General features: G+C 36.1%; 56 protein-coding genes (2 of these 56 cut by a window edge). 17 read left to right on the forward strand and 39 right to left on the reverse strand.

The genetic code is table 11. The features are described 5' to 3' along the window. The 7 genes from G7Y65_RS02080 to G7Y65_RS02110 all read right to left on the reverse strand — a co-directional run. Positions 1-775: the 5' portion of an amino acid permease gene (locus tag G7Y65_RS02080; RefSeq protein ID WP_042492151.1), read on the reverse strand. 575 nt of this gene lie to the left of the window's left edge; only the first 775 of its 1,350 coding nucleotides appear in the window; the start codon lies at positions 773-775; the stop codon falls past the left edge of the window. A 269-nt stretch (positions 776-1,044) separates the two neighbouring features. After that, positions 1,045-1,455 carry a DUF6508 domain-containing protein gene (locus tag G7Y65_RS02085; RefSeq protein ID WP_042492153.1) on the reverse strand — a complete coding sequence of 137 codons (411 nt, stop codon included), beginning with the start codon at positions 1,453-1,455 and terminating at the stop codon, positions 1,045-1,047. Positions 1,456-1,522: 67 nt separating this feature from the next. Next, complete coding sequence (locus G7Y65_RS02090) at positions 1,523-2,968, reverse strand: glutamate--cysteine ligase (RefSeq protein WP_165314510.1); 1,446 nt, start codon at positions 2,966-2,968, stop codon at positions 1,523-1,525. 99 nt (positions 2,969-3,067) lie between these two features. Next, positions 3,068-4,219, reverse strand: a complete 1,152-nt coding sequence (locus G7Y65_RS02095) for an AI-2E family transporter (RefSeq protein ID WP_137600359.1) — start codon at positions 4,217-4,219, stop codon at positions 3,068-3,070. A 253-nt stretch (positions 4,220-4,472) separates the two neighbouring features. Next, a complete protein-coding gene (locus tag G7Y65_RS02100; protein WP_042492158.1) occupies positions 4,473-5,369 on the reverse strand; it encodes a UbiA family prenyltransferase in 897 nt (298 codons plus the stop codon). A gap of 94 nt (positions 5,370-5,463) precedes the next feature. Continuing rightward, positions 5,464-5,739: an acylphosphatase gene (locus G7Y65_RS02105; protein WP_052348376.1), complete on the reverse strand. Its 276-nt coding sequence runs from the start codon at positions 5,737-5,739 to the stop codon at positions 5,464-5,466. 86 nt (positions 5,740-5,825) lie between these two features. After that, complete coding sequence (locus G7Y65_RS02110) at positions 5,826-6,638, reverse strand: transporter substrate-binding domain-containing protein (RefSeq protein ID WP_042492160.1); 813 nt, start codon at positions 6,636-6,638, stop codon at positions 5,826-5,828. Between the two features lie 417 nt (positions 6,639-7,055). Between G7Y65_RS02110 and G7Y65_RS02115 the strand changes: the two genes are divergently transcribed. After that, entirely contained in the window at positions 7,056-7,757 is a 702-nt protein-coding gene (locus G7Y65_RS02115) for an amino acid ABC transporter permease (protein WP_042492163.1), read from the forward strand. A gap of 5 nt (positions 7,758-7,762) precedes the next feature. Further along, positions 7,763-8,515, forward strand: coding sequence for an amino acid ABC transporter ATP-binding protein (locus G7Y65_RS02120; protein WP_042492164.1), 753 nt, complete (start codon positions 7,763-7,765; stop codon positions 8,513-8,515). A 39-nt stretch (positions 8,516-8,554) separates the two neighbouring features. Here G7Y65_RS02120 and G7Y65_RS02125 read toward each other — a convergent pair whose 3' ends face one another. Further along, complete coding sequence (locus G7Y65_RS02125) at positions 8,555-9,136, reverse strand: TetR/AcrR family transcriptional regulator (RefSeq protein ID WP_042492165.1); 582 nt, start codon at positions 9,134-9,136, stop codon at positions 8,555-8,557. Between the two features lie 157 nt (positions 9,137-9,293). Between G7Y65_RS02125 and G7Y65_RS02130 the strand changes: the two genes are divergently transcribed. After that, positions 9,294-10,151, forward strand: a complete 858-nt coding sequence (locus G7Y65_RS02130) for an aldo/keto reductase (RefSeq protein ID WP_137600358.1) — start codon at positions 9,294-9,296, stop codon at positions 10,149-10,151. A gap of 99 nt (positions 10,152-10,250) precedes the next feature. On the opposite strand, the gene G7Y65_RS02135 is transcribed toward G7Y65_RS02130, so the two are convergent. From G7Y65_RS02135 to G7Y65_RS02175, 9 genes are all read right to left on the reverse strand, one after another. Beyond that, positions 10,251-11,180, reverse strand: a complete 930-nt coding sequence (locus G7Y65_RS02135; protein ID WP_165314511.1) for an L-lactate dehydrogenase — start codon at positions 11,178-11,180, stop codon at positions 10,251-10,253. 18 nt (positions 11,181-11,198) lie between these two features. Beyond that, positions 11,199-12,359, reverse strand: a complete 1,161-nt coding sequence (locus G7Y65_RS02140) for an aminotransferase class I/II-fold pyridoxal phosphate-dependent enzyme (protein WP_042492169.1) — start codon at positions 12,357-12,359, stop codon at positions 11,199-11,201. A gap of 19 nt (positions 12,360-12,378) precedes the next feature. Beyond that, positions 12,379-13,749, reverse strand: a complete 1,371-nt coding sequence (locus G7Y65_RS02145) for an FAD-binding oxidoreductase (protein WP_165314512.1) — start codon at positions 13,747-13,749, stop codon at positions 12,379-12,381. Positions 13,750-14,119: 370 nt separating this feature from the next. Then, entirely contained in the window at positions 14,120-14,944 is an 825-nt protein-coding gene (locus G7Y65_RS02150) for an energy-coupling factor transporter transmembrane component T family protein (RefSeq protein WP_042492171.1), read from the reverse strand. Positions 14,945-14,947: 3 nt separating this feature from the next. Beyond that, the gene (locus G7Y65_RS02155) at positions 14,948-16,639 is read right to left on the reverse strand and encodes an ABC transporter ATP-binding protein (protein WP_165314513.1); all 1,692 of its coding nucleotides are present in this window, start codon (positions 16,637-16,639) and stop codon (positions 14,948-14,950) included. Between the two features lie 61 nt (positions 16,640-16,700). Continuing rightward, positions 16,701-17,261 carry an ECF-type riboflavin transporter substrate-binding protein gene (locus G7Y65_RS02160; RefSeq protein WP_042492176.1) on the reverse strand — a complete coding sequence of 187 codons (561 nt, stop codon included), beginning with the start codon at positions 17,259-17,261 and terminating at the stop codon, positions 16,701-16,703. 137 nt (positions 17,262-17,398) lie between these two features. Beyond that, positions 17,399-18,838, reverse strand: a complete 1,440-nt coding sequence (gene rlmD, locus G7Y65_RS02165) for a 23S rRNA (uracil(1939)-C(5))-methyltransferase RlmD (RefSeq protein WP_042492178.1) — start codon at positions 18,836-18,838, stop codon at positions 17,399-17,401. Between the two features lie 30 nt (positions 18,839-18,868). Beyond that, positions 18,869-19,543, reverse strand: coding sequence for a GTP pyrophosphokinase (locus G7Y65_RS02170; protein ID WP_141926952.1), 675 nt, complete (start codon positions 19,541-19,543; stop codon positions 18,869-18,871). Between the two features lie 181 nt (positions 19,544-19,724). Then, a complete protein-coding gene (locus tag G7Y65_RS02175; RefSeq protein WP_042492182.1) occupies positions 19,725-20,804 on the reverse strand; it encodes a BMP family lipoprotein in 1,080 nt (359 codons plus the stop codon). Positions 20,805-21,102: 298 nt separating this feature from the next. On the opposite strand from G7Y65_RS02175, the gene guaA reads away from it, so the two are divergent. Next, on the forward strand, positions 21,103-22,656 hold the full coding sequence (gene guaA, locus G7Y65_RS02180) for a glutamine-hydrolyzing GMP synthase (RefSeq protein ID WP_165314514.1): 1,554 nt from the start codon (positions 21,103-21,105) through the stop codon (positions 22,654-22,656). Between the two features lie 537 nt (positions 22,657-23,193). Here the strand turns inward: guaA and G7Y65_RS02185 are convergent. The 3 genes from G7Y65_RS02185 to proB form a co-directional block, all read right to left on the reverse strand. Continuing rightward, positions 23,194-23,859, reverse strand: a complete 666-nt coding sequence (locus G7Y65_RS02185; protein ID WP_042492186.1) for a CPBP family intramembrane glutamic endopeptidase — start codon at positions 23,857-23,859, stop codon at positions 23,194-23,196. 495 nt (positions 23,860-24,354) lie between these two features. Beyond that, positions 24,355-25,605 carry a glutamate-5-semialdehyde dehydrogenase gene (locus G7Y65_RS02190; RefSeq protein WP_371862338.1) on the reverse strand — a complete coding sequence of 417 codons (1,251 nt, stop codon included), beginning with the start codon at positions 25,603-25,605 and terminating at the stop codon, positions 24,355-24,357. Beyond that, entirely contained in the window at positions 25,583-26,425 is an 843-nt protein-coding gene (gene proB / locus G7Y65_RS02195; RefSeq protein ID WP_042492187.1) for a glutamate 5-kinase, read from the reverse strand. Before proB ends, G7Y65_RS02190 begins: the two co-directional genes overlap by 23 nt. A 173-nt stretch (positions 26,426-26,598) precedes the next feature. Between proB and dsdA the strand changes: the two genes are divergently transcribed. Next, positions 26,599-27,909, forward strand: a complete 1,311-nt coding sequence (gene dsdA / locus G7Y65_RS02200; RefSeq protein WP_042492189.1) for a D-serine ammonia-lyase — start codon at positions 26,599-26,601, stop codon at positions 27,907-27,909. 67 nt (positions 27,910-27,976) lie between these two features. On the opposite strand, the gene G7Y65_RS09420 is transcribed toward dsdA, so the two are convergent. From G7Y65_RS09420 to G7Y65_RS02225, 6 genes are all read right to left on the reverse strand, one after another. Beyond that, positions 27,977-28,108, reverse strand: coding sequence for a hypothetical protein (locus tag G7Y65_RS09420; RefSeq protein WP_257607277.1), 132 nt, complete (start codon positions 28,106-28,108; stop codon positions 27,977-27,979). Between the two features lie 99 nt (positions 28,109-28,207). Continuing rightward, entirely contained in the window at positions 28,208-29,374 is a 1,167-nt protein-coding gene (locus tag G7Y65_RS02205) for a metal-dependent hydrolase family protein (protein ID WP_042492191.1), read from the reverse strand. Between the two features lie 18 nt (positions 29,375-29,392). Then, the gene (locus tag G7Y65_RS02210) at positions 29,393-30,562 is read right to left on the reverse strand and encodes a hypothetical protein (RefSeq protein ID WP_042492193.1); all 1,170 of its coding nucleotides are present in this window, start codon (positions 30,560-30,562) and stop codon (positions 29,393-29,395) included. A 198-nt stretch (positions 30,563-30,760) separates the two neighbouring features. After that, positions 30,761-31,435 carry an ABC transporter ATP-binding protein gene (locus G7Y65_RS02215; protein WP_165314515.1) on the reverse strand — a complete coding sequence of 225 codons (675 nt, stop codon included), beginning with the start codon at positions 31,433-31,435 and terminating at the stop codon, positions 30,761-30,763. Between the two features lie 2 nt (positions 31,436-31,437). Further along, entirely contained in the window at positions 31,438-32,493 is a 1,056-nt protein-coding gene (locus G7Y65_RS02220) for an FtsX-like permease family protein (RefSeq protein WP_165314516.1), read from the reverse strand. Positions 32,494-32,510: 17 nt separating this feature from the next. Beyond that, positions 32,511-33,020, reverse strand: a complete 510-nt coding sequence (locus G7Y65_RS02225) for a TetR/AcrR family transcriptional regulator (RefSeq protein WP_165314517.1) — start codon at positions 33,018-33,020, stop codon at positions 32,511-32,513. 235 nt (positions 33,021-33,255) lie between these two features. Between G7Y65_RS02225 and G7Y65_RS02230 the strand changes: the two genes are divergently transcribed. After that, complete coding sequence (locus G7Y65_RS02230; RefSeq protein WP_042492199.1) at positions 33,256-33,930, forward strand: matrixin family metalloprotease; 675 nt, start codon at positions 33,256-33,258, stop codon at positions 33,928-33,930. Positions 33,931-34,036: 106 nt separating this feature from the next. Here G7Y65_RS02230 and G7Y65_RS02235 read toward each other — a convergent pair whose 3' ends face one another. The 5 genes from G7Y65_RS02235 to G7Y65_RS02255 form a co-directional block, all read right to left on the reverse strand. Further along, positions 34,037-34,792: a MerR family transcriptional regulator gene (locus G7Y65_RS02235; RefSeq protein ID WP_137600353.1), complete on the reverse strand. Its 756-nt coding sequence runs from the start codon at positions 34,790-34,792 to the stop codon at positions 34,037-34,039. A gap of 157 nt (positions 34,793-34,949) precedes the next feature. Continuing rightward, a complete protein-coding gene (locus G7Y65_RS02240) occupies positions 34,950-36,080 on the reverse strand; it encodes an MFS transporter (RefSeq protein WP_137600454.1) in 1,131 nt (376 codons plus the stop codon). Positions 36,081-36,247: 167 nt separating this feature from the next. Beyond that, the gene (locus G7Y65_RS02245) at positions 36,248-36,757 is read right to left on the reverse strand and encodes a transcription repressor NadR (RefSeq protein ID WP_042492203.1); all 510 of its coding nucleotides are present in this window, start codon (positions 36,755-36,757) and stop codon (positions 36,248-36,250) included. 130 nt (positions 36,758-36,887) lie between these two features. After that, positions 36,888-37,148: a hypothetical protein gene (locus tag G7Y65_RS02250; RefSeq protein WP_042492204.1), complete on the reverse strand. Its 261-nt coding sequence runs from the start codon at positions 37,146-37,148 to the stop codon at positions 36,888-36,890. Between the two features lie 95 nt (positions 37,149-37,243). Further along, positions 37,244-38,374, reverse strand: a complete 1,131-nt coding sequence (locus tag G7Y65_RS02255) for a vitamin B12 independent methionine synthase (protein WP_137600352.1) — start codon at positions 38,372-38,374, stop codon at positions 37,244-37,246. Between the two features lie 507 nt (positions 38,375-38,881). On the opposite strand from G7Y65_RS02255, the gene G7Y65_RS02260 reads away from it, so the two are divergent. Beyond that, entirely contained in the window at positions 38,882-39,571 is a 690-nt protein-coding gene (locus tag G7Y65_RS02260) for a 1,4-beta-N-acetylmuramidase (protein WP_137600351.1), read from the forward strand. Between the two features lie 93 nt (positions 39,572-39,664). Here the strand turns inward: G7Y65_RS02260 and G7Y65_RS02265 are convergent, their stop codons facing one another. The 3 genes from G7Y65_RS02265 to guaD all read right to left on the reverse strand — a co-directional run bounded on the left by G7Y65_RS02265 (position 39,665) and on the right by guaD (position 43,978). Beyond that, a complete protein-coding gene (locus tag G7Y65_RS02265) occupies positions 39,665-41,017 on the reverse strand; it encodes an MFS transporter (protein WP_042492207.1) in 1,353 nt (450 codons plus the stop codon). 226 nt (positions 41,018-41,243) lie between these two features. After that, positions 41,244-42,584, reverse strand: coding sequence for a uracil-xanthine permease family protein (locus tag G7Y65_RS02270; RefSeq protein WP_042492209.1), 1,341 nt, complete (start codon positions 42,582-42,584; stop codon positions 41,244-41,246). A gap of 50 nt (positions 42,585-42,634) precedes the next feature. Further along, on the reverse strand, positions 42,635-43,978 hold the full coding sequence (gene guaD, locus G7Y65_RS02275; protein WP_081839277.1) for a guanine deaminase: 1,344 nt from the start codon (positions 43,976-43,978) through the stop codon (positions 42,635-42,637). A gap of 211 nt (positions 43,979-44,189) precedes the next feature. Here guaD and G7Y65_RS02280 point away from each other — a divergent pair, with 211 nt between their 5' ends. The 3 genes from G7Y65_RS02280 to G7Y65_RS02290 are packed head-to-tail and all read left to right on the forward strand — an operon-like array spanning position 44,190 to position 46,036. After that, positions 44,190-44,750: a biotin transporter BioY gene (locus G7Y65_RS02280; protein WP_165314518.1), complete on the forward strand. Its 561-nt coding sequence runs from the start codon at positions 44,190-44,192 to the stop codon at positions 44,748-44,750. Between the two features lie 10 nt (positions 44,751-44,760). After that, a complete protein-coding gene (locus G7Y65_RS02285) occupies positions 44,761-45,738 on the forward strand; it encodes a biotin--[acetyl-CoA-carboxylase] ligase (RefSeq protein ID WP_307722219.1) in 978 nt (325 codons plus the stop codon). After that, on the forward strand, positions 45,683-46,036 hold the full coding sequence (locus G7Y65_RS02290) for a CHY zinc finger protein (RefSeq protein WP_081839278.1): 354 nt from the start codon (positions 45,683-45,685) through the stop codon (positions 46,034-46,036). Before G7Y65_RS02285 ends, G7Y65_RS02290 begins: the two co-directional genes overlap by 56 nt. Before the next feature lie 70 nt (positions 46,037-46,106). Here the strand turns inward: G7Y65_RS02290 and G7Y65_RS02295 are convergent, their stop codons facing one another. Both G7Y65_RS02295 and G7Y65_RS02300 read right to left on the reverse strand, forming a co-directional pair. Beyond that, a complete protein-coding gene (locus G7Y65_RS02295; RefSeq protein WP_042492215.1) occupies positions 46,107-47,636 on the reverse strand; it encodes an FGGY-family carbohydrate kinase in 1,530 nt (509 codons plus the stop codon). A 79-nt stretch (positions 47,637-47,715) separates the two neighbouring features. Then, on the reverse strand, positions 47,716-48,495 hold the full coding sequence (locus G7Y65_RS02300) for an SDR family oxidoreductase (protein ID WP_042492218.1): 780 nt from the start codon (positions 48,493-48,495) through the stop codon (positions 47,716-47,718). A 226-nt stretch (positions 48,496-48,721) separates the two neighbouring features. Between G7Y65_RS02300 and G7Y65_RS02305 the strand changes: the two genes are divergently transcribed. From G7Y65_RS02305 to G7Y65_RS02315, 3 genes are all read left to right on the forward strand, one after another. Beyond that, complete coding sequence (locus tag G7Y65_RS02305; protein ID WP_042492220.1) at positions 48,722-49,852, forward strand: ROK family protein; 1,131 nt, start codon at positions 48,722-48,724, stop codon at positions 49,850-49,852. A 186-nt stretch (positions 49,853-50,038) separates the two neighbouring features. Beyond that, entirely contained in the window at positions 50,039-51,454 is a 1,416-nt protein-coding gene (locus G7Y65_RS02310) for a glycoside-pentoside-hexuronide (GPH):cation symporter (protein ID WP_137600349.1), read from the forward strand. Positions 51,455-51,469: 15 nt separating this feature from the next. Further along, complete coding sequence (locus G7Y65_RS02315; RefSeq protein WP_042492223.1) at positions 51,470-51,709, forward strand: hypothetical protein; 240 nt, start codon at positions 51,470-51,472, stop codon at positions 51,707-51,709. A gap of 68 nt (positions 51,710-51,777) precedes the next feature. On the opposite strand, the gene G7Y65_RS02320 is transcribed toward G7Y65_RS02315, so the two are convergent. Both G7Y65_RS02320 and G7Y65_RS02325 read right to left on the reverse strand, forming a co-directional pair. Then, complete coding sequence (locus G7Y65_RS02320; protein WP_042492226.1) at positions 51,778-52,467, reverse strand: N-acetylmannosamine-6-phosphate 2-epimerase; 690 nt, start codon at positions 52,465-52,467, stop codon at positions 51,778-51,780. 100 nt (positions 52,468-52,567) lie between these two features. Beyond that, a complete protein-coding gene (locus G7Y65_RS02325) occupies positions 52,568-53,503 on the reverse strand; it encodes a nucleoside hydrolase (RefSeq protein ID WP_042492227.1) in 936 nt (311 codons plus the stop codon). Positions 53,504-53,689: 186 nt separating this feature from the next. On the opposite strand from G7Y65_RS02325, the gene G7Y65_RS02330 reads away from it, so the two are divergent. Further along, positions 53,690-54,145: a GNAT family N-acetyltransferase gene (locus G7Y65_RS02330; protein WP_042492230.1), complete on the forward strand. Its 456-nt coding sequence runs from the start codon at positions 53,690-53,692 to the stop codon at positions 54,143-54,145. Positions 54,146-54,148: 3 nt separating this feature from the next. After that, the gene (locus G7Y65_RS02335; RefSeq protein ID WP_042492232.1) at positions 54,149-54,745 is read left to right on the forward strand and encodes a hypothetical protein; all 597 of its coding nucleotides are present in this window, start codon (positions 54,149-54,151) and stop codon (positions 54,743-54,745) included. 192 nt (positions 54,746-54,937) lie between these two features. Here the strand turns inward: G7Y65_RS02335 and G7Y65_RS02340 are convergent, their stop codons facing one another. Continuing rightward, a complete protein-coding gene (locus G7Y65_RS02340) occupies positions 54,938-56,290 on the reverse strand; it encodes an SLC45 family MFS transporter (RefSeq protein ID WP_165314519.1) in 1,353 nt (450 codons plus the stop codon). 225 nt (positions 56,291-56,515) lie between these two features. Here G7Y65_RS02340 and G7Y65_RS02345 point away from each other — a divergent pair, with 225 nt between their 5' ends. Both G7Y65_RS02345 and G7Y65_RS02350 read left to right on the forward strand, forming a co-directional pair. Next, complete coding sequence (locus G7Y65_RS02345; RefSeq protein WP_042492234.1) at positions 56,516-57,448, forward strand: LacI family DNA-binding transcriptional regulator; 933 nt, start codon at positions 56,516-56,518, stop codon at positions 57,446-57,448. A gap of 15 nt (positions 57,449-57,463) precedes the next feature. Next, a protein-coding gene (locus G7Y65_RS02350) for a ketopantoate reductase family protein (protein WP_137600348.1) crosses the window boundary here: on the forward strand, positions 57,464-57,671 show its beginning. 719 nt of this gene lie beyond the right edge of the window; 208 of the gene's 927 nt are visible here — the first part of the coding sequence; its start codon is at positions 57,464-57,466; its stop codon lies off the right edge, out of view.

The raw sequence follows: 57,671 nt of genomic DNA on the forward strand, positions 1-57,671 counted from the left end.
TCATAATGGCAATTAAAGCACCAATATAGAAAATTAAAATACGAACGATAATTGAGTTAATTGCTTTTGGAATATTTTTATAAGGATCTTGCGCTTCAGCAGCCGTCATCCCCACAAATTCAATACCTAAGAAAGCAAAGAATACCATTTGAAAGGCTGCCAATAAGTGACTACCACCATCAGCAATAAAGCCATGCTGCCATAAATTACTAATTGAAGTAACTCCTGATGATGTTTTGGTGTGCATCACCATCATAATCACACCCGTTGCAATCATAGCAACAATGGCAATAATCTTAATCATTGAGAACCAAAATTCAGTTTCACCAAAGGCTGCTACGGCAATAATATTAATACCGTACAACATGGCTAAAATAATCAACTCCCATATCCAAATTGGAATATTTGGAAACCAAAAAGACATATAAGTTCCCACCGCTGTTAATTCAGCCATGGCAATCGTAATCCACCCAATCCAATAAGTCCATCCAATGATAAACCCGGCTTTAGGTCCGACGTATTTTTCAATAAAACCAACGAATGTTGCGCGGTTAGGATCTGTTAGCAACAGCTCACCTAACGCTCGCATCATCCAAAACATAAACATCCCGACAATTGCGTAAACAATTAAAATGGCTGGCCCAGCTGCACTAATTGAACGACCTGCCCCCAGGAACAAACCTGTTCCAATTGTTCCACCTAAGGCAATCATCTCAACATGGCGACCAGTTAACCCTCTGTCTAGTTTCTGTGGGGATCCTTTTTGTTGTGACATCTTCACACTCCCTTTTTCATAACGACATCATGTTTACGATATTTTAAAAATTTCATATTAACTAGTATATAAGAAATTTTATAATTTTCAAAATTTCATTTAATTTTTCCATACAATAATCATTTAAAAATAAGTCGCTACATTATTTTTTATTAGTATAAAAATGAATGATACATTATGAAAGCATTCATCCAAAATTAATATTAAATGCCAAAAAAATAACCGTCTTAACTTATTAAGCCGACGGTTATTTTAGAATAGATTTTCATCTAATAATTTGGTCCTGGAAAATCTGTTGGCGTTTGACTCTGCAACCGTTGCAATAAACGATACAAAATACCTTTTTCCAGCATCGCTGCCCACATACCTTCAAGACGACGTTCACCATGGATAACAATTGAAGCAACAGCACGCAATTCTCTAAAATCAAGACTAGTCCGCGCAATCATATCTACTTCTTCTTCACGTAGTTGATTTAATCCTTTTTGATGTAAGGTACGATCATAATTTTGATCATAAAAATCAGACCATTCAAATGCTTGCACTAATGCCAACATTTGTTCATCATAAACCGGATGCATTGTCATATGTTCATCTGTCACCCAAGCTACTTCTTTACCTGTAGCATCAGCTAAAAACGAATACCATTTTTCAAAATCAAAGGGATGTTCTCTTCTCATATTTAACTTCCTCCAGCGATTAACATTTCATTAACCTAATATTTGCTATTTTATCACTTATTTAAAGTTAGTTAATAATTAATTCTGGAAAAAGCTCATTTATATTAACCGGTTCAGTCACCCGTTCAACATGATCACCCACACTTAGCACAATGTGATTGCTATCATATTCAATGACTCGTACACCAACAGTCAGAGCATCTTTAACAACACCACTCAATGGATTAATGCCAAAATAATCAGCAAATAACGCTTGCTCATTCTCTTTAAAGTAGCGTGCACGATCATTACCTAATTGCGTTGCCCAAACCTCCATCGTCGCTGCATCTGGTGCTGCAGCCAACATCTTGGCTGCTGGTGTTTTACTTGGTGTTAACACGCGATCCGTTATTAATGACAAGCCATCATTAAAACGCATCCCAAAATGATCGGCTAATCGCGAAATTTCTTGCATAATCACAAGTACTGCATCTTTATTAGTTAAAGCATCAGTGGGTTTTTGTAATGACACTTCATTAGCCGTTTCGTCTTGTCCTTGCAATACCTCATCACTCAACTTTTCATCATTAATGATGAAATAAATTAATAATAAATGAATCAAATTCAATTCATTTTCTGATATACCAGCAATATCAAACGGATTTGTGTCCACCAAACGAATTTCCAAATAATCCACGCTTGGATTATCGGCTGCTATTTTCTTAAATCGAACAGGACCATAAATTTCATGTTCCGAAAATAATTTTCCTTCAGCTAATAGCTTTTCAATTTGCCGCTTGTATTTTTCATAGTCACCAACATACGCTAATTTTTCACCACGATCATTAACAAAACCATATTCACTGGTCCGTAACGAACGAACTGGTTGGCTAAACTGTGGCGTTCTTGAATCAGTATCATTTAAATTAAATGGCGTTGCGCCAAACAAATAGTTGAACAACCATTGATGTGCAACTATTTGTTGTCCCAAATGAAAGTAAACTTGATCTTTAAACACATTAAAATCAGCCGCATCACTTGCTTGAAATAGATGCTGTAATAAATCCTGTGGTAACGAATAATTTAAATGTAATCCGGTCATTATTTCATGAGTTGAACCATATTTATGCATCAACCAATTACGATAGTCTTGCATCCAGGTACGTTCAAATTTTTCATCTAACCATTGTAAATCGTCTTGTTTCAATTCTGGTGGCATGCTTAAAGGCCAAATCGATTCATCATCCGCCATGTGATGACGTAAAACCCACTGTAGCTGTAATAGACGGTCACGCGCTGTTTCAAATGAATCTACGGGTTCCGTCACCAACTCTGCTTGCGTTTCACTATAATCCGTTTGTAAATATGGATGCATCCGTCTTGACCCAAGTTTAGCCGAATGATCAATTCTACTTAGACGCCCCGCCTTAGACACTCGGTGCGCTTCCAATTCAATACCAAATTTTCCACCAATTAAGTCTTTATATAAGTTATTAGTTGCGATTATCTGTCCTAAATGTAAATCATCTGCCATAATCTTTTACCTCATTAAAATTGATACCAAATAAAAAAGGCCTTGCGTATATGGAATATACCACACACAAGCGCCAATTTCATTATTTTTTATGATGCCTTAAACTGTTGTATCAATTTCAGATTCATCTTCTTGTGATACGACATCATTATTTTGATGTAATCGCCAAAGTTCCCAGGCATAAACTGTAATTGTTCGAATAATGGCATAGAAAGGTACTGCTAAAATCATCCCTGCAATTCCTGCAATATTTCCAGCTGCTAATAATAAGATAATAATTGTTAACGGATGTATGTTCAATGAAGCTCCCATGATTTTGGGATAAATCAAATTACTATCTACCTGTTGCACAATTAGGACAACTATAATTACCCATAAAGCTTGTAACGGTGAATAAGTAATTGCTACAAACAAAGCTGGAATCAAACCAATATATGGTCCAACATAAGGAATAATATTGGTTACACCTGCAAACACGCCTAACAACAATGCGTAATTTTGACCAATCATGAAATAACCAATCGTTGTAAAGAAACCAACAAATAACATTTCAATTGCTTGTCCACTAATATATTGGGCAATCGTTTGATTTAAACGACTTAAAACATCTGAAATACGGTCTTGTTGTTTGCTAGGAAAAACTCTTTGAATAAACGGTGATAGTTTATGACCATCATTTAACATATAAATCGTCATAACAGGTACTGTAATTGCCGTAATCGTCACATTGGTTAATTTACCGATTACTGAACTTAAGCTAGTTGCCATCCCCGCTACCACGGTTTGACCAAATTTTTGCACTTCATCTTGTATTTTATTAAAATCTAGTTTAATGCCATACTCTTTTGCAATATTAATTTTACTAATTTCATTAACTAGTTGTTGAATAGTATCAATTAATCCTGGAATATTACGTATCAATCCAGTAATTTGATCCACCAATGTTGGTAATAGCATTAATAACAATGCAATTAAAATACCAACCAACAATAACATAACAATTGTAATCGCCCAACTGCGGCTCACATGCTTGACTTTACCCAACGGAATCTTTTGTAAAAATACCACAATTGGATTCAATAAATAATATAAAAAACCCGAAATGATTAATGGCACAAAAACAGCCCCTATAAATTGACTAATGGGTTCTAAAATAAATCGTAGTTGTGTCACAACTAAAATCAATAACGCAATAGCCAATATTTCAAGCGTCCAAAAAAGTAATTTGGAACGTTTTAAGTATGCTAACACTTCGCACCCTCACTTTCATTTTTTCTAATTATACCAGATAATCGCACCTGCAAGCTTTTCTGGCACTAATAATGACTATCTTTAATTGTGAATAAAGTAACAATCAAATTAAGTTTAAATTAATTTTATCCACAAACTTATGCACAAGTTTTCCACAGGGTTTAAAAACTAATACCGTAAAAAAAGTGTCAACCTCACCAGTTACATCTTGGTAGGTTGACACTCTGAAACAAGTCCTAAAAATTAAATTTTATTAATTAAAAAGCAAAGCTAATACTAGACCAATCGCCAACGTGATTGAAATAACCACGGCATTTTTAATTGCGAATGGAAAATTAGGTTTAATTGGATTTGCTTGAAAAGCATGTACGTTTTTCATTACAATTGGCAATGATAATAATGCTACTAAAGCTAACCAAGGCAAAATACCAAACAAGACTGCAATAATCAGCATCACATAACCTGCAATATAGATCCAACCGAATGCTTTAATGGCCCGCGGCTTTCCCAAATGCCAAACCAACGTATGCCGGCCCTCAGCAACATCTTCTTCATAATCACCAATATTATTAGCTAACATAATATCACCAATTGCAAACCATGCAATCGCTGAAGCAATAATCGCATGGATAACCAACTCACTATTAAAAGTTGGTGCAATATTAATATATGTCGCGCTCAAGAAAATTAAATAACCCATCGTTAAACCAGATGCTAATTCACCAAATGGCGTGCGTGATAATGGTAATGGCGTCCCAGCGTACCAGTAAGTAACAATAAATCCAATGATACCCATGATAAATAAAGGCCATCCTGTTTGGAACGCTAACCATAGGCCACCAACAGCCGCAATCAAAATTAAAACGCCTAGCGTTAACCATGATTGACGCTGTGAAATACCACCATTACCAACAATGTTATTCACACCATTTTTCCATTCATCACTTGTTGCTAACTTAAAATCTTGAATATTATTCCAAACATTTGCCACCATTTGTAATGAAAAGACAACAATTGCAAATAAAATTGCATACCCAACATTAAACTCTCGATATGTAATGACTGCATATAGATTACCTAGCACTAACGGTAACACGCTCGCGACCAACGATTGCACTTCAACAAATTTCAACCATGTTTTAATAGCCATTTTTTCAAAGCCTCCTAAAAACTCTTAACAACTCAGCTTACATTAAAAAAACCAGTCATGCAATGTAACATTGCTTACTGGCTACGATAACAATTTATAATTCACGAAAACTGTTTTGATCTTCATGCACTGCAATGTCTTGCGTAGTTACCGAGTCAACTCGGCCATACGGTGAGGGGGATTCGCCCACTTTAGCCACAAAATCTGCCATCACACTTTCTTCAGCTTGCGCTTCAATATGAACTGACCCATCGTCCTTATTCCATACAGCACCTACAACGCCCATATCTTTAGCCAACGTTGTTGTGAAATAACGAAACCCAACTCCCTGTACACGACCACGTACAATAATTTTTTTAGCAATTAACATAATAAACACCTCTATTAACATCAAATTCGGTAATTAAAAATAGTCTCAAAGGTAAATTCCCCTGAGACTAATATTATACCGTTATTCTATGGTTTTTTCGTCAAATCAGATCCAAAATATTTCTCTGATAGTTTCGACATTGTACCATCTTTTTTCAATTCTTGTTGTGCCTTCGTTATTTTTTTAGCTAACGCTTTATCTTTCTTGTTTACCATTGGTGAGGCAGATGTATTACCCAATAGTTTAGTCGTCTTAGCCGTCAATTTTGTTTCAGGATGTGCTTTTTTGTAAACTCCCCATGAATCTTGTGAGTTTAGCGTTACGTCTGCTTTACCAGAATTGATCAAATCGATAGCTTCTGCAAACCCCGGAACTGAAACAATCTTTGTTCCGGCTTTTTTAGCTGCTTGACCAAAGTTAGATGAAGCTGATTGTGCTGATCGCTTACCCTTTAAATCAGATGCTGATTTAATATCTGAATCAGGTTTTGTAATCATGACTGTTTTTGTATATAGGTATGGGCTTGCAAACGTATAGTGCTTTTCACGTTCTTTATTCTTACCCATGTTATTATAAACAACATCATATTTGTTTGCGCCCAAACCAGCAACTAATGAATCAAATTTTGTTTGGCTGAATTCAGGCTTTAAATTTAACTTTTTAGCAACTGCCTTTGACAAATCAACCTCAAAGCCAGTTAGTTTACCTGACTTATCACGATATGAATAGGGTGAATATGTTCCTTCCAGCCCAATCGTTAACGTGCCTTTTTTATGCAAATTCTTTTGGTACGCTGGTGTTGCTTTAGCAGAAACATTTGGTAGTGCTGCGTATGTGCCAACACTGGCTACAGTCAATGTAACAGCTGCAGCAGCTGCAATTTTTGTATATTTATTCATTTTATTTTTCCTCAACTGGTGTTTAAATTATTTTCATTTAACGTCATTTCACCGGTTAATTTAACATCGCATCCTAAAATTCATAAACATTACCTCTCTTAGTTACTGAGGCAAATAATACTCTGTTTACTAACATTTTGTCAACATTTAGCCAACTAATTAAATTTTACTTGCATTTAATTAGTTAGACCCCTAGAATAAAGTAAGTTATTAGTTTATTTATTTGTCGTTTAAGGAGTATCATTATGTTACATGCTTCATCAAATAACTATATTGCTTGTGCGAGCCTAACGCGGTTTTTGCGGTAGGTTATCTTGGTGTACACCATTTTAATAATCGTAAAAAACGTGTTAGGCACCTGATTTCATCAGGATTGTTTAACACTTTTTTTGTGTTCATTTTTTGAAAGGATGACTCATGTTTCAATTTATTGCAACTTATGCACCACAATTAATTGTTGCTGGTATTAAATATACGATTCCATTAGCATTAATTTCTTTTGTGATTGCCGTTGTGATTGCTGCTGCAGTCGCTATTTTACGATCTTATGTCCCTCATGCTACCGGATTTGGTAAGCTTGGTTGGCACATTTTAAAATTTATTCTTGGATTTTATGTTTGGATTTTCCGTTCAACCCCTATGCTTGTGCAATTATTTGTTGTTTTCTACGGTTTACCAAAATTAGGTATTAGTTGGTTGTCGCCTTCAGGTTGGTCAGCTGCCGTGATGGTTCTATCATTAAATACAGGTGCTTATGCGTCCGAAGCTATTCGTGCGTCAATTTCATCCATCCCTGATACACAACGTGAAGCTGCTGCTGCTTTAGGTATGACTGATCGCCAAATATTTTTGCGCATCATTTTGCCACAAGCAACACGTATTTCTATTCCAACATTAGCCAACTCGTTTGTTGCATTAGTGAAGGATACGTCACTAGCTTCAGTTGTAACAATTGTTGAGATGTTCTACTTATCACAACAACTAGCTGCTGTTAATTTTGAACCATTACAAATGTATCTATTAGTTGCTGTTATCTACGCACTATTTGTTACCATCCTGTCATTCCCACAACGCTATATCCAACGTTGGGCTGACCGTTTTGTGAAAGAACAAAGGTAAAAAACATGCTTAAATTAGAACATATTGATAAACGTTATACTGAACATCATGCGCTACAAGATATCAACGTCACCTTCAATCCGCATGAAACAACTGTTATTGTTGGTCCATCAGGATCTGGTAAATCAACTTTGTTACGTTCATTAAACCTATTAGAGCGCCCCGATAGTGGGAAATATACGATTGATGACCGCACAATTGATTTAAGCCAGCCGCTAACAACTGAAACTTTATTGTGGGTGCGCCGTAAAACAGGGATGGTTTTTCAACAACCACGTATGTTCGACCATTTAACAATCATGGGAAATATGATTGAGGCCCCCGTTCATGTCCTTAAGCAATCCAAAGCTCAGGCAACTAAACATGCACACGAACTTCTGGCTGCAGTTGACTTAGACAACACTGCTGACCGTTATCCTTATCAATTATCTGGCGGTCAAACGCAACGTGTTGCGATTGCACGTGCACTAGCCATGGCACCTGATTATCTGTTGTTAGACGAACCCACTTCTGCTTTGGATCCAGAACTAGAGGCGCAAGTTTTACGTGTATTAAACGACTTAGCTCACGAAAACCAATCCATGATTATCGTTACCCATAATATGGATTTTGCGCGTCATGCTGCTGATCGGATGTTATTCTTGGAAGATGGTAAAATCAATTTTGATGGTACACCAGATGAATTTTTCAATAATCCGACTGAACGTATCAACCGTTTCTTAAATGCTTTTAAATTCAATCAAAATGAAACTGAATAAATAAAAAGCCAACTAGTTAAATTACCAGTTGGCTTTTTATTATTCTTCAGACGGCTTCATTAAATTTTGTTGTATAACCGGTAGCATTTCTTGCCACGTCGTTTCAAAAATTGTTTTAAATAAATTGTCATCCCAACGCCCTGCAAAAAAAGGATGATAAAAATAGGTAAATGTCTGCATAACCGTTTGACCACGTTGTTGACGGAACGTGTCCCACGCCATTATTTTTTCAACAGCTTTGGCAAATTCTTTAAGTCTAGGCTCGATTAAACTATCGTGCTTTCCCAGCTCAAATTTATAAAAAGCTAACATTTCTGGTGCTTCAGCAAAACTGGCTTGACGACGCGTTGAAAGCAACCACAACCAGTCATGCAATGCCTGCACCCGATTCTCTTTTGTAGCTCGCTCACTAGCTTCTATGATTGGTGCATCGACGTGCAACAACCAATCCTCATCCATTTCTTGAAATAAAGCATCACGGTTGGCAAAATGTTTGTACAACGCAGCTGGCGTAATTGTCAATTTGCGCGCAACATCAGCAAGACGTGCCTTTTCGTAACCTTTTTCCATCAACACAGCCTGCGTTGCTTCAAAAATTGCTTCCTTTGTAACTTTTGACATTTTACTTTCCTTTCTCACGTTATTATCTTTAATATTATACCCAACTATATCAAGTAGATAAACTATATAATTTAGTTTATCGTTATTTTTTGTTATACTGGACAGTGAATTATCAGCTAAATTTAACTGAAATATATTTAATAAGAGGTGTAAGTATATGACCATTTCATCATTAACCGATACATTTACCTTAACTAATGGGGTTAAAATCCCAGTTGTTGGATTTGGTACTTGGCAAACGCCAGATGGGGATGTTGCCTATCAAAGTGTGCTTGATGCATTAAAGGCTGGTTATCGCCACATTGACACTGCCGCTGCTTATGGTAATGAGGCTTCAGTTGGTCGTGCCATTAAAGATTCAGGTATTCCACGTGAAGACTTGTTCGTTACCTCAAAATTGTGGAACGACAGCCACAGTTTTGAAGCTGCAAAGATTGCTTTGGATAAGTCATTGCAACTACTTGGATTAGACTACTTAGATTTGTACCTCATTCACTGGCCAAATCCATTAATCAATCGTCGTAATTGGGACAAAGCCAATGCCGAAGCTTGGCGCTACATGGAAGATGCCTACACTGATGGTAAAATTCGGGCCATTGGTGTTTCTAACTTCCAAATTGAACACGTTGAAGCTTTATTAAAGACGGCAACAATTGCACCAATGGTTAACCAACTATTTGTTAACCCTTCTGACCTAGAAAAGGATATTGTGGCCTTCAACAATGAGCATAATATTTTAACAGAAGCTTATTCACCTTTGGGAACAGGATCTTTGCTAGCAGTACCTCAAATTAATGATATTGCTACAAAATATAATAAGTCAGTTGCGCAAGTATTGGTACGTTGGTCATTACAACATGGCTTCCTACCACTACCAAAATCTACTCATGCCGATCGCATTGCACAAAATGCTGATGTCTTTGACTTTACCTTAACAGATGAAGAAATGTCAGCACTTGATCAATTAGAAGGTGTTGCTGGGACACATCAAGATGCCTCACAAGCTGATTTTTAAATTATTTAATCCTTAGACAAAGAGGCGTCAATCGATTGATTGACGCCTCTTTTTTGAATAATCATTTAACTCTTTTATTAAAATGTATATTTATACAAATTATTCATTATCTAATTCTGCAATAACCGCCTCATATCGATCATGAATTAATTTTGCGGATGCTGCTAATTTTGTTTGTTCCTCATCTGATAAGCTTAATTTCACTTCATCAACGATACCTGCCCGACCAACGATCATCGGATATGAAACATATACCCCATATTCTGCACGATAATTAGAAACAGGTAATTCTTCATGACTATCAGTTAAAATAGCTTTTGTTAATCTGCTAGCTGCGCTGGCGATACCATAACTGGTAAATTTTTTACCATCATACACCGTAAATCCGCCAGAGCGAACGGCTTCATCTAATTCTGAGAGTGGTAGATTATATGCTGTAATTGGCTGTTCCTTAACCGTGACAGTCGACCAAGCCGTAAATTGTGAGTTACCATGTTCACCCACATTATATCCATGAACTGATTTTGGATGTACTTGCAACACTTGTCCAACAGCACGATGTAATCTAGCAGTATCCAACAGGGTTCCTGTCCCAATAACACGTGTTGTTGGGGAACCAGTAAAATGTTGATACATGGTCGTGATAACGTCCACTGGATTCGTAATCACTACTAAAACACCCTTAAAGCCTGATGCCACTAGTTTTTCAGATACGCCTTTAATTTGGTGTTTTGTGTACTGCAACTCAACAAAACGATCTTTATTTGTTACCGTTCCTTGTAAGGAAATTTTACCCACTGAAGAAATCACGACATCGGCATCAGCTAAAGCATCCCAATCATTAACAACATAATTGACATTATATTCTAAATTAGCTTTTGCATCTTCAAAATCTAGTGCTTCTGCGGTTACCTTCGCCTCATTAATATCAATAAAGACAAATTCATCTACTGCTCCTTGCGCTGATAGACTATGTGCAATCGCTGCACCAACGTGTCCTAATCCAATAATCCCCACTTTACGTGCCATATTACTACCCCTCCGTTACTAATAATTCTCCAAAAATGTGCCAATGCGTTTTACGGCTTCATGCAAAACAGCCATAGATGAAGCATAGCTAATACGAATGTATCCTTCACCACCAATGTTGAAAATTGAACCAGGAATAACGGCAACTTTTCCACGTTTAGCCAAATCCAGGCCAAATTCATAATCATCTTGATTAACATTAGCTGGTAGCTTAGCAAAAACGTAAAAGGCGCCTGTTGGTTGCGGTATTTCGAAACCTAATTGTCGTAGTGCCGGCACCAAGTAGTCACGTCGCTCACGATATGCTTCACGCATCCCCTTAGAGTCCAGCTTTCCTTGTGCCGATCCCAAGGCTTCTGCCGCTGCAGCCATTGCAGGATTTGAAGCAGACGTCACTGTAAATTGGTGTAACGTTGCAACTGGTGCTATTAATTCCTTTGGTCCAACAATAAACCCGATACGATAACCAGTCATCGCATGTGATTTTGAAACACCATTTAAGATAACCGTTTGTGCTGGTAAATATTTCGCAATTGAATAATGTGGTGCATCATAGGTCAATTCAGCATAGATTTCATCAGCAATAACTGTAATATCTGTGTCTTGCAAAACTTCTGCTAGTGCAGCTAATTGTTCTGCTGTGTATGTTACCCCAGTTGGATTAGCTGGATAGTTCAACAAAACCGTTGTCAATTTATCGCCATATTCATCAATGGCTGCTTGTAGTTGTGTCGGCGTCAACAAAAAATCAGATTTAGACGTATCAACATAGACTACTTCACCACCTGCCAAAGCGATAGTTGGATCATACATCGAAAAATTAGGCGCCGGTAATAATACTTTATCACCATCATTAACAAAAGCCGTCAATGTGTCATAAATCCCTTCAGTTGCGCCTAAAGTCACAACAATTTCAGAATCAACGTCATATGATAAATCATACCGATCCATCATAAAATGTCGAATTGCCTTTCGTAATGCGATGCTTCCTTTAGATGGTGCATAGTGTGAATCATCACTTATAATACTATCAATTGCCGCTTGCTTAACATGTTGTGGAACAGCAAAATCAGGTTCCCCAAGTGTTAATTTTAAAATATCTGCTACACCACTAGTTTGATCATCAAATGCACGGATGGCATTTGGTTCAATTGCTGCTACTCGTTTATTCACGCCCATATTTTAGCCCCTATATTTCTTATATTTTACGTCCTGGATTTAAAATGCCCAATGGATCGAATACTTGTTTAATTTGTTTTTGTAGAATTCTAACATTTGCGTCTAATTGATTTGGCACCCATGCATTTTTCAAACTACCAATACCATGCTCAGCACTTATTGTTCCCCCAACCTGAATAACAAATGCCAGAAGTTCATCAATAAATCGTTGCGTTTTTTCTGGCAAAGCACCTTCTTTATCTTCCAAGATAATATCTGGGTGCAAATTACCATCCCCCGCATGACCTAACAATAATAATCGTTGATCATACTTACTTGCTAATGTTTCTGCTTTATCTGCAACCTTTGCTAATTGCCCCAAGGGTACCGCTACATCTTCAACAATTAACCGACCGTACTGAGCGCCGGCTGCAAAAATATCTTGACGAATTTTAATAATTTCACTGGTTCGTTGCTGATCTTCGGTAAGATCAATCTTTGTTGCACCATAAGTATGTAACACTTGTTCAACTGTGCTTAAAGCATCAGCTGCAGCCACATCAATTTGGAAAATCAACAATGCTTGTTCCCCATGACTTCCCAAATGGCTACCTTCATACTCATCAAGTGCTTCAATAGATACTCGATTTAAAATTTCTAACATTGATGGATTAACGCCACTAGCCTGGACCGCTTGAACTGCTTGCATTAACTCATGAATTGTTGGAAATGTTGCCAATCCTGTAACTGGTTGTCCCAAAGCAATTGGTAATAAACGCACGGTTGCTTCAACAATAATGCCTAAAGTACCTTCTGAGCCAATCATTAAATCGGTTAAATCATATGCTGCATTATTCTTAAATGTTTTACCACCCAAAGTGAGTAATTCACCGTTTGCTAAAACAACCTTTAGTCCTAACACAGATTGCTTTGTTGTCCCATATTTTAGTGAAGACATACCGCCTGCATTGGTCGCAATATTTCCACCAATTGAACTAATTGGTTTTGAACCTGGATCAGGTGCATAAAAATAGCCAACCTGACGGACTTGTGTATCTAAATCACCATTTAATACACCTGGTTGAACAACCGCAACTTGGTCTTTTGGATCAATTGCTAAAATCTTATTCATGTGTGATAAATTTAAAACTAAACTGCCTGTTAAAGCGGCAGCACTGTTAACAATTGATGTTTTGGCTCCTTGTGGCACAACCGCAATTTGATGTGTCGCGGCAAATTTGACCGTTGCTTGCACATCTGCAATTGTCGTAGCAAAAACCACTGCATCCGGCATCACCTTTGTTGTAATCTCTTGTGTATAATCATTTACGCCATATGTGGCTCTAGTCTGCTCGTCTAATGCAATTTCACCATCTGGCAATTGCAAAGGCGCAAAATTTGTCGTTGTCATATTGCTCCTCTAAATAAAAAAGTCCCGTCGCACCATAAAAATATGGAACGACGGGACGATTGAAATCGCGTTACCACCCGTGTTTCAATTTACATCACTGTAAACTGCTCACTAAGTCATGAATTACTTACATGCTATATCGCGCACACCGGAAATCACTTATATTAACTACTCATAATTCCAATCACTCCCGGGCCAAAATTCATTTGCTGAATCGATTGCCTTACACTATCTACAACTCGCTTTGCGTATTCATCACAAACTACTTACCCATTCACCGTGTTTACTCATATTATGGTAAAACGCGTATTATGAAAAGTCAATCATTAAATTAAAATAATCTCATTTATTTCACATTTAATATTAGCAATTATGAAAATGGGTACCAAAAACGACTACCTGTTACTTTGATTAATAGTATTTCAATCATGACAAGTATGACAATACCTAATAAAAACCACCAATCTTGTTTTTTAAACTTTTGCTCATAATACCAACTACGCTTTTTTTCTTTACCAAAACGTCGTAGATCCATCGAACGACTAACCTCATCAATTTTTGATAGTGATGAAAAAACAAGTGGCATCAGGATACCAAAAACACCTTTAATACGTTGCCTTAGCGGTACATTAGATGACATATCAAAGCCCCGAGCTTGTTGCGCATGACTAATCATTACAAATTCTTGCTGCACACTTGGAATATAGCGCAATGTCAAAGCAACCGCATATGAAATACGATAAGATAGACCAATTTTATTCAATCCAGCTGCAAATTCACTTGGATTAGTTGTTAGTAAAAATATCAATGCTAATGGTAAGCTGAAGAAGTATTTTGCCAATACGATGAACTCATAGAATAATTGCTCTAATGTTAATGCATACCGACCTGACCCAAATAAAATAGTCTGAGTATGAAATAATTTCACACCGTACTGTGGCGCAAATAGATAAATCAACAATAAATTCATAGCCGCAAATACAGCCACAAATTTAACAATAGTTGACACGTTTCTCCAACGAATTCCTGCAACCTGCAACCCAACAACAGCAATTATCATCAACAAAATTAAGTAACGAACATCAAAACTTAACATACCGCTAATCGTAAGCAATAAAAATATCAGCAGTTTAGTACCACCACTTAATTGATGAATAATAGACTTTCCTGGCTGATAACCAAATATATTATTCATAACCTATCCTTTCCCAATTAATGCTGTTAGCGCAGCTGGATTACTCAACCCATATTGCTGTGCTAGCTCATAAACCGTTGTTATTGATAAATCAGCCTGTTCAACTAAATGCGGATCATTTAATAAACTTGCCGGTGTTAGATCAGCTAACAGTTGGCCATCTACTAATACTAATGCACGATCAGTCGTCGATAACATTAAAGACATATCATGTGTGATTACCATTACTGTCGTATTAAATTGTTTATTCAAGTGCTTTACAAAACTCATAATAGCCTGTGCATTCGCATAATCTTGCCCAGCTGTTGGTTCATCCAAAATTAATATTTTCGGAGCCAATGCCAAAACTGCAATAATTGTTAGACGCTTTTTTTGACCATAACTTAATACTGTTATCGGCCACTCACGCATACCATACAAGCCTGCTAATTTAAGCAACTCGTAGACACGTGGCTTAAGCTCTTCTTCAGACATACCACGCAAACGCAGACCGCTCGCAACCTCATCATAAATAATTGACTGTGTAATCATTTCATTTGGATTCTGTGAAACATAGCCGATATAATCGGCTCGTGCTTTAATTGGTAAACCTGATAAATCACCAACACCTGCTAATGTCATCGTACCTGCCGTCGGTTTTATAAATCCGGCAATTAATTTACTTAGTGTAGATTTTCCTGAACCATTTTTACCAACAAGAGCCACTAATTCACCCTCATATAAAGTAACATCAATATTTTCAAATAATGATTGTTTACCGTATTTAAATGTCAGTTGTTGTATGGTTAAAATTGACTCTGCTGTTGGACTTCCCGTTTGATTCTGCCGACTTATGCTATTCTCTAATATCTGTAACTTGTCGTATACATCTGGTCCCGTTATTTGTGCCGGATTAGTAATATTAACGAGCCCATCAAATGAAACACCTGCTAATTTTAATAGTTGCAGATAGCCCGGCATTGCTAATCCATACTGCGCTAATGCTTGCGTTTTTAAAATTTCATCAGGTGTCCCATCAAAGGTGACTACACCCCTATCTAACACAACAACACGATCTAAACGATGCTGTAAGACATCCTCTAAACGATGCTCAATCATAATAACCGTCAAATGATATTTTTCTTGTAATTCATCTAACAAAGCTAACATACGATGCCCACTTGCTGGATCTAAACTCGCCAATGGTTCATCAAATAATAAGATAGGACTATCATCAATCAAAACGCCTGCCATTGCGACACGTTGTTTCTGTCCACCAGATAATGCTTGCGGTGCTACGCGTAACAATTCCTCTAGTTCCATGATTTTTGCCCATTGTTGTACCTTAGAAAATAACTCATTGTGTGTCACATTATCATTTTCCAAAGCAAAAGCAACATCTTCAGCAACCGTTAATCCAACGAATTGGGTGTCCGTATCTTGTGAGACTGTACCAATATCAAAAGAGCGCTCAAAAATAGACATATCTTTAATGTTGTGCCCATTAATGGTAATGTCACCAGTTATTTCTCCCTGATAGGCGTGAGGAATTAACCCATTAAGCAATTGTCCTAAAGTGGTCTTACCAGAACCTGATGGTCCAGATAACAACACGCGCTCCCCTTGTTCAATATTTAAATTAATGTGATGTAAAGTTGGCTCTGATTGTGAGTCATATTTAAATGTTACATCGCTCATTTTAATTGCTAATGTCATTAGCCAACTACCTCTACTATATTTTTATATGTATGAGTAGGTTTACCCTACTCAAAATCGCTTAATCTTTTTCTTTTAATGAGCCTTGCTTAACCTGTGTTTTATTGTAAGCAACGAGCAATAAGCTTCCTAAAATACCAACTGATACGAAATTAATACCGGTTGATACAAAACCTTGTAAGAACACTTTGCTAGCAGGTTCACTATAAATCAATACATCCCCTAAAGGTGCAATGACACTCCAAGCAATCAAATTGGCAACCAATTGCCAAACGTTAAACCCAACCAATTTTTTAGTAGTTAAATCACCATTAATTAGGTTCATTTTCTTTACAGCCAACCCTAAAACAACACCAAATAGTGCATCAGCAATGACCCATGTCCACCAAACAGAACCATAAGAAATCGCATCATTCAAAGCATGACCGATAAAAGCAACCAGTCCACCAACAATTGGGCCAAAAATAGCAGCAAGTAACGACAGCCAAGCTTCGGCAACGTTGATTTGGGTATTAGGAATGCCAGTTGGAATAGCAACGAATTTAAATAAAATTAAAAATACAGCGGCTCCAATACCAGTTGCAACAACTGAGCGTGTTGATAATCCCTTACGTTGTTTCATAATCTTCTCCTTTATTATAGCCTGATAAATTAATGTAAAAAACGACAATACTACACTATGTTAGCATTGTCGTTTCTCTCATCTTATCTTTATGTTCGATAACCAACATACTAATATAATAGCATCACCGTCAACATTTATTTCTTAGTAAATTTGACGATACCTTCCCAACGAGCTGTCTGTGGGAACATATCAATTGATTGGATATAATCGACACGATAAACCTTTGCCAAATCAACTAAATCACGTGCCAGCGTTGAAGCATTACATGAAACATAAACAAATTTATCCGGCTTCGTCGCTAATATTGTTTGGCGTAATGCACCGTCCAACCCTGTACGTGGTGGGTCAACAACCAACGCATCTGCAATCCAACCTTCATCAGCCCACTGTGGTATTAATTCTTCGGCAGCACCAACGTAGTAAGTTGCATTATCAACTGCATTATCAATAACATTTTCAGTTGCATCATCAATTGATTCAGGTATCGTATCCATTCCGCGCACTTCACCTGCATGATCAGCCAATGAGATACCAATTGTTCCAACACCTGAGTAGGCATCAATTAGCTTATCCGCTTTTGTTAGATCCAATGCTTTAATTGTTTCTTGGTACAAGCGTTGCGTTTGGCGTGGATTTAATTGTAGGAAGGCTCGTGGTGATAATTTAAAAGTTTTACCATTTATGTCTTCTGTAATATAGTCTTCACCCCAAATTTGACGTGTGTCATCTCCCCATATTAATGAAGAATCACCACGATTAATATTTTGATGAATTGAAACAACTTCAGGCAGTTCAGCATGAATTCGTGCGATCAATTCATCTGAATCAGGTAATGAACGACCATTGGTCACAATCGTTAATTGCACATCTCCTGTTGATTCTGAAACACGTGCAATTAATGTTTTAATCGAACCGCGATTACGACGCTCATCATAAATTGATAATTGCATATCAGCTAAAATATCACGAACTGTACGAACAACTTTTAACGTAGCTGGGTGTTGTGTTGTCATAACTGGCAAGTCAATTAACTTGTGAGACTGACGTTTGTACATTCCCACCGCTAATTTACCATTCACCTCACGTACAGGGAACTGCGCTTTGTTACGGTAACCAGTTGGATCATCCATACCAATTGTTGGTAATAATTTATAATGTGCATAACCAGCAGGCCGATATTTTTCCAAAGCTTGACGAATGACGTCTTGTTTAAATTTCAGTTGGCCTTCATATGATAGATGTGCTAATTCAACTCCACCGACCTCTTGATTATCAACCGGTGTTACACGTTGCTTAGACTGTTTTTTGAATTTAAGCACTTTTGCTTCAATAAATTTATTCGTAAAGTTAGTGACTTCAACTTCTACAACTTCCCCTGGTAACGCTCCTGGAATAAATGTGATCTTACGTTTATAGTAGCCAATTCCTTCACCGTTAATCCCTAAACGCTTAATTGTAATTAATAGCTGATCACCAACTTCAACTTTTACTGGTGCACTGTTCTGTTTATTTGTTCCACGTGAAACATGATTGTTTTTACGATCATGTGCTTGATTTTTTTGTTTATTTTCCATATTTCGTTCTACAATAGCTCTTTCTTTTGATTATAATTCATGATGAATATCTTGGAAATTTTGTTCAATAGCAAATAATGCATTAGCATTATGTACTAAATTATCCGCAAATTCTTCTGCTCGGTCAACATCTGTTTTGTAACGCAGTTCGTGTTCCAAGCTTGCCCACATATCCATACCAATCGTCCTGATTTGAATTTCTACTGGGATTGATTCAACTTCACGCGCCTTAAAAACTGGTACTTTAACCACCAAATGAAGGCTACGGTATCCACTGTCCTTAGGGTTTTCAATATAGTCTTTACGTTTAATAACTTCTATATCATCTTGTTGAGATAATAGTTTTTCAACTGTATAAATGTCATCAATATAATTTGTAATAACCCGCAAACCAGCAATGTCAAAAATATTATTTTTAACAGCATCCACGTTGGGAGCCAAATTTTTCTTTTTAATTTTACCCACCAAACTTTGTGGATCTTTCATACGACCGTCAATATGGTGAATTGGATTATGATTATAGTTAACTTCAAATTCTGCATCTAAATTTTCTAACTTCGTTAAAATTTCATGCTGGGCTGATTCATACACTTGATACATTTGTGCAATTTGAGTTAATTGATTGGCAATCCAATCATATTCACTGTCATCCCCAAGCAATTGTCGAATTTTTCTAACACTCATTGTATTTCTTTTTGAATTCATTTTTAATATTCCTTATGTGCAACATCACGCAACGTACTTATCTTATAAGTCATTATACTGAACTATTAATCATTTTTCGAAATTTTTTACTCGATAATAACTTAAAAAATGAATTTTATTTCATATTAAAAAGCCGAAATCTTACGAAAAGTACTCGTATGACTTCGACTAAATTTATTTTTTACTTGTTTGGCACTGCTGAAACCTTGATGTCACCATCAATGATTTGTTGTTTAGCATTGTTCACAGCGTTCTTTTCATCACTGTTCAAATTCTTTGTCACAACACCTACACCACCTTCTTTTAGACCATAATAAACAGTCTTACCACCAGGGAATTTATCATTTTGTGCTTGCTTGGTAATTAATTGCAAACCACGACCAATCCCCGTTAATGATGATGTTAGCGTCAAGTTATCTTGTTTACCATCTTTGGTCTTATAATCACCCATATTAGTTTGGTCAAGATCAACACCAATTACCCAAACTTTACCCTTTGAGCCTGCAGGTAACGTAGAACTTTGGTCTTTTGCTGCTTGGAAAACGCCATTACCAACGCCACCAGCAGCTTGGAAAATAATATGTTCACCTTCTGCTATTTTAGCTTTTGTTATCGTTTGTCCTTTAGCAGGATCTGAAAAAGTGCCAGCAAAAGTTGCATCTACTTTAATACTTGGATCAACTGATTTCACGCCGGCTTGGTAACCAGCTAAAAACGATTCAATGACTGAATTACGCATACCACCAATAAAGCCAACTGTTTTGTCACCAACTTCTTGTGCTTTCTTAGCTGCAGCAACACCAACTAAATATGAAGATTGTTCAGAATGAAACTTAACTGAAGCAACATTTTTATATTTCTTATTTGCTTGCTCATCAACCAAAACAAATTTTGTTTTTGGTTGCTTTTGTGAAACAGTTTCGACAGAATCTTTAAACGTATTACCAATAGCTGCAACCAAATCATAATTAGCTGTCGCTGCTTGTGTTAATTGCGTATTATAATCAGCAACTGTTTTAGGTTGAAAATAGTTATAACCTGACTTACCCTGGGTTAAGTTATTTGCTTTACCCCATTTTTGTAAACCATTCCATGCACTTTGGTTAAAACCTTTATCGTTAACACCATTCGTATCTGACACCATGGCTGCTGTAAATTTATCATTATTAGCTGCTTTTTCACCGTTCATTGATGCAACACCAATTCCTGCAATCGCAACTACTATTACGCCACCAATAATCATCATCCGACGTGAAACCATTTTTGAATACCTCCAAGTATTAATCCCTCGACCCAACCACTCACTTAAGAGTTCTTAAAAATATAATAATGTAAATTACTATAGCGGTCTCAACAAGAGAATGCAAGACTATTTTTTAGCATATTTTAAAGTGTTTTATTGAATGATAAAATCATTAGCAAAAATTAGTTTAATATGTGAAATGACCCGTTTATCAATCATTATTTTATTTACAGCAACTACGAACATTACCATAAACATGCATTGAAAATTATCATAAACTACGTATAATAGAATTATAAATTAAATGGAGGATATCATGGCCAACACAGATACACACGATAGTATTCTTGTATTGGACTTTGGTTCTCAATATAACCAACTAATTTCACGACGCATTCGTGAATTAGGTGTTTATTCCGAACTAAAGCCACACACTATCACCGCAGCTGAAATTAAAGAACTTCAACCTAAAGGTCTAGTCTTTTCTGGTGGTCCTAATTCAGTTTACGCTGATGGTGCCTTTTCTGTTGATCCAGAAATTTTTAATCTAAACATTCCAATCTTAGGTGTTTGCTATGGTATGCAACTTATGGCACATATGTTGCCTGGCGGTAAAGTACTACCTGCTAACAACACATCTGAATATGGTGAAACTGAGATTAAGGTTTTGGATACAAACAGCACCTTATTCGCTGACACACCTGAGACTCAAACTGTTTTGATGTCACATGGTGATTATGTCGGTGCTGTTCCTGAAGGCTTTACTGCAGTTGCTACATCTGATAGCACCCCTATTGCTGCGATGGAAAATAAAGAACGTCAATTATATGGCGTGCAATTCCACACTGAAGTCCGTCATACCGTTCATGGTATGAAGATTTTAGAAAACTTCATTGATAATGCCGTTCACGCTAACCGTGACTGGTCAATGGATGATTTCATTGACGAGCAAATCGCAAAGATTCGTGAAACTGTTGGAGACAAACGTGTTTTGCTTGGACTTTCTGGTGGTGTTGATTCATCAGTTGTTGGAGTGCTATTGCACAAAGCTATTGGTGACCAATTAACATCAATCTTCGTGGATCACGGTCTACTTCGTAAGAACGAAGCAAACGAAGTTATGGCAGCACTTGGTGATAAGTTCGGTCTAAACATCATTAAAGTTGATGCTCAAGACCGTTTCTTGAACAAGCTTGCTGGTGTAACTGACCCTGAAAAGAAGCGTAAAATCATTGGTAATGAATTTATCCGCGTCTTTGATGAAGAAGCTGCTAAGCTTGATGGTATTGACTTCCTTGCTCAAGGAACGTTGTACACTGACGTTATCGAATCAGGTACTAACACGGCCCAAACCATCAAGTCACACCACAACGTTGGTGGATTGCCTGATGACATCCAATTCCAATTAATCGAACCTTTGAACAAATTGTTTAAGGATGAAGTTCGTTCACTTGGCGAAAAGCTTGGTATGCCACACGAACTTGTTTGGCGCCAACCATTCCCAGGTCCTGGTCTAGGAATCCGTGTTCTTGGTGAAATCACTGCTGACAAGCTAGAAATCGTTCGCGAATCTGATGCTATCTTGCGTGATGAAATTGCTAAGCAAGGATTAGACGGCGAGGTATGGCAATACTTCACAGTCTTGCCAGGCGTTCGCTCAGTTGGTGTTATGGGAGATGAACGTACTTACGATCACACCATCGCCATTCGTGCCATCACATCTGTTGATGGTATGACAGCTGACTTTGCTAAGCTACCATGGGATGTCTTAGAAGAGATCTCTCGTCGTATCGTAAATGAGACTGCCCACGTTAATCGTGTAGTCTATGATATTACAGCTAAGCCACCTGCAACTGTTGAGTGGGAATAAAACAAATAACTTTTAAAATATTTGGTACCAATAACTAATCTTACAGATTAGTTATTGGTACTTTTTTTAATTAATCAAAAAGAAAAATAGATCAGGAAATTATTAAAGATAACTTTTCCTAACTAAAAATTCTATACAAAAAGCAGTCGAATTTATGACGAGCTCAGTTGCTTGATGTTCAAAATAAGTTGTTTTAACAAGAAAAGATGCGTTTAAATAGTTGTTGCAAGAAACGATTATTTTAACTATGAACGACACTTAGGAAAAAATGACCTCACTCCGTATAAACACCGGAATGAAGTCATTCATAAAAGCGAGTACGCCTGATTTAATTTTATAATATTTTAACCATCTACTTGACGAATTTTAGTACACTTTAAAACTTTTTTGTTCGATTAACGCAATACCAATGTTAATAAAATGACTTATTCTAAATAATTAAGCTACTAATTATCGCTAACATTAATAATGCTTCATTTAAATTTTATTATTCCTTCATCAATCGTTGCTTTACCAATTCCACATTTTAATATACTACTAAAAAGTCATAGTAGCTAACGCATTAGCTAAAACGTGAGTAAATATTGTTATTGTTATATTTCTGTCCGAATATTCATATATAATTGCTAAAAAAATTAGGTCAAAATAATAAATAACTGTGACTACAAATGTTTTCAAATCACCTAATCCCCAAGAAAATCCATGAACTAAACTAAACAGAAAAGTTACTATTAAAATGCGAATCCACTTACTAAATCGGTTTTCCTTTTTAAATATTTTAGTCAACAATTGACCTTGAATTATTTGTTGAAAAATAAGTTCCTCCGTTATCGGTGCAAATACAAGCACAAATGGTACCAATAAACAAGAAGGCACCTCTCCTAAAAAGGAACTTTGAGAAACTCCTGGATTTACGTTCAATATGCTCATTGTTAAAAAATCATACAATTCAATTGATAACAAACCAATTACAGGAATAATTATGAGCAATATTTTAGGTTTTATATTAAGCCCATTAGTTACCTGTCTTTTATAAATTTGTATAATAAAAATTGAAAACACAACATTTATCAAAATTGTCACCGTTAGACTATTTAATAAATGTAACAAATCATTCAAAAAAAAATCTAATCCGTCACTAATTACTAAATAAACTATTACTAAAGACACAAGCCATGTCGTTTTATTTTTTACCTGCATCATGCTTACCAAAAACTCTCTTTACAAATAAAATAATCCTATTAATATGAAACTATTCCACCAATATTAATATGCCATGAAATTTTTTTAACATGACGCTTCTTACTATGCTTTTTCCCTTCTACCAATGACAAGTCTTGCATGTCAATTACTTGTCTTTTTCTAGTTCATTAAACATTTGAACTCTCCTCAGTAAAAAACAGGATGTCAATAAATATTCAAAAATCAATTTGCCAATTTTATAATAAAATTTGTTCCAAAGTATTTCAAGATTTAAAAGTATACATTTTGTAAATATTACATTTTATAATTCCAGTAAATTTTGTAACCCTATTCTAAGAATCATTGATACTTTTATAAGATATTAATATTATCTTGTTCCGTTTTCATAATGAGACAATGCACTTGTAGTAATATCCATTTAATAGAGGAAGAAAATTTAGAACACTAACTACGTCCATCATTATGGGACTATAGATGTCATCCCAACTTCATTTTTTATTCTCTAATTTGTCCTTGACCTAAGATGACATATTTTGTTGTTGTTAATTCTTTTAAGCCCATTGGTCCACGAGCGTGTAGTTTTTGCGTTGAAATACCAATTTCAGCACCAAAACCAAATTCAAATCCATCTGTAAAGCGTGTTGACGCATTAACGTAAACACACGCTGCATCAATTTGTTGGGTAAATTGTTGACTGTGTTCATAATTGGTCGTGATAATCGCTTCAGAATGTTTTGTATTATGTTTATTAATATGGTTAACTGCTTCTTCTAAATTATTCACAACTTTAATTGCAATAATATAATCATTATACTCAGTATCCCAATCAGCAACCTGAGCCGGCTTCGCTTGGTCACCCAAGATTTGACAAGTTTGCTCGTCACCTCGAATTTCAACATGCTTTTCAGCGAGAGCTCGCGCAATTTTTGGCAAGAAATCCGCCGCAATTGCTGCATTAACCAATAATTTTTCGGTCGCATTGCAGACAGATGGGCGTTGCGTTTTCGCATTAAGGATAATGTCTTCAGCCATCTGTAAATCAGCTGTTTCATCAACATAAATATGACAATTGCCTGCACCTGTTTCAATAACTGGAACTGTTGCATGCTGTACAACTGTCTGAATTAATCGTGATGAGCCACGTGGAATTAAGACGTCAACATATTGATTCAATCGCATAAATTGTTGTGCTAATTCATGTGACGTCTCTGTAATCATCTGAATCGCATCTTGTGGCAAATCAAATTCAGCTAGAACAGCACGCAAAACCGCTGCCATTTTAATATTAGTCTGTAATGCTTCCTTACCACCACGTAAAATTACGGCATTCCCCGACTTAAAGCAAAGAGCTGCTGAATCAGCCGTCACATTGGGTCGTGCTTCATAAATAATACCAACTACGCCCAGCGGTACCCGTTTCTGACTAATTTGTAGTCCCGATTCCGTTGTCCAACCACGCTCAACATTACCAATTGGCTCTGGTAAGTCAGCTACCTTTCTAACGCCATCAGCAATACCAGCAAGTCGATCTGCAGTTAGCGTTAATCGATCAATAAACTTATCCTCTAAACCTGTCTGACTTGCTAAATCTTCATGATTAGCTGCCAAAATTTCTGGTGTTTTTTCTACTAAAGCATCAGCCATTGCAAGTAAAACCTGATTTTTTATTGTCGTAGACAATTGCGATAACGCTAAAGCAGCTGCTTTCCCTTGCTGACCAATTTCATTTAATAATTCTGTCATCATCTAATTCCTCACTATTGTTTTCTGCAATAAATAGTGTGCCAATTTCTTCACCATTCATAATATTAAAAATAATTGATGGATTAGCGCCATTTGCCAAAACCATCATGTGATTATGACGTAAAATATGAGCCGCTGCTTTTAACTTTGTGGCCATCCCACCTGTACCAAATACAGTGCCAGCGCCACCTGCTCTTTTTAATGAATCATCCGTTACTTGATGCAATTCCTTAATTAATTTAGCATGCGGATCTTGATGTGGATTGCCAGTATAAAAACCGTCAATATCCGATAACATGATTAACAAATCCGCATGTGAGCGTACCGCAACAATTGCAGATAATTGATCATTATCACCAAAAGTTGTCCGATGATCCAACTCATCAACTGCCACTGTATCATTTTCATTAACGACTGGGATAATTCCCCAATCTAGTAATTGTTCAATTGTATTATGAACATATTCCCGACTCTGCGGATAATCTAATACATCATGTGTCAGCAATACTTGACTAATTTTTTGACCGTAAGTAGCAAAGCGTTGTTGGTATACTGTCATCAATTCGCTTTGCCCAATCGAAGCTAATGCTTGTTGTTTGGGTATCTCTTCTGGTCGGTTTATTAGTCCTAATTGCCCCATACCAGCCCCAATAGCACCTGAACTCACTAAAATAACTTGTTTACCTTCGTTAACTAATCCTGTTAAGGTATAGCTCAATTGATCGATTGCTTGCAAATCAATTTTGCCGTTAGGATGCATTAAAGAACTTGTACCAATTTTTACAACAATACGTGAAACATTCCCCATGTGACGACTCGTCATGCGAATTGCCTCCATTTTCTATTAAGTTTTATCATAATTCTACAATAATCATTTAAAATAAAACAGCTAAAAATAAATATCTTGTATGTGACGTTAGCTTACACAATTACACTAGAAATTAATGCTTGGCGTTATACTAATTTTAAATTTAAAGGCGAAAGGATTGATAGCACATGAGTTTAGAAACATTGATAACAGAAAATCCCCAAATTGAAGATTTAATTAATCAACAACCCACTTTTTGGCGCAATCCAGACTACGCTCAAAAAGCTACATTGCCTTTTTCAAAAACAGATATTTTTGATGCCGTTGCCCGCTTAGATCGCTTTGCACCATACTTAGCAACTGTTTTCCCAGAGACAGCTGCGACAAACGGCATCATTGAATCACCCCTGATTTCATTAAATCATATGCAGAAAATTTGGAACCAACCGGCGCATGAACTTGCTGGCCATCTATATTTAAAAGCTGACAACGCTTTACCCATTTCAGGTTCAATTAAATCCCGGGGTGGCATCTATGAAGTCCTAAAATTTGCCGAAGAAATCGCAATTGCACATGGGAGTTTAGCTTACATGTATGACTATAGCATTCTCGCCTCTACTAAATTCCGGAAATTATTCGCTGATTACAGCGTTATTGTTGCTTCAACTGGTAATCTTGCATTAAGTGTCGGTATCGTTGCAACCACATTTGGATTTAAAACGACGGTCTACATGTCTCATGATGCTCGCCAATGGAAGAAAGATAAATTACGTGCAAACAATGTAACCGTTAAAGAATTTAACACCAATTTCTCAGCAGTCATGCCAAAAGCACGGGCTGCTGCTGCATCAGACCCAAACTGTCATTTTGTAGATGATGAGGGTTCCAACGACTTATTTTTAGGTTATGCTGTTGCGGCCGTCCGTCTACAAAAGCAACTTAAAGCACAACAAATTAAAGTTGATCAGGAACATCCCATTATTGTTTACTTACCAGCAGGCGTTGGTGGTAGTCCCAGCGGTGTTACATTCGGGCTAAAAACCATCTTAGGTCCTCACGTTCATGCCATTTTCTGTGAACCCACCCATGTGCCTTCTGTCACACTTGGCATGATGACCCAGCTCAATAATCGTATTTCAGTGTATGACATTGGTTTAGATGGTCTAACGGCTGCTGATGGGCTTGCTGTTGGTCGACCATCCCGTTTAGCTGGTAAAGTTATGCGCACGCTTCTCTTTGGTAGTGTCACATTCCCAGATAATGATATCTATCGCTATGTTGCACAGTTACAAGACATGCAACATATTACCGTTGAGCCTTCTGCAGCTGCTGGTTTTACCGGTATTACACCAACAATCAAAAATATGCCGGCATTTAATACCCCAAACGCTACACATATTGTTTGGGCAACTGGTGGCAGCATGATGCCCAAAAGCGAACGTGATACAAATTATGCTAAAGGAAAAGCACTATTAACCGATACTTTAGCTCACGTTTAATGAAATATACTAAAAAGGACCGGTAAAGCACACATTAAAGTGGTACTTTACCGGTCCTCAGACATTTTTAAAATTTTTTCTTTAAATAATTAAACATATCCACAATTGCAGCCATCAACAGACTAATTAAAAATGATTCTGTTGTTGTTTCCCAAAGATCTTTAGCAATCTGTTTTATTTTACTCAATAATTGTTTCATACATTAATTAAACCATAAAGTATAAGCTACTTACAACGCTAATGCTGTGATTCACACATACCTATTTGCATAAAATTTGAAACATCAATGGCACAAGTTTTAAGCCACAACATGTCCTTTTTTGTATACAACCTTATCGGCTTGCAAGGCCTTAATATCTTGCATTGGATTGTCATCCAACACAATAAAGTCAGCTAATTTACCAGCTTCAATGGATCCAGCATGATCGGTAATCTTTAATAGATCAGCACCATTAATCGTTGCTGCTTGCAAAGCTTGCAAATTAGTTGCACCAGTATCGACCATCATTGCTAATTCAATTGATGAATTCTTATTGAAATTATTATAAGCAGTTCCTGAATCCGTACCCATTGCTAATTTAACACCAGCTTTAGCGGCCTGTCCAATACTTTGACGATGTGCTTTTTCAACAGCTAATGACTTCTTTACCATAAAATCAGGTAATTCATCAGCATTTTGATTAATTGCCCATGGCGCTGTCAAAGTTGGCACAATGTAAATATCTTTATCCAAAAACATTTGAATTGTTTCATCGTCTAAGAAAATAGCATGTTCAACTGAATCAACACCTGCTCGTAATGCATTTTGAATGCCTTCCGTTCCCTGCGCATGTGCACAAGCTGTTCTCCCCTTATGATGTGCCTCAATAACACCTGCGCGCAGTTCTTCTTCTGTCATCTGAACATCCCAAGGTGTTTCCCCATTAAATGATACACCACCAGTCGCCATCATCTTCACATTACGTGCACCTTTTTTCATTACCAAACGTGCAAACTTCTTAACTTCATCGACACCATCAACTTCATAACTACCATTACTAAAATGGCCACCTGTCATCGTTAGCGGATAACCAGAAGCAATAATACCAGGTGCAACTAACTCACCGCATTCTTCTAGTGCCGACAATTCAATGTCCACATCAAATACTGAACCAACATCACGAATATAAGTCACACCATCTGTTAGCAACGCATTCAAATTCTTTAATGCTAAAAATGTTGACGTTGCAGCAGTCACATCTTTATCCCCCAGTGTTGAAATCTTTTCATATGGATCTGCCACTATATGTGTGTGCGCATTAATCATCCCAGGCATTACATACTTACCTACCAAATCAACTTCTTGATCAACATCCGTAGCTGTTATAAACTCCCCAGAATCTGTATCAACAATAAAGTTAATACCTTCCTCAAAATCCGTATTATTACCTGTAAAAACATTTGCATTCTTATATAAGACTTTCATATTTTTCCCCCAAAAAAATTACAATAACTTCAAAAATACTGACGCAATAATTACTGATGCTACTGATACTGTTGCAAAACCACCAACCAACATCTTCGGCATCATATAGCTTGTTAAGTAAGATCTCTCATTTTCATCAGTCGTTAAATGACCAATAACCTCATTTGTTAACACATAATCAGCCGGAAAACCAAATAATGCAGTTAATGAAGAAGCAAATGCCATTTCTTTACTCATTTTCATAGGCTTTGACAAAACCCATGAAGCAACAAACATTCCAAAAATACCAAGTATAATTAGTACCACGATTTGAATTAGAATTGTGCCCAACATGTCTGGTGTTGTCACACTTAATTGTGACAACACATATGCCATCAAACCATACATCAACCAATTAAATACTTTAGTCTTATTCAAAATTTCTTTTTCTAGAAAACCAATTTGATGTCCAACAACACCCAGAACAAGTGCAATCACGTTTGCATTAATTGCACCATTCATCAAACCAGCTAACCAAATTGATAGCAACCCAACTACGCCAACTTTAGCTAACATAAAAGCACTAGTATTATACTTTGCTGGTAATTTAAATAATGCTTTTGGCTCCGTATCAACAGCTTCCTTCTCAGCAACTGTAACTTGTGGATTACCACGATATTCACGTAATAAGCGACGACCTTCTTTTTTCAACATCACTGATGTTAGTGGATAACCAATCATACTATGCATAATAAACATTGAGACCGGTAACGCAACTAAGGACGATAACCCAGCTGCCTTCAGACCATCCGTCATAAGTAATGCTGATACTAAACCACCCGTTAATGGTGGGATTGCTGCAATCACTGTATGCCAATCAAACAAGACGGTTCCAATTGTCAACGTTAAAATAATCGTTCCCAGTGTTCCGGACAAAGCAATCGTTACTGCGCGCCACTGGTTTAACAACTGACGTATATTCATCATAGTTCCTAAATGAACTAATAAAATCGGAATACAAACCCCAACAAATTCACCACCAAATGATGCCTTAGCAACTATATCCTTAGGTAGGATTGTCCAAAACCCAATAGTAAATAAAACTGCCGAAATAAAAATTGATGGTACATAAGCTTTAGTTAAAGATGACACCCATTCACCCACAAACATAAAAACCATAACAATTAAAAATGCCCCTAAAAATTCCATAAACGCCCTCTTTCTCATTGAAATATTATTTTATTATAATATTTTTAATTTAGCGTTTTGTAAACCATTTTTTAATAATCTTAATAAATTTCTCATTTTATTGATGTTATTATTTAAATTACATTATTATCGTTATCCAATTCCAATTAAAAAGCCTCAAAAATTTTTTCTGAGGCTTTTAATGGAAAAATACTGTATTTAATTTTTCTGTGTCAAATAACCATCCGTCATTTCATATAAATGATCTGCAGCCGCCATCAATCGTGAATCATGAGTCACAACTACGACTGACTTGTGATGTTTTACTGCTAAATCCTTTAGAAGTTTAGCAACAACAACAACACGTGAGCTATCCAGTGCTGCTGTCGGTTCATCTACTAAAATAATCGATGGATTTGGATACAACGCACGTGCAATAGCTACTCGTTGCTGCTGTCCTCCTGACAATTCACCAGGAAATTTATCCAGCAATTCCTTTATATCTAACATTTCTAACACGTTATTTAATTCATCTTCAGTAAGATTAGCTTCAGGCTTTACTTTATCAACTAATTTGAACTGATCTGCAACTGTTAGATAAGGTAATAAATGATAAGCTTGTAACACAAAACCAATTGATTCTAACCTAACTTGATCCCGTTCTTTTTTAGAAAGATCTGTATAATTCGTACCATTCACTGAGACAGTACCACTTGTTGGGGTCAATAACCCACCAATAATTGTCAAGAAGGTACTTTTACCAGAGCCAGATGGCCCCATTATTAAGTTGAGCGTACCCGGTTCTGCAGTAAAATTCACATCATGCAAGACATGCACTTTTGCTGTACCGTTACCATAAATTTGATTAACATTTTGAACAGATAATGAATCCATATTTAACCTCCAATCGCCGAAACGGGGTCAATTTTCAAGACTGACCTAACTGGTATTAAGCTACCAATTAAGGCCAGCAACAATAATCCCAAACCAACACCGCCGAGAACAGGGATATCAAAGGCAACCGGTACAGATGCTGGCATTATCACTGCTGTTAAGGCTGTTAACCCGGTTGCTATCATTAGCCCACAAATGACTAGTAAAATTGATTGTGAAATGGTTGCCTTAACTAAAACCTTGCTAGGGACACCTTGTGCTCGTAAAACAGCGTAATTTGGTATTTTTTGCATCGTCAAAATATAAAGAAATACAGCAATAATAATCAATGAAATGACCATTAAAAAGCCAATCATTAATACAAATGTTGCCGTTTGGGCTTGATAACCTGGTAGTTTATCAATAACTTGTTGTTTGGTGTAAGTTTTAACACCCGTATTATTATTTTGATAATGCGCATTTTTAGAAACAACTGCCGATGCAACTGGCCCTGAGGTCATGCCACGTAAATGCTGCCACGTGTTTAATTGACCATACACAATTGGTGCAATATTCAATTTTGCACCTTCAGTAAAGCCAACAATCGTATATTTTTGTTTATCATCATTCAAGGTTAATTGACTACCTAATTTATAACCTGATGTTTTAAATGCTGTATCAACAACAATTTCATGAGCACCGTTCACATTATGCCCACTTTCAAGTTTTATATTTTTATAAACAAATTGTGTATCCTTTAAGCCAATAAATACAGCGGATAATTGTTTATGTTGATTAGATTTTGCAACAACCGATGTTTGACCAATAACAGCTTCTTGATTACTTAGCTTACCAACATTATCAGCGCTTAAAAATGACTGGCGCATATCTACATTGGCATTAGCATTCAAGGTAATCTGGTTGACATGCCATGAGTTAATCGCATCTGTATTTTGTCTGGCTAATCCTAATGCTAAACTTGTCAAAATAAAGATAAGATAACCAATCAACACAATCATAGCTACGATTAAACTTGACCGTAATTTTTCTTTTCTAATTTCTTTAAGTGCTAGAAACATAATTTTTCCTTTACTTGTTAATTTCTCGTTAGTACAAATCGTAATTGTGCTAATCGTTCTGAAATTGTACCTGGATCTAGGATAATATCTTTAATTGTTTGGTGGTATAAAAGCGTAATTGCCCACTGGTTAGCGCTCTTATCTCCAGAAAACATCTTAGATGGTTCATTACCCAAAAATCCTTCATTATAGCGATAATGTAATTCAATTAAATCACGATATCCCGTCTTATCAGTTTCTTGAACAAAACGTTTGATCGATTCAATATAGGTTTCAACATTATCAGTAGTTGGAACAGTCGGCATTGATTTATGAATTTCGTATAATGCAATATTCAATACATAGTGATACGCATCCGTTAAATCACTAAAATACTTATAAAAAGCGCCTCGTGCAATCCCAGCATCCGCAACAATTCGTGCTACCTGGGCTTGTGCTAGCGGATATGTTGAAAATTCATGCAACAATGTCTGTCTAATTCGCAATTGTTTATCATCTGCTAAATGTTCAAAAGTATTTGAAACCATAATTTATCCCCGCTTTCTAAAAAAGGTGACGCCGTGTCACTTATCTATGGTGCTAGTATATCAAAAAGTGACACCGTGTCAACATTATTGTTTTATTTATTAATTTACTGAAATATCTTAGTCAAATCTTTCTATCAATCAGCTCACCAAAGTATCTATAAGGTTTCTCTTAATTTGATATACTATAATTTAAATTGTTTACACCATGGTCTAGGTGTACAGAAAGGTAACCACAATGAAATTTTTTAAAGGCATCATACTTATCATTGTTGCCCTCGTTGGCTACAATTGGGTAACAACGCCAACGGTTAGCCAACAAATTAATAGTGAATTAAGTGGTTTAATTACCAATTTAAAATCATGGTCAAATGAGCTACCTATTGCTACTAAAAAACAAGGCGAAACACAGCCTGACAAAGGTAGCCAGACTGATGACGATATTGAATCAATTGTTCGGGGTAAAAAACTATCTAACGTTTACACTTATAAGTTTGATAATAACGTGCCACAACAAACCCAACACATATTTTTACAAGCCATGGATATCTATAATGAAACTGGTATTGTAAAGATTACGGCGCAAGAACAAAGTGATTCAAAAAACACGCTCACATTGGGGGTCTACAATAAACCTTCTCAAAATGAAAGTAATTTCCAAGAACTAGGTGTCGGTGGACCCGAAATTTATTCTCAAACTGGTTTTGTAAATATTGATTATAATCATGGTAAAGCAACATTAAATAATGCATATCCCCCACGATTATCAGCCGCTATTCATGAAGTTGGTCACGCGCTTGGATTAAATCATACAGAAAATAAAAATTCCGTTATGTATCCTGTTGATCAGGGTATTACAGCGCTATCAGAACAAGATATTAATAATCTTAGAAAGATTTATCCTACTGAATAAGTCAGATTTTGCATCAAATAAAAACCGTAAGTTGCCAGAACATTTTTGGCAACTTACGGTTTTTTACTTAATAATACTTGTTCCACGTGAAACAATGCCAACATTATCACGATGCATAATGTTGAATAATATGGTACAAAGCCTCTGCACTACCTGGTTCTTTTTCATCGTAATACATTTTAAAGCGTTCATCTTCAACATACATTGTTACGATACCTTTATGCATCTCTGCAGAATATTCTGGTAGCGTAAAACTCAGCCATAATTTGTGTAATTCAAATATTTCGTGTGCAATTTTCCCTTGCAAATCAGGTGTTACAACATACAATGCTAATTGCTCAAAAAGCTGTTTTTCAACTAATTTCATTTCATCCATATCAGCTTGTGTTAATCGTAAATATTTTTTATTAGCTTGATCTACCTGATCAGTACCATATTTTGAACGAATCTCATCCCCATACTGTTGTTCATTCTGTGTAATTTGTTGTACTTTAAATGCTGAAAATTTGTCACTAGCTGTCATGTCAATTTCTCCTTGATAATACTGCATGGTTTTCTTAATATTTAACAATAAATTTTCAATGCGTTCCCTACGAGACAAAAGCTGTTGATACTGTATGTGTAGCGCTTTTTTAACATCAAATTTTGGATCGTCTAAAATGAGTTTAATTTCTTCCAAACTAAAATCCAATTCACGATAATATAAAATTTGCTGTAATCGATTAATCTCTTCATCCCCATAAAGGCGATAACCCGATGAATTAATCATTGCTGGTTTTAATAATGAAATTTCATCATAGTACCTTAATGTCCTTGTACTAACGCCTGATAATTTAGCAACAGTTTTAATTGTATATGTCATAACTAAAAAAATATTCCTTTCACGATAAAACAATCATAAGGGGTAACGTAACGTTAAGGTCAACTAAATATTTTAAATATAGAAAAAAAGATGCATGATACGACCAAAAAGGCCTATCCCTAGTCATATAACAAGGATAGACCTTTATTTTATTTAATTAATCAATTTCTTGACCACGCGTTTCTTTACCTAAAAGTAAGATGACAACAATTGCAATAACTAAGGCCAAACTGAAAATACTAAAGATATTTGCAAACGACAAACCATGACCAATAAAGAAACCAATTGAGAGCGGACCTAACACACCTCCCAAGCGACCAAATCCTCCTGCAAAGCCATTCCCTGTTGCACGGATAGCTGCTGGATAAGATTCTGGCGTATAAGCATACATCGCACCCCAAGCACCTAGATTAAAGAATGATAATAACATACCTGAAATCATAATCATCGTTAAACTAGTAGAAAATCCAAATAGTGCTGCAAAAATAGCTGTTCCCAATAAGAATACGGCAATAACTGGTTTGCGTCCCCATTTTTCGACAAGCCATGCTGATGTAAAGTATCCTGGTAATTGTGCTAATGTCATGATGACAACATAGCCAAAACTATTAACGGTACTAAATCCTTTACCAATCAACACACTTGGTAGCCACAAAAAGATGCCATAATAAGAAAACATAATCATAAACCAAACAATCCATAGCATAATCGTTTGATGACGATATTCTTTATGGAATAACTTTTTTAGTTTAACACTAACGGATTCCCGATTACCTTTGGTTGTTCCTTTATTAATATCCTCTGGTAAATGACGACGTAAAACCAACACGTAAAATCCAGTTAATGCCGAAATAATCAAGGTTATTCGCCAACCAAATTGTGGCATCACAAAGTATGCTAACAAACTAGCAATTAACCAGCCAACCGCCCAAAAACTTTCCAATAAAACAATTATGCGACCACGCTTTTCCTTACTAACATGTTCAGAAACTAACGTCGTGGCAACAGGCAGTTCACCGCCTAGTCCAACACCAACAAAAAATCGTAAAATAATAAACCCAATAAAGCCCATTGTAAAAGCTGATAACCCAGTAGCGACTGAGAAAATCAATAACGTTGCCATCAGCATCAATTTTCGACCCTTTTGATCAGCTAAAATACCAAAGGTCACAGCGCCGACAGCCAATCCAATCGAATTTACAGATCCCAACCAACCAACTTGAACTGAAGACAGATGCCATTCTTGCTGAATTGCCACCAATATAAACGATAATAATCCCACATCCATAGCATCAAACAACCAGGCTAATCCTGTCACCGTCAACAATTTATGTATTTGACTCACAACACTTCACATTACTGACTAATTTATCGTCAGTTACTCCTAACCAGGTGTAAAGACACCCCTGTAATGTCTAATATCATAAGGCTATTGGGGTGTCTTGTCAACCTAAACTAGTCTTCGTATAAGATATGAAGTTCTTTTAAAGCAATCTTAGCTTTTTCCAAATTAGCAACATCTTCGTATTCAATGCGGTGCATATGCAACCCATCAGTTAGTGCAGACAAGGGTTCACCACTTGTTTTACTCAAATGATAAACAAATTGTTTCACATCAGTTATTGATTGAATTGCCAGTTCACCTTTCAATAGGCCATAAACTGGATGATCAACTTGTACATCGGCAATTGTTACGCCTGCATTAACAAGGGCTGTTAATTCCGCTTCAATTTGTTGTGCGTTATGTTGTACAACAATTATAGTACTATGCCGTTGCTTAGTTTGATATCGATACCCTTGCGGTGTGGCTACAATTTGTTCACCCCTAGCACGTAATAGTGCAATATCGCCCACAATTGTTTGTCGTGATACCATGAGCTGCTTTGCAAATCGATTTGCACTAATTACTGTATCTGGGTTACTTAAAGCTGCTTTAATTGCTTCTTGTCGTTGAATCCCCGTCATATTTGATTACTCCTATTATTTTCTCTTAATTATAAATATAACCCGAACAACATGATATGAAAATATATCCTCCTTATTTTCAAATAAAAATGCTAACTGATAGTTAAAAAACTATCAATTAGCATTTTAATTATGCGTTTACTAATGATAAATCAGTATAACGGATTAATTCATTATCATCTGCATCAACTGTATGTTCATCAATCATAAAATTAAATTCTTTGAGCATTTGAGCAATTTCAGCAGGACTTTTAAGCGTTATAAGTAGCTTGGGGCCTAGATCAGATGTTGTAAAAAAACCTTCTTTATCTTTTTTAAAGAAAATTTCCCCTTTCAATGGTAAAACCGTCATCATGGTTGCAATTGATATTCGCGGTGTTAACGTCATCATACTCATCCTTTCCCCAAACTAGTCTGTCCAATATTTTATCGTTACACTTATTATAACAGTTTTTCTAGAATTATTTAAGCGCTTACATTGTAACGTTAACCCCAAATTTTATTAGCAGTTTGAATGACAAAATCTAACTTATCCCACTGTTGGGCTTGCGTTAATTTGTTACCTTCTTCAGTTGAGGCAAAACCACATTGTGTCGACAGTGCCAGGTTTTCTAACGGCACAATTTTCGCAGCTTCGTTTACACGAGCAATGATAGCATCTTGATCTTCAATTTCAGGCTTTTTTGATGTGATAAGTCCCAAAACAATCCGCTTGTTCGTATCGCCCGCCCAAATTTCACCTAATGAATCAAATGAACCTGAACGATCATCATCGAATTCTAGAAAGACGCCATCATAATTTAGTTGGCCCAAATATGAAGCAACATCATCATAACCACCTGCAAACAAATAAGTTGATTGGAAATTCCCCCGACAAATATGCGTTGTAACCGTCAAATCATCAGGTAAATCAGCCAAAGCATCATTAATGACTTTCACACTATCTTGTGCAATCTTGACATATTTTTCATGTTCCGCTGCATCTGCTTGGCTATCATGTAACTTACTAATCAAAAAGGCCCAGGTTGTATCATCTAATTGCACATAACGTGCACCTAAATCATAAAAATGTTGAATCGTTTGATGATAAGCTGTCGCCAAATCAGTCAAATATTCATCATAAGTATCATAATATTTTGACCAGTTATCACTACGATTGTCCCGGAATAGCATCGTTGGTGATGGAATTGTTTGCTTTGGGGTAATTTCTGCTGGTGTAATTGATGCTAAAAATTCATAACTATCAAAAAATGGGTGATTAGGATTATAGGCAACTTTACCTACCAGTTCAACATTATCAGTTCGTGTTTGACCATCCTTAAACTTATAACTTTCATGGTAATCATATGTTGCGACTCCCTCTAGGCCCCACAAAAAATCCAAATGCCACCAAGAACGATTAAACTCACCATCAGTAATATCTTTTAATCCAAGTGAGACTTGCTTATCAACAATTTTTTTAGTTTCATCATGTTGTACTTTAGTTAATTGGTCCTCAGTAATTTCACCAGCTTCAAATTGTTGTCGTGCTGCTTTCAATGCATCTGTTCTTAAAAAACTGCCCACAATATCATAACGATTTGGAAACTTAACTTGGTTTGTTGTTGCACTTGTCATATTATTTATCCCCCGAAATTTTCTTTATAATAAAAAATATTCGGCCCAAAGACATTTTTGCCTTTGGGCCGAATATTCGCGTTACCATCCCTATTTACACTATGATTATCACAGTGCCTCATTGGCAGTTATAACGATGCCACCCGTTCAAGTTGCGTTAACTCCTTGAAAATCATCCAAGTTCATCTTCGCAATGACATATCTTGCCTGATTTCACCAACGAGGCTCTCTGTTAAAGACATCATCATCACTACTCTTCTTTTCATATTTCTAATTATTTTTTAATTTAAAAAGAGTTTAACACCATCAATTTTAAGATGCAAGTTGTATTTTGTAATTTAAGCTACTATTGCCGTCATAAAAATTCTAATAAACCTTGTTTTCAGACTTATTTGTCCCTGTTTTAAATAAAAAACAGTAACTTTTTAGAAACATTTTCGATACACATTAGTAACATAATATTCGAATTTGCGGTAAACTTATTATTATACAAAGGAGGTACACATAATGAAAATGCAACGATTTAGCAAAGCTTCATTAGTATCAGCCTTAGTAGGTGGTGCTGTTCTTAGTGGATTAGCTATCACAACAACACCTGTTTTTGCAGACACTAGCGAAAGCACTGTACAAACAACAAGGATGCAACAGGATACTCGAACTGGGTACGTTTACTCACCTGAAGTTTCTACAGCTAACGGTGGCTACAACTGGTTAGAAAACGGTCGACCTTATACTGGTTTACGTTACTATGCTGGTTCCTATTATTGGTTTGTCAACGGGGTTCGTCAAAACAATCAATGGGAACATGCTTATGGCTTAACTTACTACGTTGATAACAACGGACGTGCCGTTCAAGGTTACCAATGGATTAACGGTCAAGCCTATGATTTTGGTTCAGACAATACGTTCTATCTTCGTAAAGAAGTCCCTAATGGCTATTTAAACATTGAAGGTGTCGGTTGGCGTTGGATTGAAAATGGTCAATTATATACCGGTTTTAAAAACCATGATAATGGATTCTTCTACTACGAAGGTGGTATCTTACAAACTAATAGCTGGGTATCAGCATATGGCCATACCTACTATGTAGAAAATGATGGTCGTGCCGTCCAAGGCTACCATTACATTGATGGTCATATGTACTACTTTAGTAAAGATAATACGTACTATCTAAGGTATCAGTTACCAGATGAATAACTCACATAATGAAGGCGAGAATTAATGATAATTCATTGATTCTCGTTTTTTATAGAAAAAAAAGAAGCGAATATCTCGCTTCCCATAACCTGCTTAAGCTTCTTTAAGCATACTATTTTGCTTAATCATGATGTAAATTGCGCCACCAATAGCAATCGCTGTAAAGAGATAAATAACAATATCTGCGGCTGCCCAACCATACGTTTGTGCGATTGAAGCGACACCTAATGTACCAATCACTTCACCAAATACATACTGTGCAAATCCCATCGCTCCCGTTGACATACCAACAGCAAACTTTGGCACTGCCTCATTAACCATTAAACCAATAATCGTAATTGGCGCATAAATTAAATTACCTAATAGCAACAAGATGACGATCAAAGCAGCGTGATTAGTCACATAAAAGTAAGCTGTCAAATCAACTGCTAACAATACCAACGAACCAATCATTGCCATTGCACGACGTCCCTTCAAAAGATCAGAAATATAACCTAACAGAATAACACCGGGCACTGATGCTAATTCAAAGATTCCAAATAACCACTTAGCTTCACTTTGACTAAAACCTTTATGTTCAGTTAGATAACCTGGAATCCATGACATAATACCAAAGCGAACAACATATAATGACAATGAGACAAGAATAATTACCATAACTAACTTATTCTTCAAAATATACTTAGTAAATACCTTAAAAACAGAATCATCAGTTAATTCACTTTGAACCACCTCACCATCAACAACAACTGCCTCACCAGAGTATTCTTCAATTGTTGGTAATCCTTGTGTTGCTGGTCTATCTGAACCTAACCATAATGAGATAATTGCAATAATAACAGAGATTGCTGAGGCAGTATAAAATGAAAAGGCAACACTTGGTCCAAACATAAATACTGATAAATTAATACTTGCGACAGCAGCAAAGGCACCAAAGTTGTGCGCACTTGACCAAATTGAATAGGCTGTACCACGTGCTAAAAAGGAACCTTTTTTATGACGCCCAAACCATAATGAAATACTACGTTGTGCTGCAGCTGCGCCCATTCCTTGTAGAATAGAATTCATCAACATCAATAATAGAATTAATGTAAAACTTTTGGTTGAGCCCAAAACAACATTAATTACTGAACTAGCCAGCAACCCAAATGCAATATATCGATTAGCATTCGACCGATCAGCTAAGGTTCCCATAATCAATTTAGAAACCCCGTAACCAATTCCAAACATTGATAAGATAAATCCCATTTGCGTTAATGAAAAGCCATATGCTGCTCGAATTTCATTTTGCTGTGCTGTAAAAATTAAACGAATAATATAATAGCCAATATAAATCATTGAGGTCGACAATAACACCCGAAACTGCCATTTTTTATAACTTGACTCAACTTTATTTGGCGGCACTTGTTGCGCTGCATCCGGCAACGGTTTTAAAAAATTAAACATAAAATAACTCCCATCATACAATAACCCATTGTGATTTTTGAAAGCAAATAGTAAGCGCTTTCAATACTGATATATTAACATTTAGCTATCGTATTTACAAATATTTACACTTGTAAATTCATTATTTATTTCGGCAAATTAAAGTCCTTTATTGTTCATGAAAAAGGCATTTTTAATTGGCTTATAAAACAAAAAAAGAAGCATAAATTTATGCTTCTTTCTATACTTACTTGGCAATTGCTGACTTTGCTTCTTTTTTATTCAATACTAAATTCAAAATTACTGCCGTAACAGCAGCTACGGTAATTGGTGACCCTAGCAAGTATTGAATCATTTGTGGGGCATCATTAATGACTTTATCTGGCAAAAATACAAGTGCCAAAGTCATAACAATCGGCACTCCGATAATATAACCCTTATTACCCGTCATATTCAAATCACCGATAACGTTCAACCCACTTAACATGATAATAACAACAATGACTGCAAAAACACCCCCAACTACTGCTGCTGGAATAGCTGCTAATAGTGCCGATAACTTACCAAAAAATCCTAGTAAAATGAACCAAAAACCAGCTGCTACGAAAACACGTCGACTAGCAACACCTGTAATTGAAACAACACCTGCGTTCGTTGAATATCCTGTCATTGGTGTACTACCAAGTAAGGCTGATACCAAACAACTCATTCCCTCACCGATAATACCGTGATTCCATTGCTTATTACTGATTTTTTCTTTCGTAACTGCACTCATGGCAAACCATGTACCAGTTGTTTCAGTTGTTAAGACCACAAAAATAATAATGAACGTAATAATTGCTGATAAATTAAAATTGATGCCATAGTGTAATGCTGTAAACTTTGGCAAGCTGAACCAATCTGCGTTCAAGACTGTTGACCAATCCATTAGTCCTTTGAAACTTGCCACAATTGTACCAACCATTAGTGCAATCACAATCGATCCAATTTTAAAAATCTTTTGTAGCTTAGGCAGATACGTTCCAATTGTGATAGAAAGCAACAATGCTACCATCGTTATAACTGCTAATTCAATATTTTGGTAAATATTACCGCTAGCTTCAAAAATATTATCATTCAAAGCTGATGGTATTAACGATAACCCCACGCAAGTAATAATTGTTCCACCAACAATTGATGGTACTAACTTATTTACAATTTTTTGATAAAATCCAGAAAAGCCTAGTAGTATCAATAAAATAGCAGCAACAATACTTGACCCAATCACAGTTGCCATGCCACCATGACCAGCCCCATTTCCCATAAATACACCAACAATGGCACCAATAGGCACGTATGATGGTCCTTGTGACATAGGCATTTTCATAAACAATGATGTTTGAAATAATGTACCAATACCACATGCTAGAAATGCAACCTGTAAAAAGCCACTAGTTTGTGCTGCACTCATTGATAACAAACCTGCGATAATTAGCGGTGGCACATATACATCCATTGCTAAAACGTGTTGCAATCCTAAAAGTCCTGCCTCTGCTACAGGTACTTTATCATTTGCACCAATTAATAATCCGCTCTCTTCTTGTGCCATCAATTGTTCTCTTTCCTATTCTTAATTACTAATGTTCCATGTGAAACACTTTACTTAACAAAAATACCTTGGGTCATCACATGATCAATTTCTGCTGCTGTTGTTTGATACATCATTTTGTCAAACGTATCTTCAGGCTCTTGATGTCCAAATGTTGGATACTTTGTATGAACAATTTGTAAATCAGCAGCATACCCCACTTTGACTTGTCCTGTTGTTAAGTTAAGGCTTTGCGCACCGCCAACTGTTGCCATATAAAAAGCATTTCGAGCAGTAATTGCTGCATCTTCTTGCCCGCGCAATTCAGGAGATAACTTACTATCAACTCCTTCATCAAGCATTCGTGATGACATGATTGCCTGACGAATATTTTGGTAAATACTTGGGTCAAAGCCACCCGAAATATCAGTACCCAATCCAACCTTTACATCCTTAGCTAAAATTTTCTTAGCAGGCATAACAGCATTACCAAAATACACATTTGAAATTGGACAATGTGCAATCCCAACGCCACGATTCTTAAAACGATCGAGATCTTCATCATTAAGCAATGTGCCATGTGCCATAACTGTTTTATCAGTTAGTAATCCAAAATCATCTAAAACTGCTGCGTCTCGCTGACCATGCGTTTCAAGTGCATAACCATTTTCCCAATCACTTTCACTACAATGTGATTGAATTGGTAAATTATACTTTGTTGCTAACTGACCTAATCCTGCCAATACTTCATCTGTACAAGATGGTAGAAAGCGTGGCGTAATAACCGGTGTCACAGGTATCTTTTCATTTTTATTTAATTGCTCAACCTGATGTATAAATGCTTCGGTTTCATCTAATGCAACTTGTGCAGATTCATCACGATAATAATCAGGTGTTTGTGCTGGATTATCCATAACAACCTTCCCAACAAATCCACGTTGATGATGATCTAAGCAAGCTTTAACTAATTCAACATTACCAGTATTATCAACTGACCCAAAATAGAGTGCAGTCGTTGTACCATTTGCTAACAAAGTCTCAACTAAATTATCGTAAACTAGATGCGCATAGTCAGCATCTTTAAATTTAGCTTCTAATGGAAAAGTGTATTGATCCAACCATTCATATAATGGTCGATCTAATGCCAAACCTGCATTTGGCCATTGCGGTGCATGCACATGTAGATCGATAAATCCTGGCATAATTACCTGGTCCTTAGTTAATGCCATCAAAGTCCCTTGTTGTTCTGCCTCGTGATGTATTTTTTCATAATCACCATTATTTGGCTTTACAATATTAGCAATTTGCCCGTTTTCGTCTATACAAATTAAACTATCTATTTGATAATCTATTTGATTCTTATCAATGGCAGTATAGTAACTACCTTTTAATACCGTTTTATAGATAATATTCACCTCAAAAAATTTATGATTATTTTTTCAACACTCAAAATTATAGCAAACATTATATGTGTTTTCATTATAAATCGCAATAAATGACTAACTTTGTTATTATTTAAAATAAAATAGTTCGTGTTTTTGTTTTGTAACCCTTTTGTTGATTTAAGGGTTACAACTTAGTATAATGAATTTATTCTAAATTTTAAGGATTGGACATATATGTATTATGACAAGTCAACGAACTAAAAAATTAACCCTAGCCGCCATGATGACTGCTATTTTAATTATTTTAGGTTTTTTCCCTGGTATTCCACTAGGATTTATTCCAGTACCCATTATTATTCAAAACTTAGGCATTCTATTAACAATTGAATTATTAGGCACCAAGTATAGCCTTCTCTCAATTGGATTATTCTTAGTACTTGCTTTATTTGGTTTACCAGTCTTATCAGGTGGCCGTGGTGGCTTTGCCATCTTTCTTGGTCCAACTGGTGGTTATTTATTGGGTTGGTTACTAGTACCGCTCGTACTTGGCACAATCTTACACATTCTAAAACAACACCAACATTTATCATGGTGGTTAGAATTTATTATTGTCGTTGTGGCTGGTGTTTTATTTATTGATCTAATCGGTTCAATTTGGCTATCCGTACAATCACACATGCCCCTAGGGACAGCACTTATTTCTAACCTTGCCTTCCTTCCTGGTGATATCATTAAAGCAGGTTTAGCCGTTTTCTTAGCAAGGCGCATAAGAAAACTCCCAAGTTTACAAACGATATTCTAAAAGGAGCATGATGGTGACAACAACAAAACAAAAAGTTTTATTTGAACTATTAGCACATAAAGGGGACTGGTTATCTGGTGATCAATTGGCAACTGATTTAAATGTTAGCCGTGAAAGTATCTGGAAAGCGATCAATGCTTTAAAAAAGAAAGCGCATCAAATTGAGAGTCGTAAAAATTTAGGTTATCAATATATTGAAACGCCTTTTTTAGATGAAGATATCGTCAACTATTACATGGATAAACAATTGATAGATGCCATGTTTGTTGAGAAAGCAGTTACTTCTACACAACATTTAGCCAAACAATACTTAACAACGCATACTATTAGCAAGCCTGCCTTTTTTGCTGCTGAAACACAATCAGCAGGTTACGGGCGGCGTGGTCGCCATTTTTATTCGCCTGCCACAAGTGGTCTTTATTTTACAATAATCTTACCCAATACGACTGATAACTGGAATCAAGTTGGCTTATTAACGACTAATATGGCTGTTGTTATCGCCCAAACATTAGAATCATTTTTCCCAAAAGAACAAATCGATTTAAAGTGGGTAAATGACTTATTTATTAATAATAAAAAAGTCGGCGGCATTATTACGGAAGCTAATGTTGAACTTGAATCTAATTCTGTTTCAGCTTTCATCATGGGTGTTGGCCTAAATCTAACGACCAAGGACTTTCCTGATAATTTAGCCGATATTGCTCAAAGTATCAACAAATCAACTACTATTAATCGCAATCTCTTATTAGCAACATTAATTAAAAATATTATCAATACCTATTACCACGGTGACTTTACGACGCTATTAGCTGAATATCGGCGTCGTTCCAACGTTATTGGAAAACACGTCACATTAAAATTAGGGAATCAAACTATCAAAGGAACTGCCAAACAAATTGCCAGTGATGGTGGTTTAATTATTGAGGATGAAAATGGCAATACAAAATCATTTACAAGTGGCGAAGTTATCAAAACCAACGTCCAATAAGCATGAAATATATGGGTTAAATCTAGATGACGATGGTCGTTGCCAACACTACCACAGCCAGCAAGATGTCGTTGCATTAGCTTGTGCCCAATGCCAACAATTTTTTGCCTGCTATTTATGTCATGACGCATTAAAAGACCACTCATTTGTCCCAGTTGATAAAGCTTGTAATGCAATTTTATGTGGTCATTGTCGGCACACCATGAATTTTCAAGCATACTCACAAAACGCCTGCCCTATATGTCATTATGATTTTAATCCTAAATGTAAATTGCATTATGCGATTTATTTTAAATAAAAAAGATGTGAACCGTTTAATCCTGGCTCACATCTTTTTTCGTATTTTAAATGTGTAAATATCTTATAGTTTATTTATTAATCTCTGTTAGAAGACTCATGTCATCTTTCAAATCAGTATACAATTTTTTGTATAATTTGAAAGATTTATTATAGGTTTCATGATTTTTCTTGTTGGGAGTAACTTTTTCACCCAAAACTTGCCATCCTTTAACCTGATTTAAGGATAACGTATTTGTTGCAAGTCCTGCTAAAATAACGTCTCCCAAATTGGCTTCAGCATCTTCAAGCGGCGTACGCACGGCATAACCTGTAACATCTGCAAACATCTGTACCCAATCCCTGGAGTTCGTAACACCTCCAGCAATTACGATATAATCGCCTAGATTTTCATTCGTCAATTCAATTGAATGACGCAACGCGTATGCTACTGCTTCTTGAAATGCATGATAAATATGTGCTTTACTGTGCGATAGTGATAAGCCAAACAATAACCCTTTAGCATCTGAATTCCATACTGGTGCACGTTCCCCCATAAAATAAGGCAAAACAACCAATCCATCACTACCTGCTGGTATATTTTCAGCTTCTTTGCCTAATGCAACATAAGCATTTACGCCACCATTTTTTTGCTCTGCTACTTCAAGTTGTGCAAAATTATCACGGAACCATTTCGTTATGCCACCTGCAGTAGCTGAACCACTAAAATTATAATTTAGATCCTGCGAATTATATGGATATGGCCAAACAATAAGCCCTTTATTTTTAATTGGCTTTTCACTAACTAATGCTGCATTCATTGATGTACCAATAGCCGCAACGTAACGTCCTGGTTCTAATACTCCCATACCGACATTTGCAGCACCAACATCAACACCACCAACAATCACAGGAACTCCAGGCGTAAGCCCTAATTCATTAGCAGTTTCTGCTGTTATATAACCTGCAATATCATTACCAGTAACTAAATTATCAGGCATCATTGTATGAGGAATCCCTAATGCATCTAGCATCTCATCTGACCAAGCATTTTGGTTAATATCGTATATACCTCCAATATTACCTGCTGCAGAATGATTAACTGCTGTAACACCTGTCAAACTTTTAACAATAAATGTATCTGGTGGTAAAAATTCTTTAATACGTTGCCAATTTTCAGGCTCGTTATCTTTAATCCATAAAATTTTTGTATAACCATAATAAGGATCAACAACATCATTTCCCGTAATATTTGATAAATGATCAAGGTCGATATTATTTTTAATCCACTGAACTTGCTTTTCAGCACGCCTGTCCATCCAAATAAGAGTTGGTCGAACTTCCTTACCCTCTGAATCAACAGGAACACCTGCACCACCATAAAGGGCTGAAATTCCAATCCCTTTAATATCAGAAGCATTTACTTTACTTTTTTCAATAACTTGCTTAATAGTTTGTTTAGCACCATCTAGCCACACTTGAGCCCATTGTTCAGCCCATAAATTTTTAGGTGTTAAAACATCGTATTCAACCAAAGATTGTGCAACAAGGTTACCATCAGTATCCATTAACACACTCTTTGCACCAGATGTTCCAACATCGGTTCCAATTAGATAATTCATATTTATTCAATGTCCTTATAAAATATTTTCAGAAAATATGTTTAGTGGCCTAGGAAGTAGTCACAACTTTATTTAATGCTTACCAAGCGGTAAAGGCTCCGTCAATTTGGAAATCAGCACCAGTAGCAAAGCTACTAGTATCTGAAGCTAAGTAAACAGCAATTCCTTGCAATTCTTCAGGCTTACCCATACGTTCCATAGGTGCCCAATCATTCCAAATCTTAATAAGTGGTTTAAGTGCTTCGGAACTAAGTGTCAAATCCGTTGCCATATATCCAGGTGATATCGTATTTACGCGAACCCCTTTCTTAGCCCATTCAATAGCTAATGACTTAGAAAGTTGGATAACACCTGCTTTAGAAGCATTATATGAGGCTTGTGGTTGTGGTCGGTTAACAATATGAGCTGACATAGAAGCCGTATTAATAATTGAGCCACCACCGTGTTCAATCATGTACTTTCCCGCTGCTTGTGATGTTAAGAAAATACCATTCAAATTCAGATTAATTACCTTTTGCCATTGTTCAAAAGATGTTTCAGTTGCTGGTGTATTAATTACCATACCTGCATTATTAAACGCAACATCTAATCCACCCAGTTCAGTGACAATTGTTTTAATCATTTTATCTACTTCTTCTGGACTAGTAACATCAGCTTTTACAGCGATTACCTTACGCCCCGTAGATTCTGCAATTTCATTAGCAGTTTCCTGTGCCTTTTCAAGTTGGATATCTACAATAGCAATATCAGCACCAGCTTCTGCCAAACCTTGTGCCATAGATTTACCTAAACCTTGTGCCCCACCAGTAACATAGATTTTTTTACCGTCTAGACGCAAACGATCATTAATTGTCGTCATAATAAACCTCACATTATAAATTTTAATATTTTGTATTCTATAATAATGAATTTCCAATTAAGCGCTAGTTATGTAAAATCACTTTATTTAATACAGTCACAGTTTATGACAGCGTTTTCATAATGTCAACTAATTTATATAAAATCACTTTACTTAATTGAGAGAAATTGCGTATAAAACCCAGTAGTGATAAGCTTTTGGTATATCTATATTTCGGGAGGAAATTATGAAAGACCAAGGAATGAAAAGCATACAAAAAAATAATTTTTCCGAAACATTTCACTTGTTTTTTCAACATGACCGAGTTTCAAAACAGGTTATATCAGATAATTTAGGACATAGTTTACCAACAATTACGAGTAATTTAAAAAAGTTATTAGATCGCAACCTAATTGTCAAAGATGGTGAATTTACGACCAAAAAAACTGGTCGTCCTGCACAAGCATATAAATTAAATAATAATGCATTTATAAGTTTAGGAATGGCTATATTTGGTGATTACATACTACTTGTTGCTTTAAATACTCGTGGAGAATTATTTGCTGAATGCAAATCAAATATTGTATTTAAAAATATAGATAATTATTATTACAAAATTTCACAGGTAGTTAAATCATTTATTATTCAAGAAAATATTGATGAAAATTGTATTACTGGCTTGGGAATTGGTATTCAAGGATTAGTATCACAAAATCAAAAGAATATTATTTATAGTCAAATTTTACCTATGCAAGGCGTGACAACGGATGTTTTACAACGGTATTTATCATTTCCCGTCACCTTTTTACACGATGCTGATGCTGTTGCTTTAGCTGAAGAACGTATTTCTACGCATCGTGAGGATGCCATTTACTTATCAATTGGCCCACATTTAGGGACAGCTATGATGGTAGATGGAAAAATATATAATGGTTCTCGTGGACGTTCGGGGACGATGGAACATATTACAATTGCAATGAATGACAAACGTCCATGTTATTGTGGCCGATATAACTGTATCGAGACATATATTGCTATTAATGCTCTTTTAAGTGATGGTGAAGAGACTTTGTCACAATTTTTTAATCTAGTTTATCAAGGAGATGAGCCTACTTTACAAAGATGGCATCAATATCTAGATAACGTTTCTGAAGCAATTATGAATTTACATATGTTTGTTGATTCACCAATCGTCTTAGCTGGCGAACTATCAATGTACTTAAGGCCTTATGATATAGATTATTTGGAAAATCGCATCTCAAAGATTAGCGTATTTCCAAAAGAAAACCCTTATTTATCAATTGGAAAAGCTCATAATCATCCTGTTGCCGTTGGGGCAGCACTACCATTTGTTAAAAAATTTATTGAAAATATTTAAAATAATCTGTTTGAACATCTGAATATGATTATTCCGTGAATAATTCACGAAAAAAGTTGCACTCTAGAATTTGATTTGCTAATATACAACATGTAAGCGTTTACTTTCTTCGGAACGCTTATGAATTTTTAGAAATTTAGTGGCCTAGGAACCAATACTAAAAATTCATTTACTGAGGAAAAAACGATGAAAAAATATATGTCATTTGCGCTTGGGGCATTTGGACACGATGCATTTTATAATACTTTAAGCTTATATTTTGTAATGTTTGTTACTAGTCAACTGTTTACAACAAACGATGCAGGTTTTAATTCAAGAATGATCGGATACGTCACACTATTAATGACCGTTATCCGTGTTGCTGAAATTATGTTTGATCCAATGATTGGTGGTGCTGTTGATAATACTAAGACTAGATGGGGGAAATTCAAACCTTGGTTACTAGCTGGTACAATTATTGCATCTTTAATGTTAATTCTAATATTTACTGATTTTGGTGGCCTTGCTCTAAGCAAACCAATGCTTTATTTAGTATTATTTGGTATTGCATTTTTAATTCTGGATGTTTTTTATTCATTTAGTGACATTGCCTTATGGTCGATGTTACCTGCATTATCAATGGATAGTAAAGAACGCACGAAATTTGGTACCTTCTCACGTTTTGGATCTACATTAGGTGCACAAAGCGTTATTATTGTTATCGTTCCATTAGTTACCCTATTTTCTGGTATGTTTGGTGCTAAACAAGGCGAACAAAATTCTATGGGATGGTTAGGTTATGCTATCGTCATTGGATTACTTGCCTCTTTAGGTGCCATTTTCTTGGCACGAAATGTTAAGGAAGATAAAAATCTAATTCGAGAAAATGTTGAACATACACGATTCCGTGATGTATTTAAGGTTATTGGTTCTAATGACCAATTAATGTGGCTTGCATTGAGTTATTTCTTATTTGCCTTTAGTTACGTTATTAACAACTCACTTCTTTTGTACTATTTCCGTTACGTATTAGGGCACGCAGAAGCATATTCATATATTGGTATTATTACCTGTGTATTGGGTGTTGTTTCAGTTGCTTCATTCCCAGCATTAGCAGAAAAAATTTCACGTAAATATGTATATATTGGCGGAATTGGTTTGATGTTCCTTGGATTCATACTATTTGCCTTTGCAGGTCAGAACTTGTTCTTGGCATTGTTAGCTGCTTCAATTATTTTCTTCCCATACCCAATGATATTCTTGTCAACATTAATGACAATTAGTGATTTGGTCGAATACGGACAATTAAAAAGTGGTAAACGAAACGAAGCTGTTACACTTTCAGTACGTCCTTTAATCGATAAATTAGCTGGTGCTTTCTCCAACGGTATCGTTGGATTAGTTGCAATTGGGGCTGGTATGACAGGTAATGTAAAGCCAAGTGATATTTCTGCTTCAGGATTAATACAATTTAAAACATTTATGTTTTATATCCCCATGATTTTGCTAATTATTTCTGCATTTATTTTCTTTAAAAAAGTTACATTAACAGAAAAAAAGCACGACGATGTTGTGAGAGCTTTGCGACAAAAGCTTGGTGATAGTTCGGCTGAATCAAATTAAGCGGGAGAATTTATTATGAAAAAAGATATGGTGACGTTAGATCCTGAATCTTTTGCACTAGCATTACTAGGTGGTAATGTACAAAAAAAAGATGAAGATAACAAAATTTATATAAAAAGACAATTAACTTTATATCTAGAAGCACTGTTAGTAGCACAAGATTTTAATAATTTAGAAGATAGTCAACTAGAAGCTGTTCGTGATTCAAGAAAAAATAAAATTTTAGAAAAATTAATTGATCATCGATATAGTTAAAAATATGTTCTAATTATCGTTAGTAATACTAAAAAGCCGTTGTACTATACAACGGCTTTTTTCTATTATTATTGCATTTCACGAACAAAACGTTCTGTAATTTCTTTAGGTCTAGTAATTGCCCCACCAACAACTACACCCGCAACGCCCATGTCTTGGATTTTTTTTGCTTCAGCAGGTGTATGTATTTTACCTTCTGCAATCACATCAATACCAGCATCCACAAGTTGCTGAATAAACTTATAATTAGGGCCATCAATTACTTCACTATTATCTGTATAACCCGCTAATGTTGTGCCAACAAAATCGATACCAGCTTTCCATGCATTGCTACCATCAGCAAATGTTGCTGTATCAGCCATTAATAATTGGTCTGGATATTTTGCCTTAATTTGACCAATAAACTCACTAATTGTTAATTCATCATGACGTGGCCGTAACGTGGCATCAAAAGCAATGACATCAGGATGGACCGTCATTAATTCATCAACTTCACGCATAGTCGCCGTAATATAGGGTTCTTCAGGTAAGTAATCTCGTTTAATAATACCAATCACAGGTAAATCAACTAATTCCTTGATTTCTTTAATATCTCGTACAGAATTAGCACGAATGCCAACTGCGCCACCTTGTTGTGCTGCTAGCGCTAATAATGGCATAACACCACCTTTTTCTGTATATAATGGTTCTCCTGGTAATGCTTGGCACGAAACAATTAATCCACCTGCAATTTTATCCATAAATGTTTGCTTATCCATCATTAATTCCCCCTTTGAATATTCCATTACTCCATTGTAACATGCAAAAAAAAACTACAATAACCCATGCGGATTATCGTAATTTCAAATTTCTTATTTATTAATCAGCTGATATAGCTAATTCATCAATCTTGTCATAGAATGCATCAGCATCAACACTAGTGATAAAGGTAATTTCACGACCTTCATCTGTTTGATAAGTACGACCTTCTGATTCACCTTCTGTGATAACATCTGTCTTAACTTGGATTGATTCAACTAATTCTGGGTAACGACTAGCTAATGTCGTCAAAACATCCCATAGATAGTAAATTGAGTTAGCTTCAAAAGAATGTACTAATGAGTACCCTTGACCAATTAAGTCTAATGCACGATGTTGACGTTGCGTTGCCCAACGCAAACGTAATTCAGGTGTCAATGGTACTTGATCAGTACTATCTAAACCAACCATAATAATCTTCAAATCAGAATCCCAAACACGCTTTACTGCTTCTGCATCCCAGTAAGCATTCCATTCCATTGTGTCATCAGCACCTGGTGCAGCAACATTACCCTTGCTATTTAGGGCTCCACCCATCCAGTGCAAACTTTCAATGTTTTCAGTAATACTTGGATCTACTTCCAAAGCACGTGCTAAATCTGACAAAGGACCAGTCATCACAAGTGTGACTTTTTCTTCTGATGCCTTGATCTTATCAATCATATCCAAATGCCCCGGCTTGGCTGCTACCGGTGTCTTAGGTGCCCCGTGTTCATTTAGCATTGGGAAATCATCAAATGAAAATGAGCTCAAACGCCATGCATCTGGGAATTGATGGATTGCACGTGAATTTGACTTAGCAATATCCAAAGGCTTGCGACCTTCAGTACCAAACAAATCAACAATCTTACGTGATGCTGAAACTGAAGGATCAACATAACCATCAGCATCCGTAACACCAACCCCTAATAAATTAACATCTGGCATTTGTAGTAATAGTAATAATGATACTAAATCATCAACGTTACCATCGTGATTAAAATATACGTTCTTCATCGAAAAGGTTCCCCACTCTTTTTGTTTATTTATCTAAAGATAACGGAACTAATATATAATAGTCAAGTTATTTTTTCAGAAAGTTCATTTTTTTCTAATAATCAACTGCATATTTTCACGAATATGTTAATATTAAGAATTAGCGACTATGTAAAATTACTTGCTATATCAAAGGGGATAATTGTGATGCAACAACCAGAATTAATTATTAAAACCACATCTGAGCTTACGCCACTAGAATTACTAACGATCATGCAGGAACGTACTAAGGTTTTTGTTGTGGAACAACGTTGTGCTTATCAAGAAATTGATGAAGCCGATTTTAATGCCCACCATGTTTACTTAACATTAGACAATAATCTGCTGGCCTATACACGTATTATTAAGGATAGTGATAATGCTTATATTCGTTTTGGGCGTGTGTTAGTTCCCTTGGCTTACCGCAAAAAGAACTACGGACGCCAGATTGTTACTGCAACTATTGCAGAAATTCACCATCTTTATCCAAATAAAATGATTAAAATTGGTGTCCAAAACTATTTGCGTTCATTTTATGAATCATTTGGGTTTAAAGCCGTCTCAGACGTTTACTTAGAGGATAATATTCCTCACATAGATATGATTTTAAATGGAGGTCATTAAATCGTGCAATACTTAGTCATTTTTGGTGCCTTGTGTTCTGCTTTCTTTGGGTCATTTTATCTCATCGCAACCATTCAAGGTAGAGTTCAACCCAACAAGGTCACTTGGTTACTTTGGGCTATCGCACCCTTAATATCAGTTGGTGCTACTATCACTGATACTGGTATAAATTGGGCCATTTTGCCTGTCTTTATGGCTGGTTTTATGCCCTTATTAGTATTTATTACTTCTATGTTTAATCGAGATGCCTATTGGCAGCTAACAACCCTAGATTATCTATGTGGTGTGGTTGCTATATTAGCATTAATCGTTTGGTTAGCAACTAGTAATCCTATATTAGCAATTATATTTTCGATTATCAGTGATGCGATTGCTGCCTTACCTACTCTGCGGAAAGCTTGGATCCGTCCCAGTTCTGAAGCACCGATTTACTACGTAGGTGGTATTATTTCTACAACAACTGGTATTTTGGCTGCAACAACTCATTGGTCATTTAGTAATGTTGCCTTCACCATCTATCTATTATTATTAGATATTACATTGGTCATCATTATTCTGTATCGTCGTAAAGTTCTTGCTAATAAGCATGACATCATTTAGACAACGATAAGTTAAAAAGCAGGTAAGAAAATAATATTTCTTACCTGCTCTGTTTTTTTAGAAATTTACATCCGCTCATAACTGCAATAAAAACATCACAACTTATATTCTATCAGTAAACACTTATTAAATTGCCATAATGTTGACTAGCATAAATGAAGTCGTTAATGATTAAAACAACAAAGTATTTTTTTAAAACGAATCGCCTCGTTCAACCGAAGATTCTTTAATGAACCACACACTAAGGCTACCTATAATAAACAATATGGCCGATACCAAGATCATATGTGGCATTTGGTTACCTAACAATGGATAAAGTGCAAATGATACAATTGATGCCACAATTTGTGGTAAGCAGATCCATGTGTTAAATAACCCCATATAAGTACCGTCATGCTTACCATCCAATGCATTTGTTAAAATTGTAAATGGAATGGCATTCATCGTTACCCATGCAATGCCGAGCAAAATAAAAGCTACTACTGACATGGTCTTTGAACCCGTCACTGCTAATATAAAGAAACCAACAGCACCCAACAATAATCCTAGCGTATAAGCTGGTTTACGGGTTTTATTATTCAAACGCGTTATCATCAATCCCCATATAATGGCAGCAACTGTTTCAATTGATGATAACACGCCAAACCAGTTACCTGCTGACTGAAAGGATCCTGAAGCTGCATCGGTTGTATGCCAAATATTTTGTGCAATAGCCCCCGTTCCATAGGTCCACAAATACTGAAATCCTGCCCAACAGAAGAATTGCACAATGCCTAACGTCCAAAATACTTTAGGTGCTTTTTTGATAAGTTTAACCATATTAATTTTTTCAGCATTCTCAGCGATACCATGATATTCAGCATATTTACCAGGTTCATATTCATCAACTTTCCAAATCGTAAATGCTGCAGAAATACCTAGAATAATCGACCCAACATAAAATGACCACTTAACCGACGCTGGTAACTCACCTTGAGCAGCAACATTTGCAACACCAATTGCTGTAAAAAAGAATGGAAATAAATTAGCAATAACACCACCAATGTTTCCCCAAATTGTTTGCCATGACCAAGCCATATCCTTTTGGCTGTCATTTACCATATCCGAAATCATCATCTTAAATGGTTGCATTGACATGTTTGAAGACAAATCCATAAATAAAATGGCAACAGCCCCGAACCACAAAGCCGTTGATGCTTTAAAACCAAAAGAACCAGTATTTGGTAATAACATCATCACAATAATAGCCACAGTGGCACCTAAAATTAGATAAGGTAGTCGCCGCCCGATTTTAGGAATCCACGTACGATCAGAAAAATACCCTACTAATGGTTGGACAACCATACCTGCTAATGGTGGCAAAATAAAAAAGAACCCTAATTTAGTAGGATCTGCCCCTAAAGTTTGAAAAATACGTCCCATATTGGCACTTTGTAATGAAAAAGCCATCGAAGTTCCTAGATTTCCAAATGTCATCAACATCAAAGTTGTAATTGATAACGTTGGTAAACGTTTCTTCCCCAAACTATTTTTAAATGATTCCATAATTTAACTCCTTAATCTACTTGCATGCAATGATTTTTCATGTAAGCGCTTTAACAACAAGTTAAACTATAGCTTTTATGATCAAATTATGAAAGTGTATTTTCACTGTTACCGTTAACATATTTTTCACACAATGTTCATTCAACGTTTAAACAAATCGTTTGCTATTGTCTATTCGTGTTATGATTTATTTAATCATTAAACAATATTATTGGGGTGTATATTATGGTTTCGTTATCAGATGTTGCTCGTAGTGCCCATGTTTCCAAGATGACTGTGTCACGGGTTATTAATCATCCCGAACAAGTCTCTTTGGAAATAAGAACTGAAGTACAACGTGTCATTAATCAACTAGGATACGTTCAAAATCGTGCTGGTCGTGCATTAGCCAACCATCGTCACTATAACATTGCCTTCATTCTACTAGACAATGTTGACGAAATTGAGCCTTATTACGCTCATTTGTTAATACATTTAACTGATGTACTACAGTCATATGGCTACACACTTGAAATGCGTCATGAACGTAATTTTGACGTCACAAATGTGGATGGCTTTCTAGTCAGTGGTGTTCGTCACAGTGACTATGACGCTTTGCGTAATTTATCAGTCCCAGTAGTAATATACGGTAGTGAGCCTGGCATTACTGCTGTCGATATCGATAACACTATCGGTACACAATTAGCAACTGAACTATTACTAAAACAATCTTATCAACACATTTTATTTTTAGGCATGGACGTCGACGAGGCTTTTGAACTCAATCGAGAAGCTGGATATCGACAAGCTATGCAAACAGCTGAAAAACCGATTCAAATATATAAGCTAGCTAATGATGAACATGTTTCACGAGAATTTTTAATTGGTCAATCGCTAATGCCCCAAACCGGTATTGTCGCAGCTACTGACCGTCTAGCCCTAGGTGCATTGCGTGCCTGTATCCATCAAGGATTATCTGTTCCTCGTGATGTCGGCATCGTCGGCTTTGATGGCATTTATGTACATCAACTAGCAGAACAATCATTAACGACCGTAAAACAACCCTTAAAGGACATTGCACAACAGATGGTCCAATTATTATTAGACGAATTATCTGGAAAAACTGTCCAATCTGTTTACATAGTTCCCGAACTACTAATTGGTGAAACAACCAACTAAATTGGAGGATATATCATGAAAATTGCAATTGCAGGTAGTGGCGCAATGGGTAGTCGTTTTGGCTACATGCTCCAACAATCAGGCAATGATGTCACCTTACTAGACCTATGGCCAGAGCATATTGCGGCAATTAACAATAAGGGCCTCTCTGTTGAAATAAACGATACACAACAATTTGTTCAAATTCCGGCTGCCTTTCCTAAGGACATTCATGATAACTATG

Source organism: Weissella sagaensis (genome assembly GCF_010306265.1).
Taxonomy (GTDB): domain Bacteria; phylum Bacillota; class Bacilli; order Lactobacillales; family Lactobacillaceae; genus Weissella; species Weissella sagaensis.

Coding starts and splice junctions, on each gene's coding strand:
- G7Y65_RS02340 (WP_165314519.1), bottom strand. CDS start 56,290: ATGGAATCATTTAAAAATAGTTTGGGGAAGAAACGTTTACCAACGTTA.
- G7Y65_RS02330 (WP_042492230.1), top strand. CDS start 53,690: ATGCAACAACCAGAATTAATTATTAAAACCACATCTGAGCTTACGCCA.
- G7Y65_RS02235 (WP_137600353.1), bottom strand. CDS start 34,792: ATGACATATACAATTAAAACTGTTGCTAAATTATCAGGCGTTAGTACA.
- G7Y65_RS02245 (WP_042492203.1), bottom strand. CDS start 36,757: ATGACGGGGATTCAACGACAAGAAGCAATTAAAGCAGCTTTAAGTAAC.
- G7Y65_RS02175 (WP_042492182.1), bottom strand. CDS start 20,804: ATGGTTTCACGTCGGATGATGATTATTGGTGGCGTAATAGTAGTTGCG.
- G7Y65_RS02145 (WP_165314512.1), bottom strand. CDS start 13,749: ATGACAACGACAAATTTTGCGCCTTTGCAATTGCCAGATGGTGAAATT.
- G7Y65_RS02115 (WP_042492163.1), top strand. CDS start 7,056: ATGTTTCAATTTATTGCAACTTATGCACCACAATTAATTGTTGCTGGT.
- G7Y65_RS02280 (WP_165314518.1), top strand. CDS start 44,190: ATGACAAGTCAACGAACTAAAAAATTAACCCTAGCCGCCATGATGACT.
- G7Y65_RS02100 (WP_042492158.1), bottom strand. CDS start 5,369: ATGGCTATTAAAACATGGTTGAAATTTGTTGAAGTGCAATCGTTGGTC.
- G7Y65_RS02130 (WP_137600358.1), top strand. CDS start 9,294: ATGACCATTTCATCATTAACCGATACATTTACCTTAACTAATGGGGTT.
- G7Y65_RS02325 (WP_042492227.1), bottom strand. CDS start 53,503: ATGAAGAACGTATATTTTAATCACGATGGTAACGTTGATGATTTAGTA.
- rlmD (WP_042492178.1), bottom strand. CDS start 18,838: ATGGAAAATAAACAAAAAAATCAAGCACATGATCGTAAAAACAATCAT.
- G7Y65_RS02220 (WP_165314516.1), bottom strand. CDS start 32,493: ATGTTTCTAGCACTTAAAGAAATTAGAAAAGAAAAATTACGGTCAAGT.
- G7Y65_RS02250 (WP_042492204.1), bottom strand. CDS start 37,148: ATGATGACGTTAACACCGCGAATATCAATTGCAACCATGATGACGGTT.
- G7Y65_RS02345 (WP_042492234.1), top strand. CDS start 56,516: ATGGTTTCGTTATCAGATGTTGCTCGTAGTGCCCATGTTTCCAAGATG.
- G7Y65_RS02135 (WP_165314511.1), bottom strand. CDS start 11,180: ATGGCACGTAAAGTGGGGATTATTGGATTAGGACACGTTGGTGCAGCG.
- G7Y65_RS02240 (WP_137600454.1), bottom strand. CDS start 36,080: ATGGATGTGGGATTATTATCGTTTATATTGGTGGCAATTCAGCAAGAA.
- G7Y65_RS02305 (WP_042492220.1), top strand. CDS start 48,722: ATGAAAGACCAAGGAATGAAAAGCATACAAAAAAATAATTTTTCCGAA.
- G7Y65_RS02105 (WP_052348376.1), bottom strand. CDS start 5,739: ATGTTAATTGCTAAAAAAATTATTGTACGTGGTCGTGTACAGGGAGTT.
- G7Y65_RS02310 (WP_137600349.1), top strand. CDS start 50,039: ATGAAAAAATATATGTCATTTGCGCTTGGGGCATTTGGACACGATGCA.
- G7Y65_RS02300 (WP_042492218.1), bottom strand. CDS start 48,495: ATGACGACAATTAATGATCGTTTGCGTCTAGACGGTAAAAAAATCTAT.
- G7Y65_RS02315 (WP_042492223.1), top strand. CDS start 51,470: ATGAAAAAAGATATGGTGACGTTAGATCCTGAATCTTTTGCACTAGCA.
- G7Y65_RS02265 (WP_042492207.1), bottom strand. CDS start 41,017: ATGTTTAATTTTTTAAAACCGTTGCCGGATGCAGCGCAACAAGTGCCG.
- G7Y65_RS02150 (WP_042492171.1), bottom strand. CDS start 14,944: ATGAATAATATATTTGGTTATCAGCCAGGAAAGTCTATTATTCATCAA.
- G7Y65_RS02185 (WP_042492186.1), bottom strand. CDS start 23,859: ATGATGCAGGTAAAAAATAAAACGACATGGCTTGTGTCTTTAGTAATA.
- G7Y65_RS02225 (WP_165314517.1), bottom strand. CDS start 33,020: ATGGTTTCAAATACTTTTGAACATTTAGCAGATGATAAACAATTGCGA.
- G7Y65_RS02090 (WP_165314510.1), bottom strand. CDS start 2,968: ATGGCAGATGATTTACATTTAGGACAGATAATCGCAACTAATAACTTA.
- G7Y65_RS02255 (WP_137600352.1), bottom strand. CDS start 38,374: ATGACAAGTGCAACAACAAACCAAGTTAAGTTTCCAAATCGTTATGAT.
- G7Y65_RS02215 (WP_165314515.1), bottom strand. CDS start 31,435: ATGGATTCATTATCTGTTCAAAATGTTAATCAAATTTATGGTAACGGT.
- guaA (WP_165314514.1), top strand. CDS start 21,103: ATGGCCAACACAGATACACACGATAGTATTCTTGTATTGGACTTTGGT.
- G7Y65_RS02155 (WP_165314513.1), bottom strand. CDS start 16,639: ATGACATTAGCAATTAAAATGAGCGATGTAACATTTAAATATGACTCA.
- G7Y65_RS02210 (WP_042492193.1), bottom strand. CDS start 30,562: ATGGAATTTTTAGGGGCATTTTTAATTGTTATGGTTTTTATGTTTGTG.
- G7Y65_RS02290 (WP_081839278.1), top strand. CDS start 45,683: ATGGCAATACAAAATCATTTACAAGTGGCGAAGTTATCAAAACCAACG.
- G7Y65_RS02270 (WP_042492209.1), bottom strand. CDS start 42,584: ATGGCACAAGAAGAGAGCGGATTATTAATTGGTGCAAATGATAAAGTA.
- G7Y65_RS02160 (WP_042492176.1), bottom strand. CDS start 17,261: ATGAAACAACGTAAGGGATTATCAACACGCTCAGTTGTTGCAACTGGT.
- G7Y65_RS02120 (WP_042492164.1), top strand. CDS start 7,763: ATGCTTAAATTAGAACATATTGATAAACGTTATACTGAACATCATGCG.
- G7Y65_RS02295 (WP_042492215.1), bottom strand. CDS start 47,636: ATGAATTATCTAATTGGAACCGATGTTGGAACATCTGGTGCAAAGAGT.
- G7Y65_RS02140 (WP_042492169.1), bottom strand. CDS start 12,359: ATGGGCGTGAATAAACGAGTAGCAGCAATTGAACCAAATGCCATCCGT.
- G7Y65_RS02190 (WP_371862338.1), bottom strand. CDS start 25,605: ATGATGACAGAATTATTAAATGAAATTGGTCAGCAAGGGAAAGCAGCT.
- dsdA (WP_042492189.1), top strand. CDS start 26,599: ATGAGTTTAGAAACATTGATAACAGAAAATCCCCAAATTGAAGATTTA.
- G7Y65_RS02170 (WP_141926952.1), bottom strand. CDS start 19,543: ATGAATTCAAAAAGAAATACAATGAGTGTTAGAAAAATTCGACAATTG.
- G7Y65_RS02320 (WP_042492226.1), bottom strand. CDS start 52,467: ATGGATAAGCAAACATTTATGGATAAAATTGCAGGTGGATTAATTGTT.
- G7Y65_RS02125 (WP_042492165.1), bottom strand. CDS start 9,136: ATGTCAAAAGTTACAAAGGAAGCAATTTTTGAAGCAACGCAGGCTGTG.
- G7Y65_RS09420 (WP_257607277.1), bottom strand. CDS start 28,108: ATGAAACAATTATTGAGTAAAATAAAACAGATTGCTAAAGATCTTTGG.
- G7Y65_RS02085 (WP_042492153.1), bottom strand. CDS start 1,455: ATGAGAAGAGAACATCCCTTTGATTTTGAAAAATGGTATTCGTTTTTA.
- G7Y65_RS02285 (WP_307722219.1), top strand. CDS start 44,761: ATGGTGACAACAACAAAACAAAAAGTTTTATTTGAACTATTAGCACAT.
- G7Y65_RS02205 (WP_042492191.1), bottom strand. CDS start 29,374: ATGAAAGTCTTATATAAGAATGCAAATGTTTTTACAGGTAATAATACG.
- G7Y65_RS02110 (WP_042492160.1), bottom strand. CDS start 6,638: ATGAATAAATATACAAAAATTGCAGCTGCTGCAGCTGTTACATTGACT.
- proB (WP_042492187.1), bottom strand. CDS start 26,425: ATGACGAGTCGTCACATGGGGAATGTTTCACGTATTGTTGTAAAAATT.
- G7Y65_RS02230 (WP_042492199.1), top strand. CDS start 33,256: ATGAAATTTTTTAAAGGCATCATACTTATCATTGTTGCCCTCGTTGGC.
- G7Y65_RS02260 (WP_137600351.1), top strand. CDS start 38,882: ATGAAAATGCAACGATTTAGCAAAGCTTCATTAGTATCAGCCTTAGTA.